The 57,671-nt window shown below is 43.7% G+C and carries 49 protein-coding genes, 1 tRNA gene and 1 rRNA gene; 22 read left to right on the forward strand and 29 right to left on the reverse strand.

The genetic code is table 11. The annotated features are described in order from the left end of the window. Nucleotides 1-109, forward strand: a 5S ribosomal RNA gene (rrf, locus tag H9629_RS12350); the annotation flags it as partial. A 159-nt stretch (nt 110-268) separates the two neighbouring features. Here rrf and H9629_RS12355 read toward each other — a convergent pair. Continuing rightward, nucleotides 269-1,660, reverse strand: a complete 1,392-nt coding sequence (locus tag H9629_RS12355) for a dihydrolipoyl dehydrogenase (protein ID WP_191731188.1) — start codon at nt 1,658-1,660, stop codon at nt 269-271. A 169-nt stretch (nt 1,661-1,829) separates the two neighbouring features. Between H9629_RS12355 and H9629_RS12360 the strand changes: the two genes are divergently transcribed. Continuing rightward, nucleotides 1,830-6,260, forward strand: coding sequence for a hypothetical protein (locus tag H9629_RS12360; protein ID WP_191731189.1), 4,431 nt, complete (start codon nt 1,830-1,832; stop codon nt 6,258-6,260). Nucleotides 6,261-6,447: 187 nt separating this feature from the next. Here the strand turns inward: H9629_RS12360 and H9629_RS12365 are convergent, their stop codons facing one another. Together H9629_RS12365 and H9629_RS12370 are read right to left on the reverse strand one after the other, a co-directional pair. Beyond that, the gene (locus tag H9629_RS12365; RefSeq protein WP_191731190.1) at nt 6,448-6,870 is read right to left on the reverse strand and encodes a beta-lactamase hydrolase domain-containing protein; all 423 of its coding nucleotides are present in this window, start codon (nt 6,868-6,870) and stop codon (nt 6,448-6,450) included. Then, nucleotides 6,863-7,198, reverse strand: a complete 336-nt coding sequence (locus H9629_RS12370) for a TIGR01244 family sulfur transferase (protein WP_064095239.1) — start codon at nt 7,196-7,198, stop codon at nt 6,863-6,865. Before H9629_RS12370 ends, H9629_RS12365 begins: the two co-directional genes overlap by 8 nt. 127 nt (nt 7,199-7,325) lie before the next feature. On the opposite strand from H9629_RS12370, the gene H9629_RS12375 reads away from it, so the two are divergent. The 3 genes from H9629_RS12375 (at nt 7,326) to H9629_RS12385 (ending at nt 9,100) form a co-directional block, all read left to right on the forward strand. Next, nucleotides 7,326-8,222 (forward strand): alpha/beta hydrolase, encoded by an 897-nt coding sequence (locus H9629_RS12375; RefSeq protein ID WP_191731191.1) that lies wholly within the window; start codon nt 7,326-7,328, stop codon nt 8,220-8,222. Further along, nucleotides 8,223-8,654 carry a thioredoxin TrxC gene (trxC, locus tag H9629_RS12380; protein WP_064095237.1) on the forward strand — a complete coding sequence of 144 codons (432 nt, stop codon included), beginning with the start codon at nt 8,223-8,225 and terminating at the stop codon, nt 8,652-8,654. It abuts the gene before it with no gap. Between the two features lie 74 nt (nt 8,655-8,728). Continuing rightward, complete coding sequence (locus H9629_RS12385) at nt 8,729-9,100, forward strand: acyl-CoA thioesterase (protein WP_218955192.1); 372 nt, start codon at nt 8,729-8,731, stop codon at nt 9,098-9,100. A 56-nt stretch (nt 9,101-9,156) separates the two neighbouring features. On the opposite strand, the gene H9629_RS12390 is transcribed toward H9629_RS12385, so the two are convergent. Together H9629_RS12390 and H9629_RS12395 are read right to left on the reverse strand one after the other, a co-directional pair. After that, nucleotides 9,157-9,660, reverse strand: coding sequence for a DUF4442 domain-containing protein (locus H9629_RS12390; protein WP_064095235.1), 504 nt, complete (start codon nt 9,658-9,660; stop codon nt 9,157-9,159). Nucleotides 9,661-9,685: 25 nt separating this feature from the next. After that, nucleotides 9,686-10,174, reverse strand: a complete 489-nt coding sequence (locus tag H9629_RS12395) for a YajQ family cyclic di-GMP-binding protein (protein WP_064095234.1) — start codon at nt 10,172-10,174, stop codon at nt 9,686-9,688. A 91-nt stretch (nt 10,175-10,265) separates the two neighbouring features. Between H9629_RS12395 and H9629_RS12400 the strand changes: the two genes are divergently transcribed. Next, nucleotides 10,266-10,580: a rhodanese-like domain-containing protein gene (locus H9629_RS12400; RefSeq protein ID WP_064095233.1), complete on the forward strand. Its 315-nt coding sequence runs from the start codon at nt 10,266-10,268 to the stop codon at nt 10,578-10,580. 96 nt (nt 10,581-10,676) lie between these two features. Here H9629_RS12400 and mnmC read toward each other — a convergent pair whose 3' ends face one another. From mnmC to H9629_RS12420, 4 genes are read right to left on the reverse strand one after another with little or no spacing between them, the layout of a single operon-like run. Then, entirely contained in the window at nt 10,677-12,575 is a 1,899-nt protein-coding gene (mnmC, locus tag H9629_RS12405) for an FAD-dependent 5-carboxymethylaminomethyl-2-thiouridine(34) oxidoreductase MnmC (RefSeq protein ID WP_191731192.1), read from the reverse strand. Nucleotides 12,576-12,615: 40 nt separating this feature from the next. Beyond that, entirely contained in the window at nt 12,616-13,125 is a 510-nt protein-coding gene (locus H9629_RS12410) for a hypothetical protein (protein WP_144725295.1), read from the reverse strand. A gap of 5 nt (nt 13,126-13,130) precedes the next feature. Further along, nucleotides 13,131-13,433 carry a YciI family protein gene (locus H9629_RS12415; protein ID WP_191731193.1) on the reverse strand — a complete coding sequence of 101 codons (303 nt, stop codon included), beginning with the start codon at nt 13,431-13,433 and terminating at the stop codon, nt 13,131-13,133. A gap of 28 nt (nt 13,434-13,461) precedes the next feature. Further along, nucleotides 13,462-14,073, reverse strand: a complete 612-nt coding sequence (locus H9629_RS12420) for a septation protein IspZ (RefSeq protein WP_064095229.1) — start codon at nt 14,071-14,073, stop codon at nt 13,462-13,464. A gap of 44 nt (nt 14,074-14,117) precedes the next feature. Here H9629_RS12420 and H9629_RS12425 point away from each other — a divergent pair, with 44 nt between their 5' ends. Beyond that, entirely contained in the window at nt 14,118-14,969 is an 852-nt protein-coding gene (locus tag H9629_RS12425) for a PHP domain-containing protein (protein WP_191731194.1), read from the forward strand. An 80-nt stretch (nt 14,970-15,049) separates the two neighbouring features. Here the strand turns inward: H9629_RS12425 and H9629_RS12430 are convergent, their stop codons facing one another. After that, on the reverse strand, nt 15,050-15,961 hold the full coding sequence (locus H9629_RS12430; RefSeq protein ID WP_064095227.1) for a bestrophin family protein: 912 nt from the start codon (nt 15,959-15,961) through the stop codon (nt 15,050-15,052). 64 nt (nt 15,962-16,025) lie between these two features. After that, nucleotides 16,026-16,727, reverse strand: coding sequence for a RadC family protein (gene radC, locus H9629_RS12435; RefSeq protein WP_144725287.1), 702 nt, complete (start codon nt 16,725-16,727; stop codon nt 16,026-16,028). 113 nt (nt 16,728-16,840) lie between these two features. Here radC and coaBC point away from each other — a divergent pair, with 113 nt between their 5' ends. Both coaBC and H9629_RS12445 read left to right on the forward strand, forming a co-directional pair. Then, nucleotides 16,841-18,115, forward strand: coding sequence for a bifunctional phosphopantothenoylcysteine decarboxylase/phosphopantothenate--cysteine ligase CoaBC (gene coaBC / locus H9629_RS12440; protein WP_191731195.1), 1,275 nt, complete (start codon nt 16,841-16,843; stop codon nt 18,113-18,115). Between the two features lie 233 nt (nt 18,116-18,348). Continuing rightward, nucleotides 18,349-18,861, forward strand: a complete 513-nt coding sequence (locus H9629_RS12445) for a hypothetical protein (protein ID WP_064095224.1) — start codon at nt 18,349-18,351, stop codon at nt 18,859-18,861. Nucleotides 18,862-18,911: 50 nt separating this feature from the next. Here the strand turns inward: H9629_RS12445 and dusA are convergent, their stop codons facing one another. The 3 genes from dusA to aspT form a co-directional block, all read right to left on the reverse strand. Then, nucleotides 18,912-19,937 carry a tRNA dihydrouridine(20/20a) synthase DusA gene (gene dusA, locus H9629_RS12450; RefSeq protein ID WP_064095223.1) on the reverse strand — a complete coding sequence of 342 codons (1,026 nt, stop codon included), beginning with the start codon at nt 19,935-19,937 and terminating at the stop codon, nt 18,912-18,914. Between the two features lie 467 nt (nt 19,938-20,404). Then, nucleotides 20,405-22,006, reverse strand: coding sequence for a bifunctional aspartate transaminase/aspartate 4-decarboxylase (locus H9629_RS12455; RefSeq protein ID WP_191731196.1), 1,602 nt, complete (start codon nt 22,004-22,006; stop codon nt 20,405-20,407). A 54-nt stretch (nt 22,007-22,060) separates the two neighbouring features. Next, nucleotides 22,061-23,746, reverse strand: a complete 1,686-nt coding sequence (gene aspT / locus H9629_RS12460; RefSeq protein ID WP_191731197.1) for an aspartate-alanine antiporter — start codon at nt 23,744-23,746, stop codon at nt 22,061-22,063. Nucleotides 23,747-24,700: 954 nt separating this feature from the next. Here aspT and H9629_RS12465 point away from each other — a divergent pair. After that, a complete protein-coding gene (locus tag H9629_RS12465; protein ID WP_064095220.1) occupies nt 24,701-25,345 on the forward strand; it encodes a HEPN domain-containing protein in 645 nt (214 codons plus the stop codon). 13 nt (nt 25,346-25,358) lie between these two features. Here the strand turns inward: H9629_RS12465 and H9629_RS12470 are convergent, their stop codons facing one another. Beyond that, nucleotides 25,359-26,546, reverse strand: coding sequence for an MFS transporter (locus H9629_RS12470; RefSeq protein ID WP_064095219.1), 1,188 nt, complete (start codon nt 26,544-26,546; stop codon nt 25,359-25,361). Nucleotides 26,547-27,530: 984 nt separating this feature from the next. On the opposite strand from H9629_RS12470, the gene H9629_RS12475 reads away from it, so the two are divergent. The 3 genes from H9629_RS12475 to H9629_RS12485 are packed head-to-tail and all read left to right on the forward strand — an operon-like array spanning nt 27,531 to nt 30,442. Then, nucleotides 27,531-28,658: a Re/Si-specific NAD(P)(+) transhydrogenase subunit alpha gene (locus H9629_RS12475; protein WP_064095218.1), complete on the forward strand. Its 1,128-nt coding sequence runs from the start codon at nt 27,531-27,533 to the stop codon at nt 28,656-28,658. A gap of 11 nt (nt 28,659-28,669) precedes the next feature. Continuing rightward, the gene (locus H9629_RS12480) at nt 28,670-28,993 is read left to right on the forward strand and encodes a proton-translocating transhydrogenase family protein (RefSeq protein WP_064095217.1); all 324 of its coding nucleotides are present in this window, start codon (nt 28,670-28,672) and stop codon (nt 28,991-28,993) included. A gap of 3 nt (nt 28,994-28,996) precedes the next feature. After that, complete coding sequence (locus H9629_RS12485) at nt 28,997-30,442, forward strand: NAD(P)(+) transhydrogenase (Re/Si-specific) subunit beta (RefSeq protein WP_064095216.1); 1,446 nt, start codon at nt 28,997-28,999, stop codon at nt 30,440-30,442. Nucleotides 30,443-30,702: 260 nt separating this feature from the next. On the opposite strand, the gene rsfS is transcribed toward H9629_RS12485, so the two are convergent. The 5 genes from rsfS to H9629_RS12510 form a co-directional block, all read right to left on the reverse strand. After that, nucleotides 30,703-31,110 (reverse strand): ribosome silencing factor, encoded by a 408-nt coding sequence (rsfS, locus tag H9629_RS12490; protein WP_064095215.1) that lies wholly within the window; start codon nt 31,108-31,110, stop codon nt 30,703-30,705. Nucleotides 31,111-31,191: 81 nt separating this feature from the next. Continuing rightward, nucleotides 31,192-31,980, reverse strand: a complete 789-nt coding sequence (locus H9629_RS12495) for a hydroxypyruvate isomerase family protein (protein WP_064095214.1) — start codon at nt 31,978-31,980, stop codon at nt 31,192-31,194. A 39-nt stretch (nt 31,981-32,019) separates the two neighbouring features. Then, complete coding sequence (locus tag H9629_RS12500; protein WP_191731198.1) at nt 32,020-32,889, reverse strand: NAD(P)-dependent oxidoreductase; 870 nt, start codon at nt 32,887-32,889, stop codon at nt 32,020-32,022. 36 nt (nt 32,890-32,925) lie between these two features. After that, complete coding sequence (locus H9629_RS12505) at nt 32,926-33,714, reverse strand: crotonase/enoyl-CoA hydratase family protein (RefSeq protein ID WP_064095212.1); 789 nt, start codon at nt 33,712-33,714, stop codon at nt 32,926-32,928. A 107-nt stretch (nt 33,715-33,821) separates the two neighbouring features. Further along, the gene (locus H9629_RS12510; protein WP_191731199.1) at nt 33,822-36,629 is read right to left on the reverse strand and encodes a GacS-like sensor histidine kinase; all 2,808 of its coding nucleotides are present in this window, start codon (nt 36,627-36,629) and stop codon (nt 33,822-33,824) included. A gap of 359 nt (nt 36,630-36,988) precedes the next feature. On the opposite strand from H9629_RS12510, the gene cysM reads away from it, so the two are divergent. The 5 genes from cysM to H9629_RS12535 all read left to right on the forward strand — a co-directional run bounded on the left by cysM (nt 36,989) and on the right by H9629_RS12535 (nt 43,232). After that, nucleotides 36,989-37,909, forward strand: coding sequence for a cysteine synthase CysM (gene cysM / locus H9629_RS12515; RefSeq protein ID WP_191731200.1), 921 nt, complete (start codon nt 36,989-36,991; stop codon nt 37,907-37,909). 16 nt (nt 37,910-37,925) lie between these two features. Next, nucleotides 37,926-38,744 (forward strand): 3'-5' exonuclease, encoded by an 819-nt coding sequence (locus H9629_RS12520; RefSeq protein WP_191731201.1) that lies wholly within the window; start codon nt 37,926-37,928, stop codon nt 38,742-38,744. Nucleotides 38,745-38,750: 6 nt separating this feature from the next. Further along, on the forward strand, nt 38,751-40,139 hold the full coding sequence (rlmD, locus tag H9629_RS12525) for a 23S rRNA (uracil(1939)-C(5))-methyltransferase RlmD (RefSeq protein ID WP_191731202.1): 1,389 nt from the start codon (nt 38,751-38,753) through the stop codon (nt 40,137-40,139). Nucleotides 40,140-40,171: 32 nt separating this feature from the next. After that, complete coding sequence (locus tag H9629_RS12530; protein ID WP_064095207.1) at nt 40,172-42,481, forward strand: RelA/SpoT family protein; 2,310 nt, start codon at nt 40,172-40,174, stop codon at nt 42,479-42,481. A gap of 100 nt (nt 42,482-42,581) precedes the next feature. Beyond that, entirely contained in the window at nt 42,582-43,232 is a 651-nt protein-coding gene (locus tag H9629_RS12535; protein ID WP_191731203.1) for a S24 family peptidase, read from the forward strand. A gap of 59 nt (nt 43,233-43,291) precedes the next feature. Here H9629_RS12535 and secF read toward each other — a convergent pair whose 3' ends face one another. The 7 genes from secF to queA form a co-directional block, all read right to left on the reverse strand. Beyond that, the gene (secF, locus tag H9629_RS12540) at nt 43,292-44,266 is read right to left on the reverse strand and encodes a protein translocase subunit SecF (RefSeq protein WP_191731204.1); all 975 of its coding nucleotides are present in this window, start codon (nt 44,264-44,266) and stop codon (nt 43,292-43,294) included. An 8-nt stretch (nt 44,267-44,274) separates the two neighbouring features. Next, complete coding sequence (gene secD / locus H9629_RS12545) at nt 44,275-46,173, reverse strand: protein translocase subunit SecD (protein WP_064095204.1); 1,899 nt, start codon at nt 46,171-46,173, stop codon at nt 44,275-44,277. A 51-nt stretch (nt 46,174-46,224) separates the two neighbouring features. Then, nucleotides 46,225-46,554 (reverse strand): preprotein translocase subunit YajC, encoded by a 330-nt coding sequence (gene yajC / locus H9629_RS12550; RefSeq protein ID WP_064095203.1) that lies wholly within the window; start codon nt 46,552-46,554, stop codon nt 46,225-46,227. Between the two features lie 101 nt (nt 46,555-46,655). Next, nucleotides 46,656-47,786 carry a tRNA guanosine(34) transglycosylase Tgt gene (tgt, locus tag H9629_RS12555; protein ID WP_191731205.1) on the reverse strand — a complete coding sequence of 377 codons (1,131 nt, stop codon included), beginning with the start codon at nt 47,784-47,786 and terminating at the stop codon, nt 46,656-46,658. Nucleotides 47,787-48,004: 218 nt separating this feature from the next. Continuing rightward, nucleotides 48,005-48,574, reverse strand: coding sequence for a LemA family protein (locus H9629_RS12560; protein WP_144725074.1), 570 nt, complete (start codon nt 48,572-48,574; stop codon nt 48,005-48,007). 23 nt (nt 48,575-48,597) lie between these two features. Continuing rightward, the gene (locus H9629_RS12565) at nt 48,598-49,626 is read right to left on the reverse strand and encodes a hypothetical protein (RefSeq protein WP_191731206.1); all 1,029 of its coding nucleotides are present in this window, start codon (nt 49,624-49,626) and stop codon (nt 48,598-48,600) included. Nucleotides 49,627-49,642: 16 nt separating this feature from the next. Beyond that, nucleotides 49,643-50,677: a tRNA preQ1(34) S-adenosylmethionine ribosyltransferase-isomerase QueA gene (queA, locus tag H9629_RS12570; protein ID WP_191731207.1), complete on the reverse strand. Its 1,035-nt coding sequence runs from the start codon at nt 50,675-50,677 to the stop codon at nt 49,643-49,645. Nucleotides 50,678-50,844: 167 nt separating this feature from the next. Here queA and H9629_RS12575 point away from each other — a divergent pair. After that, nucleotides 50,845-50,931: transfer RNA gene (locus H9629_RS12575), tRNA-Leu, on the forward strand. 233 nt (nt 50,932-51,164) lie between these two features. On the opposite strand, the gene H9629_RS12580 is transcribed toward H9629_RS12575, so the two are convergent. Continuing rightward, a complete protein-coding gene (locus tag H9629_RS12580; protein ID WP_064095198.1) occupies nt 51,165-53,402 on the reverse strand; it encodes an NADP-dependent isocitrate dehydrogenase in 2,238 nt (745 codons plus the stop codon). Nucleotides 53,403-53,885: 483 nt separating this feature from the next. Here H9629_RS12580 and H9629_RS12585 point away from each other — a divergent pair, with 483 nt between their 5' ends. Further along, on the forward strand, nt 53,886-54,395 hold the full coding sequence (locus H9629_RS12585; RefSeq protein WP_191731208.1) for a DUF1543 domain-containing protein: 510 nt from the start codon (nt 53,886-53,888) through the stop codon (nt 54,393-54,395). A gap of 136 nt (nt 54,396-54,531) precedes the next feature. Then, a complete protein-coding gene (locus tag H9629_RS12590; RefSeq protein ID WP_064095196.1) occupies nt 54,532-55,524 on the forward strand; it encodes a DUF2804 domain-containing protein in 993 nt (330 codons plus the stop codon). A 58-nt stretch (nt 55,525-55,582) separates the two neighbouring features. Here the strand turns inward: H9629_RS12590 and H9629_RS12595 are convergent, their stop codons facing one another. Then, nucleotides 55,583-56,461, reverse strand: a complete 879-nt coding sequence (locus tag H9629_RS12595) for a metal-dependent hydrolase (RefSeq protein WP_064095195.1) — start codon at nt 56,459-56,461, stop codon at nt 55,583-55,585. A gap of 142 nt (nt 56,462-56,603) precedes the next feature. On the opposite strand from H9629_RS12595, the gene H9629_RS12600 reads away from it, so the two are divergent. Then, a complete protein-coding gene (locus H9629_RS12600; protein WP_064095194.1) occupies nt 56,604-57,641 on the forward strand; it encodes a helix-turn-helix transcriptional regulator in 1,038 nt (345 codons plus the stop codon). The last annotated feature ends 30 nt before the right edge of the window (nt 57,642-57,671 follow it).

Below are 57,671 nucleotides of genomic sequence, written 5' to 3' on the forward strand. Positions count from 1 at the left end.
GACCATAGCAAGAGTGAACCACCTGATCCCTTCCCGAACTCAGAAGTGAAACCTCTTAGCGCTGATGGTAGTGTGGGGTTACCCATGTGAGAGTAAGTCATCGCCAGCTCATTATTCCAAAATCCCCCTCCGCATCAGCAGAGGGGGATTTTTTTATGGGTGGGATAGTCTCCAGTTTATTTGAGATGCCTATAAAGTTAATCTGAGACAGTGTTCAATATTAAGATAGAACGATAGCTAACTTTACTGAGTAATGGTTTGATAGTCCTCAACTCTTTGATGACAAGGCATCAAACTGACGTCGAGCATGTTTAAAGGCAGTTCTAAGACCTTCTTCCAGCGTAGGATGATAAAAAGGTTTCTTTAGGATCTGGTGAATATCCTGATCGGCATCAATCATCCAGGCTAATAAATGAGCCAGATGTTCTGCTTGTGAACAGAATAGTTCTGCACCGAGTAATTTACCTGAGTTTTTATCAATATAAACCTCTATTCCGCCTGAGTTTTTTGCTAGAACCAGTGCACGTCCTTGATTTTCATAAGAGACGAATCCCCGAATAAATTCGACGTGTTGATCTTCTAGCTGTTTAAAACTTTTTCCGACAATCGCCATTTCAGGATGACAAAATACAATCGCCAAGGGTGTTAAGGCAGGAATAGGTTTTACATTCGGATAATTCAAACAGTTATGAACAACCTGTTTGCCGGTATGCGCGGCTTCATGTTGAATGGGTGCATCAGGGGCGGCATCACCGACTATAAATATAGGTAGGTTTGCAAGTTGTTTGGTTTCTTTATCGATAGGAAGGTCTTTGATATCCTTGAATGTGGAATTTAGTTGATCTAGATCTAAATGATCTATATTGCTTTGCCGACCTGTGGCACCTAAAACATATTCAACTTCAATACTCTTAGTCTGATTATTTTCTGTAAAGTTAATCTTTATTTTATTAGCTTGGATCTCAACTTCATCTGGTAAGGTTTTAAATTTGATATTGAGCTCTTTACTGAATTGCTCTTGTGCTAGTTTTTGTAAGATCGGGCTAGTTAAAGCACCTACTTTTTGACTACGCGCAAACATTGTGGTTTGTACACCCAGTCTTTGCATGGCTTGAGCTAATTCAATTGCAATGATACCACTCCCGATCACTGCTAAATACTTAGGTAATTGGGATAATTCAAATATTTCATTAGAAGTGATGTATTTTTCTTTTAATTGTTGCTTTAACGTTTTATCAATATTGGGGCGTGAGCCTACAGCGACAATGAAACTTTTGGCCAGATATAATTGTCCATTGACTTCGATCGTTTGGGAATCAATAAATTTGGCTTTTCCGGAAATTTTATGTGAGCTGTCCCATTGATCGACACCTTTCAAGGTTGCACGAATAAAACGTTCTCTAAGGACATGCACACGTTGCATAACATCTGAAGTATCAATGACAGCGTTATGCTTTAAAGCAAGTTCTTCAGCAGTTTGAATATCATGCATCCGATTGGCAGAAGAGATCAGTAGTTTACTAGGCATACAACCTACGCGAGCACATGTCGTATCCCATGGGCCATCATTGATAATTAAAATATTTTGGGTGTATTTGATGGCTTCGTTATAAGCACTGATCCCTGCAGTGCCTGCACCGATAATGATGAGGTCATGCATAAAATGTTTACTCAGTCTCAATAACTAACTATTTACCTTAATATTTACAATGTTTTCGATGTAAATTATGTAACTACATTGCTTATTTTTGCTAATTTGAGTAAATTTTGTATAAAAGCCAAAAGACTAACTTTATGGCGATTAATTATTATATCTAGTAGGAAGAATCATGGGTTTTTTAATAAATTTGAAAAAACTAGGGGTAAATACAACTGTTTTAGCAACATCAATTTCATTGGTTGCTTGTGGAGGGGGCGGTAGTGATGGATATTATAATAATGGTTCTTCTAGCGGTAATACGGAAGGGGGAAATACAAGTGATAATAACCAGTCAGAAACAGATACGTCAAATATAGCAACGCATTTAACTCGAGCTTTACAGAATGCGAGTGGTCAAGAAATTCAACTAGCTCCAGACAACTCAAAAGTTTATTTGGCAGTTAAAGCCTTAAATGTGGATAATGGTGGTATTGCCAATAAAAATATTCGCTTAACAATTGCGACAAATAAGTTTGGCGTATCCAGCACTAACTCTTTGGTTGCAACAGGTACCAATGGTGTAGCCATTTTTGAGATTGATGTACGTGAATTGGCAGAAGCTGAAGGTTCAGTGCAACTAACTGCTACAGTTGATGGCACTTCAGTTAGTATCCCTTACACTTTAAATATCAAGAAAAGTAGTACGATTGTCAGTGACTATAAAATCGATGTGACCCAGGGCACAGTATTAAATCTACCAAATGGCAGTGTGGATGTCACTGCGACTGTAACAGATGCTAAGGGTGGTATTAAAGCGAATCAGTCTGTTACTTTAAATATGCCTGAAGCGATGCGCGGTAAATTTATTATCACTAATGGCGCAGCAACTCAACAAACAAATGCTCAGGGTGAGGTGAAATATACACTCAAAGCGAGTAGTAATTTTACATCAGCTGATCTTGCTACTTTTGCGGGTAAGTCTGAAACATTGAGTTTTTTGCTAGTTGATGAACATAAAGCTGAAAGAACCGCAACAGCAGATTTAACATTTAAATACACATCTCAGATTGTCTCAACTCTTTCAGTAATTAAGCCAGATCAGGTTGTTGCTGCGAAAAGTACAACTCCTGTAAAAATCCAAGTATTAGCAAAGAATGATCAACATGAGCCATTAAGTGGAAAAGAGATTCGTTTGAGCTTTACAAAGGATGAGCTCGCGTATGGCGTTAAACTCAATAATGCGACTGCTAAAACGAATGCACAAGGTATTGCAGAATTTACAATTAGCACGGCCGATGTTACACATCCACTTGCTTTATCTGACACAGGTATTTCGTTAAGTGCAACCTATACAGATGGTATTAACCTTGCCTCTGGTAGCGTTATTGTTGATGTAGTAACAGAAAATATAAATGCTTCAGATGCCGAGGCTATTCAGCGTTTAGAAATTGCATCTTCATATAAAGTGAATGCAAAAAATGACTCAGTTGCTGTAACTGTTAAGGCAATTAATAATAAAGGCTTAGCAGCAACTAAAGGTAAGGTTAAACTTGACTTAAATGCTGAGGCAACATCAAATGGTGTAACATTGGATGGGCCTGTGGAAAAAGACTTGGTGAACGGGTTTGCCACTTTTAATATTGAGACTAATGCCCAAACACCTGCTGCAGTAGAAGCATTGGTAAAAGCAGGAATTAAAGCTAATTTTACGACTGACAATGGTGTTAGCAATTCAATTGCTATTACAGTTTCTGATGAAGAAGTTTCTGAACAAGCGGTGCGCTATTTATCTATAGATCCAATTACTTCTTCGACAGATCCAAAACTAGCGGTATTTGATTATACAAAAAATCATACTTTCACAGTTAAAGTGAAGGCAGTCGGTGTAAACGGTAGTGCACTAATTGGCGAAACTGTGTCTTTAAATATTGCAGGGTCTTTAAGTGATGAACAGTTGCAAGATTTAGGCTTGAGTCATACAGGTCAGTCTTCCAAACAGACCGGTGCAGATGGATATGCAACTTTTACTATTGACTACAAGGCAAATTTATCGCCTGAGCAAGCTGCTTTAGCGATTCAAGGTGTACCGTTAGTTGCGACTTCGGCAAATGGTAAATCACAAACATTACGTCTGAATTTCAAAGCACCTACAGAACAAGGTGTGATTGATCTTGATCACTTTACAGTTGATATGTTGGGAAATTTGACTTTAACAGTGGGTCAAGAGCAAACATTAACTGTTAATGTCACCGCAAAAGGTACAGATGGCGAATTACTTAAAAATCAGCTGATCAGTATTGGTTTAAATGATGCAGCATTAAATAATGGTGTGAGTTACGTTTCTACGCAAGCTATTCGCACAGATGCAAATGGCCATGCAAAATTCACAATTAAAGTAAAAGCAAGCAATGTAACTGAACTCACGAATCTAATTGCGAATGGTTTAACGGTCGTCGTGAAATCAACTCGTACAGATGATTCCGCATTTACTGTTACAAAGAAAGTTGATGTTGCACAACCACCAGTCGTTTTACCAGACTTGGCTAACTTTCTGTTTACTACAATAGAAGATAAGCCATTAGATCCTATTTCTGTTCTCGGTGGTGAGACTCGCGTCAAAATTACAGCAGTTGATGAAAAGGGTAATCCTATTCCAAATACACCAATTGCAATTGCTTTATCTAGTCTCACTTCTAGTCGTGTGTCATTAAGCAATATACCAACTCAAACGAATAGTGATGGTGAAGCTGAATTTACCGTGACCGTAGCCGAGGGAGAGTATGACCCTAGTTTGATCAAAAATGGCATTATCTTTGCTGTAGTAGGTACAAACTTAAATAATGGTGACCGTTTACAGCAAACAGGTGCAATTAATATTACTGCTCCTGCAAATGCGTTAAACCCACGTTTAACCTCAGATGTAAAAACAGTGACAGCTGGGCAAACAATTAAAGTGTATGCAGCTGTTAAAGATGAAATGGGAGTTAATACTGTTACAGGTACACCGATGCGATTAAGCTTGAATAAAGAAGCGATCGATGCTGGTGTTAAGTTAAAAGCCAATGGTGTTGATATAGAGGGTGTGCTTATACCAGCAGATAGTTCAATTGAATTTGCCTTAGAGGTACCAAAAGGTATAACGACGGATATATTACAATCTATTCGAGTTACAGGTGTAATTCGAGATCCAAAGGGTAATGAAATTCCTGCTATTTTAACGTTTACAGTTGAAGATGTCGAAAACCCAAACCATCTTGAAATCAATAGTTTTAAAAACACTTTGAATCCAGGTGATGACAGAACAGTTGTCGTTGTACGTTTACTCGATGCTTCTAATAATCCTGTACGTAATGAAGAAGTCACCTTGGCTGTACGTAAGACAAACACCACCACAGGTAAAAATGTAGGCTTTATTACTGAAGAAAATACTTCTGATGAAAATAATCATCCTTTACCAGAAAATATTGCTGAGAAATGGACTGTCAAAACTGATGAAGATGGACGAGGCTTCTTCACCCTATATATTCCAAAAGAAGGTTTTGATAAAGATGCTTTGATAGCAAGTGGTATTACCTTAGATGCAACTAATACTACGAATGGTATTGATGTGAAGCAGGTTCTTCATTTAAATGTTACAGATCCGACATCGACTACACCAAGACACAATATTTTCATCAAACCAGATCAATCAACTATTAATGTTGTCGATGGAACGGCAACTGTTAGCGTCAGTTTACGTGATCAGTTTGGTGGAGCAGTTTCTAATGAATATATTACATTGAATTTAAAGAACTCGAACTTCAATGGAGCTTATATTCAAGGCGCTTCCGGGATTGTGACAAATAATAATGGTGAAGCTAAATTCATCATTAAAATTGATGAAAGCTTACGTCGTAATTATACTGAGACTGCTTTTATCAATGAAGATTTGGAGCTGAGTGCAAGTTTTTCAGGTGCTACCCAAACTCATATACTGGATGTAGTCAGAAAATCTGTTAACAATCTAGTGATTAATATTACAGATAATCATTTAGAACCTGTAGCCAATGGTAATGCTTATGAGCAAACGTTAAAAGCTACAGTAAAAGATGAACTTGGAAATTTAGTAAAAGAACAGAATGTAAGCTTTGAAATTAAACCTCAAAGTTATATTAGAGGGCAAAATTTATGGGCATTAGCACCAACAAATTCCATAACTCCTCCAACTAGTGAAATGAAATGGGTGTTTGCTGGTCAAAGATATTATCAAGGTGATAATGCTGCTAATCCTGAATTAGTTAATCAGAGCTTGCACTGTAACTTTGCTGTAGATGTTACCCAAGTCACAAATGCGAATGTAGCATTAGATGTTGTTAAGTTTAAGGCAAGTAATGATGCGACATGGACTGGGGTTACAAATAATTCAGGTGAAATTAATTTTGTAATAACTTATCCAAAAACGTATGCTCAATGGTTAAATGTACGTATTGATGCTACAGCAGAATCAAATTCGTATAGAATGTCAAATAGTTATCCTCATCTTCTACGTAACCAGCAAGGTAATGATAAGAATTTCAATGGAATTTATTCGATTAATGCAATTAGTCCATTTGGTACAAATACTTCAGAGTGTACACCCTAAAATTTAATGAATTGTAGATAAAATTTACCTATAATTCAAAAAAAACAGCGCTTCGGCGCTGTTTTTTTATGGGAACTAAAATTTAAAAAACTAAATTGATGTTCCCATGCTCACACCCACAGTCGGCTTCAAATTCATCGAGTTACAGCCTGTAAAAGCCAAACTACAACATGCAATAATCAATAATTTATTCATGAATCAATCCTTGAGATTTAGCCTGATTAAACAAAGCTGCTGAACGTGTACCACTTCGGCAAACCATCAAAATCGGTTTAGGCAACTCATTATAATATCGGGCAAATTCCTCAATATTGGCCTGAGAAATATGACCACTTACTACTGGCTGATAAATCACACTGACTTGAGACTTTTCTGCAATCGAGCGTAATTGACTTACCGTGACGGCGTTACCAGACTCCTGATCAGGGCGGTTTACAATCACGGATTTAAAACCCTGCTGAATCAATTGCTCAAACTTATCCAAGGTCATTTGACCGGTAACACTCACCGTAGCGGTCAGAGCGCGACTCAAATTCTGCGCAGCAAAAACAGGTGAAGTACAGCTAAAACAGATTGCGAGTACTACACCGTTCCAAAATGACTTAGTCATCCAGCAAGTCCATCTGTTTTGCCAGTTGATATAAATTATTTGAGCGGTTTCCGGTACGGCAAAACATCAAGATTGGTTTTGGTAATTCATTATAATGATTGGCAAAAGTGCGGACATCAAGCTCGGTAATCTGACCGGCAACCACCGGCTGAAATACATAATCCAGACCTGCTGCACGTGCAGCCTCTTCGATTTGTGCACTGGTTGGCTGCTCAGAACCACCTTCCATATCTGGGCGGTTGTTGATAATCGATTTAAAACCTTTTTCAACTATTTGAGAGATATGTTCAGGACCAATTTGGCCAGTAAAGCCTACATTTTCGCTCATGATGTCACTCCATTATGTCATTTATCTAGATATGCTTTATGATAGCATTAAGCTGAAAACATGACGGCTTAGTTCTGAAAAATTTATAAATACGATTACAATTATAAAATAATGCAATGGAGCGCATATGTACGCTTATACAGTCGAACCACTGTATGTTAAAAGCGGTCAGGAAGTGATTGCTGCAGATTTTTATCATCCTCAACAGGTCGATAAACCGGCTGTGATCCTAATGGCCCATGGTCTGGCAGCTTTACGTCATTTTAAACTGGTCCAGTATGCACAGCGCTTTGCCAGTGCTGGCTATGCTGTGGTGCTGTTTGATTATCGCTATTGGGGCGGGAGTACAGGACGTCCACGTGAACTGGTATCTATTAGTGCTCAGCTTGAAGACTGGCGGACTATGATCAGCCATTTAGAGGCACGTAAGTCGATTGACAGCAAAAGAATTGTACTTTGGGGAACGGCCTTAAGTGGCGGTCATGTACTGACACTCGCAGCAGAGCTGTCAAATATTCAGGCAGTAATGGCACAGGTACCATTTGTTGATGGGGCAGAAAGTGCCAAACTTTATCCTTTGCAGCAATTGCCTAAAGCCCTGAAAATTTCCAGCCAAGACTACATGGGCGCCAAGGTCGGTATGGCACCGAAAACCTTACCCGTAGTAGACCCTCATGAACTCTGCTTTATGCCAACCCAGGACAGTTATCAGGGATATATGTCCATCGTGAACCCGGATTATTACTGGAGTGGTCATATTCCTGCACGCGCATTCTTTAAACTGATGCGTTATCGTCCCATTCTGGAAGTACGTAAAATCACGATTCCAGTTCTGTTCATTGCAGCAAAATTGGATAGTCTGATTCCCATTGAATCCAGTCGGGAAACTGCAACCAATATTGCGCCATTTGTGCAATATCATGAGTGGAATATCCGGCATTTTGATATTTATCATGGCGAATGGTTTGAAAAAGCAGTTTCGACCCAATTAGAATTCTTACATCAACATATTGGAGTGCGCTAGATGATTATTGTATGTCCGGAATGTCTGGCCAAAAACCGTGTCCCTGAGGAAAAACTAACCGCTAATCCCGCTTGTGGTCAATGTCATCAAGCATTGGTTCCATTGGCACCGATTGAATTGAATGAGCAGAATTTCAGCCAGTTTGTCACGCATAGTGATTTGCCGATCCTGATTGATCTCTGGGCGGACTGGTGTGGGCCATGTAAAATGATGGCGCCGCACTTTGCCAATGTTGCCAAACTCTATCCCAATGTAGTTTTTGCCAAAATTGATACAGAAGCAAATCCACGGCTAAGTGCAGCATTTAATGTACGCAGTATTCCGACGCTGGTTTTAATGAATAAAAGTAACGAAATTGCTAGAATAAGCGGTGCATTACGCTCAAGCGAGCTGCAAAAGTGGCTTGATCAGCAGTTAAATGCCCCATCCTAATTCACAAGCCTGGAGTTCAAGTGTCAGATTCTCATAATAAACCAGAGGGAATTCTTTCCCTGCAGACCATTGCGATGCCTGCGGATACCAACTGGAGTGGAGATGTATTTGGTGGCTGGATTGTTTCACAAATGGACTTGGCGGGAGCAATTCATGCAGAGCGCTTTAGTAAAGGACGCTGTGCGACAATTTCGATTAACCAGATGACCTTCTTGGTTCCGGTGAAAGTCGGTGATGTGATTAGCTGCTATACCAAAATTCTAAAGGTCGGCAATACCTCCATCCAGATGGAAATTGAAGTATGGGATAGCCATGACGACTCACGTCCGCCTGTACGCGTGACTGAAGGGGTATTTACCTTTGTGGCAGTGGATGTGAAGGGCAATAAACGTCCGATTCCAGAGGAAGCAAAACAGAAGTTTCTAGAATCTCAGCAGAAGTCATAATTCGTCTCATAAAAATCCCAGATTAATGATCTGGGATTCTTTTGTCTGTATTGCTATCAGGTCTGCTTCAATTGCTTTTTGGAAATCCAGGCCCAGAGCATCTCGCATTGAATGGGTGCTTCACCCGATTCATCACTTACCATAACTTGAACCAGTGTTTCACCTTTGTCTGAACTTTGCATAAGCTGTTGCTGTTCAGCAGTCAAGGTAGCAACTGCCGTCAGGGCACCTTTGGTCGGACGTTTAAAGTCTACTTTTAGACTTTTAATCAAAACCACTGCGCTATCTGGTACATTCATTGCGGTTACAAACCCGGTTGCTGTTTCTGCCAGCAGGGCCATTGCACATGCATGAATTTGTCCAATATGGTTCTGCATGGCTTTATGATTGGCCATACTGACTACCACTTTGGACGCACTCATTTCCTCATAACGAATCTTGGCAGAGCCGACCATCGGGACCACCCGGCCAAAAGTTTTACTTAACAAAGCAGTACGAATACCTTGCGGTAATCGTGCAGTGGCTTTGACTAATCTGGCTAATCGGTTGTTCTTTGCCATAATTCCTTCTACAGACGTTGCTGACTTAGTCTTTAAAGTTATTAAACTGTAAAGGCAGACCGAATTGCTGTTCTTTCAGGTATGCCATCACTTGCTGCAAGGTATCGCGTTTTTTGTCAGTCACACGAATCTTGTCGCCCTGAATAGAAGATTGCACTTTAATGCCACTTTCTTTAATGGCCTTATTAATTTTTTTTGCAGTATCAGAGTCAAGACCATCTTTAAGCTTGATCACCTGAATCACATTTTTGCCTGAAGCGGTCATTTTTTGTGGATCAAGTGCCTGAATGTCAATCTTACGTTTGAAGAAATGGTTTTCCAGCATGTTATATACCTGTTCACACTGAAAATCACTTTCTGTACTGATTTTGATTTCCTTGTTTTTTTCATTCAGTTCAATAGAAACGTCCTGACCACGGAAATCAAAGCGGGTTGCAATCTCTTTTTGGGTATTTTGAACTGCATGATTTACTTCAAAAATTTCTAATTCAGAAACAATATCGAAAGAAGGCATAGTTTAGACCTTTACAAAGGGAAAGAATATCTGAGATGCTAGGGATGTTTTCTTCATTTGCCAAGTGTTGTTTACATCAAAGGAGTGCACAATGATCCGTAAACAAGAAATTACAACATTTGAGTTCCCAGAAAATGCCATTATCTGGGATGTACGCGATGCAAGTGCTTTTGCTGAAGCACACGTGAAAGGGGCGGTAAATCAGCCCATTAACGATCTTTCAGCAGATAGCCTGACTCAGGTGTCAGCGGATCAACCGATTTATATTTTATGTGGTGGTGGGAGTAAAGCTCCACGTGCAGCTGAAAAATTAGAGGGTTTTGACAGCTCACGTGAATACGTCATTCTGATGGGTGGTACTCGTGCCGCTCGTGATGCCGGTATGCCGCTGGAGCAAGGTGCCTAATAACCTTGTGAAAAAAAGCGCCGTCAGGCGCTTTTTTAATGGGGGTAATATTTTTCCCTCTCTCATAGGGAGAGTGAACACCTTTAAAATAGGATTCTATATTTGAGGTTTTAAATACGGTTTTTTCATTTTCACTTTCTTTTGAAAACGGGTCACGCTGAGTTTTTTTACTACATGAGATGGAATCAGACAGACTTCTCCCAGAATCTGGGCGGCCAAGATTTCACTACATAGTGGTGCAAACAGAAAGCCTTTAGAACCGAGACCAGCAAAGCTATAAACTTCCTCCTCCGCTTTCATTTTACCGAGTAGAGGGAAATAATCCTGACTTTGTGCACGTAGCGATGCACGGCCTTGCCAAGTCTCGAGAGAAGGAAGAGATTTCGCATATTCAGGAAAGACACCGTGGATAAGTTCATAATTATGCATATGATCTTCTGCTAATACCTCTGTATCATCTCGGCCGGGATAAAACGAAGCCCCGAGAATGAGTTGTTCGGCATTGAGTTGCATACAGTAGCCGCCATAGCTATAGGCAGTATTTTGACTTAAAGGCTGGGTTTGATTATTCACCCAGCTGACCTGTCCGCGAATCGGTTTCAGGAGAGGATAATCTGCAAAAAACTGCTGGGTTTCTCGAGCAGTACAGACAATGACGTGATCGAATCCACCTAGATCCTGTTCATCTGCAAATAGCTGAGGTTTTGTAGCAGCTTCAATATGGCTAATTTTGGCCTGTTGATATTGAATATGAGGATGCTGCAAAATTTCATCACGTAACTGATGCGGCGAAACCGCGCCAGCTGCTAACAGTTTTAAACTTGGAAATGCAGTTTGCATCTCCTGATCTTTTACTGTTTGTGCAGCCAGAATTCCTTCGGGATATTCGTCTGCCAATCCTAGAAGCTGTTCAGGATTTTTTAAGGCGAGTTGATTGACCTGAATCGGGCGGAAAGCCTTAAATTTCCGATAATGATTTAAGGCATGTTGCCAAGACAAGGTCATCAAATGTTCAGCACTTTGCTCAACCGGACAGAGTTTGGGATTGAGCAAGGCCAGTGGATTGCCAGAACCTCCAGAGAGGGGCGCCGACCGGTCGTAAATAGTGACTTGATGACCACGTTGAGCGAATGCCCATGCCGCACTTAAACCTGCGATTCCTGCGCCAATCACAGCGATCTGGCGAGGCCTGGCGTTTATCTCTAAAGCTGACCCAGTTTTTTTTTGCGTACTTTCCTGAGCTGGAGATGGGTTACTTTCCTCAGCCGGATTCCAGATTGCTTTCAACATTTCACGTTTATGGCCAAACCCACGTGGACGGGAAATTGAAATCCCGTGATTTTTTAAGCCACGCTTTAAGACACCCGCGACACTAAAAGAGGCAAATGTCGTTCCGGTTTCTGACAAGCGCACAATATGGTTTAAGACATTTTCTTCCCACATATCCGGATTGCAGGAAGGCGCAAAGCCATCCAGAAACCAGGCATTCACCGCTGCAGTTTTTTCAATGACCGGGAAGATATCGTGGGCATCGCCTAGCCATAGATCCAGACTGAAACGTTCTTCAGGAAAACTGAGTCGATGACAGCCAGCAATTGGCATTGGATATTGAGAAATCAGCTGATCAGCCAAAGGTTTTAACTCAGGCCAGGCATTCAGGGCGCGGATCAGATCCGCTTTAGAGAGCGGAAATTTTTCCACTGAAATGGCATGCAAATGACTGTGATTATTCGGACGTACCTGTTGCCAGAGCTGCCACAGCGCCAGAATATTTAAACCAGTACCAAAACCCGTTTCACCGACACAGAAATATTCAAAAGGTTTTAGATTTGTCAGACGAGTGCTGAGATCATTGCCATTTAAAAAGACATGCCGGGTTTCCAGCAGGCCATTGTCTTTGGAAAAATACACATCACCAAATTGCTTGGATACAGGCACATCAATGCCATCCACCAATTGCCAGTCCAGATCGGCAGTTTGAATTGCGTGCGACAAAACGGTTACAACCTTAAAAGATATCGGGAAGGACTATAGCTTACCACTGACGGCGACGTTTGGTATAAACATAGCTCGCAATCAGGAAGCCCAGCAGTACACCTACTGCCAGGGTTGCTGCGCCGTAGAGGAACATCTGGGCACTACGTTCACTTTGCAGTACCTGTACCTGAACGCCCAAGTTATCATTCTTGAGCTGTAATTCCTGGTTTTGCGATAGTGCATCCAGATTGGCTTTTTCCAGTTGCTCTAAACGGGTGGCCTGATCTTTGACCAAGGCTTTTACCTTGGCATCTTGCTGGGCTTTTAGCTTGGCGATTTCTTCTGCGGTTAACGGTTTGTTTTCAGCAGGTGGCACCGGCTGGGCAGAAGTCGCTACTGCAGGAATAATGGCAGGTTTTGGTAGCGACTGGTTTGGTACAGTCGCTGCTGTCGCTCGAGATGGTGCTGTCTGATTTTCCGGAGCCACAGGAGCAGGCGTAACTTCGACTGCCCATACTGGAGAAATCATGAAACATAGGCCAATGATACTGGCAGTAACAACACGCATGGACCTTATCCTTGAGGAAATGCTTTATTAAATGGTTTGACATCGATATGTTCGTACACACCCTCTTTTAAAAATGGCTCATCCTGTAACCATGTATCCAGTGCTTCACGACTGTCAAAATCGACAATAATGGTACTGCCGTAAAAACCAGCTTTTGGATTGGCCGGATCTTTAGGCATGGCACCTGCAACAATCAGGCGACCTTCAGCATTCAAATGTTCCAGACGAGCAAGATGTTGTGGGCGAATCGCGAGGCGTTTTTCCACTGTACCTTCCCGATCGGTACAGCTAACGACGAATAATGGCATGATGACTCTCAATCGTTTGTAGTTGGACTTATTCAGCGGTCTTAAAGTATTTGCGCAATACAATAAACTGAATAATGATAAAGGAAAACATCACGATCATGTCACCGAATGCGGTAAATTCGCCCCAATATTTTCCATCCATCCACAAATAGGCGAAAAAGGTATGCAGAAATGACATCAGCACAAACATCGCCACCCATGCATAGTTCAATTTAACCCAGCCTTTTTCACTTAGGTTGAATACCGGACCAAACAGACGCTGAATCAATGGCTTTTTATCCTTGCTAAACCAGGGGGACAATAAAAAGGCACCGGCAAAGACCAGATTCAGTAATACCGCTTTTAAACGGATATAGAAATCATCGCTGAGCATCAGGGTAATGCCACCAAAAATCACGGTCATAAACAAGACAATCCATTGCTGCTTGTCCAGACGGAATTTTTGCATGACAAATAACGCACCATAGACGACCAGCATGGAAATAATCAGACCTGTGGTTGCAACAAGAATATTATTATTGTCGACACCCCCCGCAGAACCGATCAATTGCAGCAATTGATGGTCAGTGTCTTTTGGATCTACAGTTTTATATAAATAAAAGAAAATAATGAGTGGCACAAAGTCTAAAAGTGCTTTCATGTTAGAGTATCTAAATCTGATCAAATAAATGTCATAGTATAGAGATGCACGGCGTAGATTTACATACACATAGTAATATTTCTGATGGAACTTTCAGTCCTCAGCAACTGGTCGATGCGGCTGTGGAAAAACTCATCCATACTTTGGCACTGACCGATCATGACACCATGGACGGTTTGGTATTGGCGGAGGAAGCTGCCAAAAATCATGAGATTAAGATTATCTCTGGCGTAGAGATATCCAGCCAGTGGTCGCGGCCTGCGACCAAAAAAAACTATGGTGTGCATATTGTGGCACTCAATATTCAGAACCCTGAGCCGTTACAAGAAGCCCTCAATCAGCAAAAGAAAATCCGGGCTGAACGTTCTAAACAGATTTGTGATCTGCTGCTTCCTTTAATTGGTGAGGATATTTATGCTGATGTACTGACCAAAGTCGACAATATCCCTGATCGGGTGACACGAACGCATATTGCCAAAACACTGGTAGAAAAGGGCATTGTGACGCGTCCGCAACAGGCCTTTGATAAATATATCAAGGAAGGCAAAAAGGCCTATGTCAAATTTGATGGCTTGAGTCTTGAAGACACGGTTCAGGTGATTCATGAAAGCGGCGGCTTCGCCGTGCTGGCACATCCAACCAAATATGATTTATCTGCGACCAATATCCGCTACTTGATCGAGATCTTTGCCAAGTTTGGTGGAGATGCGGTGGAACTGCCACCGGCGATTGAGCCAAGTTCCACCCGGCAGATGGTGGATCGAATGATCGCTGAACATGGTCTGAAAGTTTCGATTGGCAGTGATTTTCATGGAGACCATATGCCTTGGATTAAACTGGGTAATGTCCCGAGCCTGAAACCGGGACAGATCGGGATTTGGGAAAGTTTTACCTAGGGATTTCTTTATCCTGATCTTCTTTATTTGTAAGGAGAGTTAGTTATCACTGATAGCAAAGGATGAGTGAGGCTAATCTTTTAAAGCAAATTATGATCTTTGGCCTGAATTGGTGGTGGTGTTGGTTTGCCCAAAGTCCCTAACAGTTCAATTTCAATGGTACGTACCATCGAGTCCAGTGGCAAGTCATTGCTCTGGGTACCAAAAGGCTCTTCAATTTCCGAACTTAGAGCATCTAATCCTAAAAAGGTATAAGCCAAAATGCCGACCAGAAAAGGCGTAAACAGACCGAGCGTTGAACCCAGACTAAAAGGCAAAATAAAACAGAAAAAATACACGGTGCGGTTGAGCAAGACCGAATAGGCAAAAGGCAAAGGCGTCGTCGCAATCCGGTCACAACCAGTTTGGACAATACTCAGTTCTGCTACATGATTATTCATCTGCATATAGATGATATCGGAAATTTCACCTTCTTTAAGTGCCTGCATCAACTCCCACTGAATCAGACTTAAAGTATATTGCGCTGCATTTGCCTGCTGATAGAGTTGGGTCACAGCCTGTTGGCTCATGCCACTGGTTTCTACCAGCTCAGTCGGATTGGCTGTCTGATGGCGAAGGCGATCACGGAGTACATTGGCAAAGACAATCACATGCTGAATCACACGTTCCCGACGACCTTGAGACAGCATCCGGCAATCACGGTCAAAGTGGCGTGAATTAGCAATCAAAATGCCCCAAAGTTTACGCGCTTCCCACCAGCGGTCATAACAGGCTGAGTTTTTAAATCCGAGAAAAATTGACAGTACTACCCCAATCAGGGTAAAGCCGACCAGAGGTAATTCTGGAAAATGAAAATAGCCAATATGTGACAAGCCACCGATGATGGCCGAAATCAGCATGACCACGCCCAAAGGTGGCAAAACTTTAGGCAAAATCGTCCCTCGCCAGGAAAACAGCAGTTTAAAAACACTCGGCTGGTCACGTACGATCATTTATTAGAATCATCACAATTTTTCCATGATCTTGTTGAGTTGTGCCTGCTTTGTCAAGTGCTATTCAATACTGTACTTCTGGTTTGATGAGTTGCTGTTCCGCAAAGGAAAAACTGCCTTCCAAGGCGATAATACAATGGTCAATCAGATGGATATCTACCAGTTGGCAGGCCTGCTGAATCTGCCGGGTCAATGTCAGGTCAGCCTTGGAAGGAGAGGGCCGGCCCAGCGGATGATTATGCGCAATGACAATTGAGGTCGCCTGCTGGCTAATGGCATAACGCAATAACTGATTAATGGAAATATCACATGCATTAATTGAACCATAAAACAGTTTTTTAAATGCAATTTTTCTTAAACTGGCATCCAGACACAGCACAGCGAATACTTCCTGTGTTTCACCGAGCAGTTCAAAGCGTAAATAGTCTCTCAAGCGCTTGGAATTGGTAAGTTCCAGTGCATCCTGCTTGAGATGTTCGGCAATATAACGTCGTCCAAGTTCCTTGACAGCCATCAGCTGCGTGTATTTGCTGATGCCCATACCATGAAACTGACTGACTTCCTGTAAAGGGGCATCGAGTAGAGCAGTCAAATGACCAAAATGCTGAATCAGCAAACGCGCTAGATCAACTGCCGAATGTTGCTGTGAACCTGAACGTAGAAATATGGCCAGTAGCTCGGCATCGGATAGACTCTCAGCCCCATATTGAATCAAACGTTCCCGCGGCCGCTCTTGCTCCGGCCAGTTTTTAATAGAAAATTGCATGATGATTATACTTTTTTATTATGAATTATCAGTTTTCCCGCAAGTCGATCTCTTGGGAATGCGATTATTTAATGCTATTGTGAGCCTCACTGCAACAGCAAGGTAATCTGTTTGTGAGCTTTGATCTAAGTGTAATTCCCCATAAAAATATCATTCTGGCCGTCACTGGCGGCATTGCCGCCTATAAAAGTGCGATTTTGGTCCGCCGTTTGAAAGATGCCGGCTTTGATGTGCGAGTGGTAATGACCCATGGTGCACAGGCTTTTATTACACCTTTGACCTTCCAGGCCTTATCGGGCAATCCCGTGCATACCGAATTACTGGATCCTGAAGCAGAAGCCGGAATGGGGCATATCGAGCTGGCGCGCTGGGCTGACCTGTTGCTGGTAGCACCAGCCAGTTGTGACACCTTGGCAAAATTTGCCGCAGGCCTGGCTGATGATCTGCTCAGTACTTTATATCTGGCAACAAAAGCACCGGTCTGGGTGGCACCTGCCATGAACCAGCAAATGTGGGCGGCGAAAGCAACGCAGCGCAATCTTGCGACACTGATTGAAGATGGTGTGCATGTGATCATGCCGGACGCGGGTTCGCAGGCTTGTGGGGATGTAGGTTTGGGCCGGATGCCTGAGCCGGAAGATTTAGCGCATCAGGTGACTGAATATTTTCATAAAGCCCAACGTGCGATTGCGGAAAAATTTGGCTTGCTTGCGGGTAAACAAGTCACGATTACTGCGGGTCCAACTCGAGAAGCAATTGATCCAGTGCGCTATATTTCCAATCACAGTACCGGGAAAATGGGCTTTGCACTGGCTGCAGCCTGTTATGCAGCAGGAGCCAATGTGACCCTGATTGCAGGGCCGGTCAGTCTGGATACTCCGAATGGCGTAAAACGTAAAAATGTCTCTTCTGCCGTGCAAATGCTAAATGAAAGTATGCACATGCTGGAGCAGGGCTGTGACATTTTTATTGCGACCGCTGCGGTAGCAGATTATCGTGTGGCACAGGTTGCCGAACATAAAATCAAGAAAGCCGGGGATGAGCTGAATGTGGCGCTGGTCAAAAATCCGGATATTGTTGCCACTATAGCCCAACAGGAAAAACGTCCGTTTATGGTCGGTTTTGCTGCAGAAACCCGCAATATTGAAGAATATGCTGCCGGAAAGCTGGTGGCTAAAAAGCTGGATATGATTGCCTGCAATGACGTTTCACGTGCTGATATCGGTTTTGCTTCAGATGAAAATGCCATGACGGTATTTTTTGCCGAGCATTACCAGCTGGAAAAACGTGATCTGGAAAAAGCCTCCAAGCAGGAAATTGCCCAGCAGCTGGTTGAAGCGATTCATGATGCCCTGCATCACGATCCCCTGGCAGAAGATGATTTCTAGACTGAATCAATATGAGAAAACTAAAAAAGCCCTGAGATGAACAGGGCTTTTTTAGTTTATGTCCACTATCTAGTTAAATATCATCAAATTGGCTTCAAAATAGGCTGACTTTATAGACCAAGGATTTATATATTGTTTTATGGGAAAAAGTATAAAATAGATCACAGAATAAACCAAAGATAAAAAATGTGACACAGATAGAATGTAGTGGGAAACAACAAGGAGGGGGCGATATGAAAAAAATCATGATGTTATGGATGATCGCCTGCTTGGCCGGATGCAGTTACTTTGTATCAATTGATGAACTGGCCAGAAATATTCAGGAACAGATACAGCAGGAATTTAATGCTAATCCTGACTATCAGCATTATCGTCTCACTGTGCTGAATGTAAAAATTGTCCATCGCCAAGGCAATGAGTTTGAGGCAGTTTCACAACTGAACTATCAGGGGCATGAATATCCCGTCAATGTCAAAATTATCAAGGTTAATGGCGGCTATAGCTGGTCCATTGAAGATGATGCTTTTGCCTTCATTGATGAAATCGAAATTGAAAAATATCGCCAGCAGTTAGATCGTGAACTGGAGCAACTGTCTGCATCTCTAGACGATCTGGAATCTGTAGAAGAACCGGTAAGAGTTGAACTGAGCTTAAATATACGTCCAGCAATAGAACCTGTGGTACAGGCAGCCTCTTATGATGAGGAGCCGATCCCCGTTGGTAATATTACGGCGTATACGCACTGATCAATGCGTCATCTTTATAAAAAAGCACCGATAACCGGTGCTTTCTGTTTTTAAGATTCAACCTGCTGATGTTCACGTACGTAATCTTCAGTACGCTGCATCGCTTCCTGAATATTAAACAGGGCAGTTTCTACATCTTTCAAGGTTTTTGCATTCCCACCGCTTAACGCCTGACGCCATTTGCGTGCGCCTGGCAAATTCTGGAACAGGCCTAAAATATGACGGGTAATAATGGATAAAGGTGCACCTTCTGCCATACGCTGGGCAATATAAGGCAACATCTGCTGCATAATGTCAAAACGGTCTGGTGTATCCAGATTCCACAATTGTCCCAGTTCTGCCAGCAAATAAGGATTGTGATAAGCTTCACGGCCAATCATCACGCCATCAACATGTTTGAGGTGTTCCTGCGTCTCGGCATAGGTTTTAATTCCGCCGTTGATCTCGATAAGCAGATCAGGACGATCCTGTTTTAAACGGTAGACATCTTCATAGCGCAGTGGCGGCACATCACGGTTTTCTTTGGGCGACAGACCTTTTAATAAGGCAATGCGTGCATGCACGATAAAATTGTTGCAGCCGGTTTTGGCCACAGTATCGACAAAATGTAGCATCTCTTCATAAGATTGCATGTCATCAATCCCGATCCGGTGTTTCACCGTTACTGGAATATCCACTGCATGACGCATGGCATCAATACATTCTGCCACTAGATCAGGTTCTGCCATTAGACAGGCACCAATTTTATTATTCTGTACCCGATCACTCGGACAACCTACATTTAAATTAATTTCGTTATAACCCCAATCTTGGGCCATTTTGCTGCAGGTTGCCAAGTCTTGCGGATTTGAGCCACCTAGCTGTAAAACGATCGGATGTTCTTCCTGATTGAAATCCAGGTGTCGTTTGGCATCACCATGAATGATGGCACCCGTTGTCACCATTTCAGTGTACATAATGATATTCGGGTTAAACAGACGGGCAAAGAAACGATAGTCCTTGGTCGTCCAGTCCATCATAGGTGCAACACTGATTCGTGGAGATTGAGCAGTTTCAATGGGGTTGGTGAGAGTCATTAAAAAATCATGCCTTTAATCATGTTGGTGCAATCTGCGAAAATCTATATTTAGCCAGAGTACGCAATTTGCATTTAGCGCCAAATTTTACACCATAATGAAAAAATAATTCATGTTATAAATTGATCAAGAAGGTTGCGGCTAAAAAGAGCATTGAAAGGTGCGGGTTTAAAACCATGACAATATTGGAATGAATCGGAAACGAAGTCTTTTTTAGAGAAAAACAAGAAAGTAAACAGATTTGGCCTGCTCAGTCTATAAATATAGAAAAATAGGAAAAGCCAGTATCATGATGAAGCCCTAAAAGATCAGTGAGCTCTTTTAGGGCAGAGGTGAAATCTTGACTTTGCTAATTTATATTCATACTGTTCGTACTTAACAGGAATGATCAGCTATTCATTAAAAAAGAAATCTGCCAAGGTAAGGGGAATAAACCCAGATATGGCTTCAGTTCCTTCATTTGAATATTATTTTTTCTTTTTACTTTCTTTTTTGTATTCCTCATAAGCTTCAGCAGCCAGATTGCTTAAAGACATGCCTATCGCAGCATATTGATATTCATTCAGGTTTGCCAAGGATGCACGGGCTGAAGGATGTTGAACACCAAAGCCGGAACCAGGCAGAAGCACTACACCGGTTTCATCCGCGACCCGGAACAACAGTTCAGTCGGATTTTTGTTTTTCATGATCCAGTCTGCAAAGTCATCCCCATATAACGTACGGGCAGTATTTTCCAGACTTACAAGAGTGTAGTAATCCACACTGTTCGGATCTTGAGGGACTTCTACCCCGAGTTGCCGATACAGAGCCGCATCCCGTTCACGTACGACTGATTGGACAGCTTTTTTATAGCTTTGACGCGAATCCATCATATTAAACAAGGCAAAAAGGACCATCTGTACCTGCTGAGGTGTGGATAATCCGGCAGTATGATTCAATGCTACATTTCGACTGTCGGCAACCATCCGGTCGATAAATTTGATACTTGAAGGATCGGTGGTCAGTGAGGAATAACGTTCTGCAAGTTCCTTTTTATCCTTGGCGGACAGTGCTGCAATTTTTTGATCCAGAATATTATTTTTGGTGAGTGCAATGACGCCAAGACGCCATCCTGTAGCTCCAAAATATTTAGAAAAAGAATAGACCAGAATGGTGTTATCAGGGCACATGGCAAATAATGAAGTGAAATTATCGGCAAATGTTCCATACACATCATCAGTCAGAATAATCAGGTCAGGACGTTTCTTGACAATATCTGCGATGATGGCCAGTCCTTCATCATTTATTTTCACTGAAGGTGGATTACTTGGATTGACCAGAAAAAATGCTTTAATGGATGGATCTTCTAATTTACGTAATTCAGATTCCGGATACTGCCAGTTAAGCTCAGGATCAGCCTGGATCATGACTTCTTCAAGTTCATAGTCATTTAGCTTAGGAATTTCAATATAGGGAGTAAAAATAGGCGCTCCCAGGGCAATACGGTCACCATTTGAAATTATCTTATTTTCTTTTAATGAATTAAAGATGTAGGCCATTGCAGCAGTACCACCCTCTACTGCAAAAAGATCCAATCCTTCTTTAGGCATACTCTGGACACCCATTTCACGAAGGACATATTCTTTAATAATTTTTTCACTGACTCTGAGCATTCGGTCAGGAACAGGATAATTACAGCCTAGAATGCCTTCAACCATTTCCAGTAAAAAAGCATCTGGATCCAGTCCCAGCTGGTCACGTACATATGAAATTGCTTTACCTAGAAAAACAACACCAGGTTTATCACGATTTCCTAAAATAAATTGCTCAAAACGTGATTGCAATCCTTGTGAACGTGGAAATCCGCCCAGGCCTTCAGGCATATATGAAAATGAAAATTCTGATTCAGTGGCAGAAAATAAACCGAGTTGAAAAAAGGCGCGCCGTGGAACAGTAGCAAGGAAATTCGGATTACCGCGGCCTGCATTCAGCATCATGCGATCCGTGCGGCTTGTTGCCAGCGCAATCAGTTCATCTTTAAGCTCAAATGGACTGAGTTTTGAGTATTTAGAGTAATCAGTGTTTCCCATGAGGAATCTCCAAAATTATGATGAATCAGACAAAATTGAAATTTGTGGATGTCGTTAAGCCAGACCCACAATGAGTGGACCAAGCAAGGTTAAAAACACATTGGCTAAGGCATAAGTAATGGCAAATGGAACTGTTGGAATCGAGTTTCCGGCTTTGTCCAAGACAACACCAAAAGCGGGGTTGGCACTTCGGGCACCTGATAATGCTCCGGCCATCACTGCAACGTTGTCATAACGCAGGACATAGCGTGCAAAAAGCATGGAGAGAATGAGTGGGACGACTGTTACCACTACGCCAATCAGAAAGAGGGATAGGCCACTTTGTTTAATCGTCTGAAAGGCTTGTAAGCCGGATTGCAGACCTACGGCTGCCACGAAACCGGCCAGACCTAAATCTTTGAGGAGTTGAGATGCAGCCAGAGGCATGTTGCCACGTACCTGATTGCGGCTATGCAGCCAGCCAAAGAATAAACCTGATAAAAGTGCTCCCCCACCTGCACCTAGCGTTAACGGCATGTTGCTAATACGAATGACAATTAAGCCAATTAACAGACCAACAACTAAACCTATGCCATGGAAGACCCAATCTGTTTTTATACTTTGGGATATGGCTCGACCGCCTTCTTTGACCATCCGATCAAGATCATTTTTTGTACCATAGACAGTAATGACATCTCCTTTATGAAGAACAGTATTATCATCCATGGGTACTGATTCATTATTTCTTTTAATTCCAAGTACATAAATACCATGTTTTAGATATTCTGGGGTGTTGGCCCTCACATCTCCTAGGGTACGATTAATGTATTTGGAGTTTCTGAGAATCATATCCGTGGTAGACATGACTATTTCCATGCCTTCAGAGGACTCGAGCTCAGTTCCGATATGTTGAGCAATTGAAACCACACTGCTTCTACGACCAATCACCAGAATAATATCATCTGTCTCGAGCTTGGTTTCTAGAGAGGAATCAATAAATTGAGTGCCGCGTTTAACCCGTTCAATTGTAATGTTGGGTATTTTTGACTGAAGCTCTGAAATTGTTTGTCCTGAGGCCTGCTGAACTCTATAAATACGCCCAACAATTTCAGGCATAGCAAGTTCTTGCCCAGGCGCCAGTTGAAAGGCGCCTTTTAGTTGTTCAGCTTGTGCCTTGAGCGCATCATCACGAATACCACGACCCATAAATTTTGGTACGATACTCGCACAGATAATAATGGCACCGAGTGAACCGAAAATATAGGTTACTGCATATCCAATCGCGACATTGGCTTGAAGCCTCTGGATCTCCGCGGCAGGTAAGTCTAGGCGGGAAATCGCATCGCCTGCTGTACCAATAATTGCCGATTGGGTCATTCCGCCTGCTGCCAGTCCTGCTGCCATTCCTTTGTCCAGCTGGAATATTTTTGCCATGATGAGCACGGTAGCCAGTCCGCAAACTGCCATAAATACCGCTAATAGAATTTCTTTAAGTGATTTGGGGCCCAGCGATTTGAAAAATTGGGGACCACTTTCGAAACCTACTGCATAAATAAACAGTGCAAAGAGGATGGCCTTAACGCCATTGTCGACGGGTACACCAATAAGACTAAGCACAACAGCGGCTAACAATGAGCCAGCAACACCGCCGAGCTGGAATTTGCCAAATTGAAATTTTCCAATCCAAAAGCCTATTGCCAAAGATAAAAACAATAGAATTTCAGGGCTATGTTTTAATTCACCTTGTATCCATTCAATCATTTTATAGACTCACTGTTATTATTTAATCTATTTTTAAATTGAGTTTTGATTTTCACTTTATAAAAATACTATGTTGGATTTAAATAATGCAAATAAGTGTATTTTTTCTAGATTTTATATTAATCAAATGCTTAGTATTTTATATATATATTTAAAATCCGTTTTTTATATTGAATTACATTTTGGAACAAAATATGATTTTTATTTAAGTCTATATTTTATTTAATGAAAATATTATTTTATTTAAACTTGGTTTTATTTAATTGTTTTAAGATATTGTAATTAATAATCTTTTTTGGAGGGCGTTTTAGGGTCAATATGTTAGTTTTCACATATTAAAAGGTAATTGTTACTATATATTTAATCCTGAATTTATTCAGAATTTAAAAATAATTTATTTTTAATGAAAATTAACTTAAATATTCATTAATTTTAATTCTTGGTGTGAGGTGATTTTCTTGTATTGGGTTTTAATTTTTATATTAAATTTTGATATATGTTTTTTTATATTATGAGCGTTCATTTTATTGCGACGAAAATAATATAATGAGGGGTTGAGTTAGATTAATTCCCGAACTATTTATTTTAGATAAGGAACCTTGGGAATATTATCTGAATAAGCCTATAGGGATCTCATGCTCATAAATCAGTTTACAGCCTTATTTATTGTTCATTTTCAATACACTTTCCATTCACTCTTTTTCGACAAAAAGGAAAAAACTAATACCTTGGTACCTAGTAGGTCTGGCTGATGTACTCGTACCGAGTTGCAGATATTAAAAAAAAGAGGGGAGGAAAAATAAAATTAAAAAAACAAGCCCAGTAGAGCGAGCTTCCTGTTGAGCTCTGACAATGTCAGCTAAAAATGAAAATAGAATTCCCAGTCATTTCTCAGTGGTATATTTTTATAGTGAGAGAGGAATTAAAAAAACGCTATAAATAAGGAGAACAATGATGCTGTTACTGGAGGAAATTTACAAAAGCTATAAAGCACAAAATTCGGCACATTTTAATTTAAGAATTCATCGTGGAGTGGGCTGGTTTAAAAAATCACTGGAGCTGGATCGAGATCTGGATTTTAAATTTATCAGTCTGTGGATCAGCTTTCAGTCTATTTATGCAGAGGAAGGCGATCTGATTCAGGGACAAGACAAGCTATATCAATTTTTAGAAATACTTTGCCAAAATGATACAGAACAGAAAATCGGCCATATTGTCTGGGAAAAATATAGCCAGCCGATTCATTCACTATTAGATAGCTCATATCTAAATCAAAGCTTTTGGGATTATCGCAATCAAAAAATTAGTCTGGAAAACTGTCAGGCAATACTTGAGAATCAGAAGCAACAAATACAGAATGCCTTGCAGGAAAAAAATTCAATTGAAGTTCTAAAGCTGTTATTTCATCGTTTATATACCTTACACCATCAGCTCATGCATGGCGGCATGACTTACCAAAGTTCATTGAACCATAAGTCATTCGAGGAAAGCTGCCGAATTCTGGCAGCATTATTGCCAGTTTTTATCTGTATTTTATTGGAAAACGCAAAAACACTGGATTTGAATAAGCCCTATTATCCGGCAGCGCAAGTCAGCTAAATAGGATTAAGCATCATGCCAACTTCCGTGCATGATGCCATTGATCTAACAGAGTGAATAAGGCAGCACATAGAGCCAGCCCGAGCCCTGCCATACAGGTCATGCTCCATCCACCATGATGCCAGGCATATACGCCTAAGGCCGAACCACAAGCTCCCCCAATAAAGTACAAAGTCATGTAGAGTGAGTTCACCCGTGATTTGGCATCTGGGCGCAGGCGAAAAATCACGTTCTGGTTACAGCTATGAGTAATTGCAAGTCCCAGATTTATCAGCCCATAACCCAAGATATAACTCAGCAAGGACACTGCACCAAAATACAGGAAGAGCCAGCTTCCAATCAGGATAAAGCAGCCGGTCCAGCTGAGTATTTTGATATGGCCACGATCGGCCCATTTGCCAATAAACTGCGTAGAAAGCGCGCCAAATACACCCACCAGAGTGACCAGTCCGACCATAACATCAGAAAGCTGAAAAGGTTCCTGGGTCAATAGCAGGGCGATGGTCGAGAACAACATGCTCATGGCAGCAAATGCACACGCACCTGTAAGTGAACGCAAAACCAGACGCGGCTCCTGCTTGAGTAATGCTGCCATGGATTTAAAAATTGCGGCATAGCTGATTCTCAGACGTGGCAAGCTCGGTAACTTTCCTTTTAGGTAAAAGCTTAAGGCCAGCATAATTATACCACTGAGGATATAAATCGTTTTCCAGTGAAACAGGTCGGAAAGTAACCCGGCAATACTGGTCGAGAGCAGAATGCCTACCAGCAAGCCACTCATCAGAAAGCCGACCACTTCTCCAGTTTTTTCCGGTTTGACCGCCATCGTAGCCAAGGGGATTAGAATCTGCGCCGCGACAGAAAACAGCCCTGCAATGATGGTACCGATCCAGAGCATTGGCAGATTCACTGCACTGGCACAAATAAATAATCCTGCTGCCGCACCCAGCATGAGAAAGGGGATCAGTTTGGTTTTATTTAACATGTCGCCCAAAGGCACAATAAACAGTAACCCCAAGGCATAAGAAATTTGAGCAAAGGTCACAGTGAGTGCCACTTGTGATTCAGGTACCTGATAATACTGCTGAATCGATGAAATCAGGGGCTGGGAATAATAGTTAGCGCCGGCACATAAACCGCATGCAATCGCCATCAGCCATAATAAGGGCTTGTTTTGACTGATATCGAGAGGCGTGTTCATAGGGTTAACCTTGTATTTAAGCTGGAAGAATTTAAATGAAAAAAGAATAATGTAGAAATTGAAGGCACTATAGGTCAGAAGTTATTACTTTAAAAGTAAAGAAATATTGTCATTATGAAAAATTGCCAGAGTTCAGGCAGATTAAGTAAAGGCTAGCAAGCTCACCTCGAAAATATGAGTGAATAGTTATGGAGTTTTTTAGCTTTTAATAAGAGAGCTGCTTCATTAAGACGCACCTCGGTGCAGATAAGGGTAAAAAAGGGGCATGAGGGTGAAAATAGTTGAATATTTACTCTATTTTGTTGCGCAAATATGGTGCAAAACCTGATTTTTCAATGAGTAAGTCAGATCCATACATTAATATAATAAATGGTCCTTAAGGTTTTTTTTGACCCTTTATCTGACGGTTTGAGACTTGAATCTTATAAGTGTTTAAAGATCTGTTTCCAGAACATAGCCCAATTTGGTCAGCTAAAAATCTTCTCAACAAACACTATCATTTTATAAAATATGTTTTGAATATCTAAAAAATTATTGTTTCTGCTTAAATATTAAATCTGTCAGAAAAGTCAAAACTAAAAAAGTGGTTCAGCTCAGGTCCTGCTATGAGTAGTCAGCAGATAAATCAAAAATCTGTACTTGTACCAAAAGATGCAACGATAATTGTCAGAATGATCAATGTAACAAAATAAATCAGAAATGTGTCTGTCTACCATCCAGTTAAATCTGGGTTGATTATCCAATGGAATGAATATCGTTTATAAATTCATCACCTATGAATCTCCAGCAAATGAAATAAATGTGCTATCACAGCGAAATTTTTTATGAATCATCAGTTCAAAATATAGGTATTTATTAAATAAATAGTGGGTAGTAATTTCAAACAGTTTGATTAGAATCCAAAAATTCAACAAAAACACATCCTGTGGGGAAACATCGTAAATCACGATGTTTACTTAAGAAAAATTAGCTTGAGGGACGCTCATGCAGATTGGAATTCCAGCCGAAACTGTTGTCGGTGAAAATCGCGTCGCTGCGACGCCTGAGACAGTAAAGAAATTGATCAGCGCTGGTCATAGTGTGGTGATCGAACGTGGTGCCGGTGTTAAAGCTGCCTACATCGACAGTGCCTATGAGCAAGTTGGTGCCAAAATTACGGATGATGCCTATACCGGTAGCCAGATGGTTTTGAAAGTTCGTGCACCCAAGGGTGAAGAAATTCAGAAGCTGTCTGCCAATACCACGGTGGTGGCGATGTTTGACCCATACCGCAATACCGAGCTTGACCAGTTCGCGGCGCAGAATGTGACTGCATTTGCTCTTGAGTTGTTGCCACGGACCCTGTCACGTGCGCAAAACATGGACGTATTGTCTTCGCAAGCCAACCTGGCAGGTTATAAATCAGTGCTTTTGGCTGCTGCTGAATACCAGCGTATGTTCCCGATGCTGATGACGGCTGCGGGTACAGTTAAACCGGCTCGTGTGGTGATCATGGGTGTCGGTGTAGCGGGTCTGCAAGCGATTGCCACTGCAAAACGTTTAGGTGCCATCGTTGAAGCCACGGACCTGCGTCCAACTGCAAAGGATCAGGTTGAATCTTTAGGCGGTAAATGGTTAGACGTACCGATGTCTGCTGAAGAGCAGCAGAAAGCTGCAGATGCTGCCAAAAATGGTTATGGCTGGATGCCGGGTGAAGAATACATCCGCGATCAGGCTGCAATTGTTGATAAAGCGGTATCGAATGCCGACATCGTGATTACCACCGCACTTTTACCAGGTCGTGATGCACCGCGTTTAATCCGAGCTGAAACTGTAGCCAAGATGAAACCGGGTTCAGTGATCCTGGATATGGCGGTGGAATCAGGTGGCAATGTTGAAGGTTCGAAATGCGGTGAAACCGTTGTCACTGAAAATGGTGTGAAGATTCTGGGTATTCCAAATATTCCATCGACGGTATCGACTGAGGCATCAGCCCTCTATGCACGTAACGTCTATAACTTTGTTGAAACACTTTTTGATGCAGACAAGAACTTTGTCCTGAATCAGGAAGATGAAATTCAAAAAGCCCTACTTGTCACTCACGGCGGCCAAGTGCTGTTAAAACGTGGTTAAGGAGCAGACTCATGGTTGAAACAATTACGATTTTCGTCCTGGCCATCTTCGTGGGTTACTACGTGGTTTGGGGAGTGACACCAGCACTACATACGCCGTTGATGGCGGTCACCAATGCCTTGTCATCGATCATTATTGTCGGTGCGATGATCCAGACTGTTGGTTTGCCTGTAATCGGCGTTGAAGGTGGCGTGGATTTCCAGACTATTAACGTGGTGAGCGTACTGGGTGCGATTGCAGTATTCCTGGCCAGCATTAATATTTTCGGTGGCTTTGCTGTAACTGCACGTATGCTGGAAATGTTCAAACCTAAGCAAAAGAAAAAAGAGGGTTAATACATGGAATTTATTCGAGATTATGCGGATTGGTTCTACCTGATTGGCGCCGTTCTTTTTATCTTAACGCTACGTGGTTTGTCTGGTCCTAAAACTGCGATTGCAGGTAACCGTTACGGTATGATCGCGATGGCGATCGCTGTAGTGACCACATTCTTTGTTGCCGACAATCCAGTGGTCTGGATGATTCTTGCGGCAATGGCAGCCGGTGCGGTGGTGGGAATTGCACGTGCACGTACCGTTCCAATGACCCAGATGCCGGAAACTGTGGCACTTATGCACTCACTGGTTGGTCTGGCTGCAGTCTTGATTGCAGTAGCGGCGATTATCCATAACAACAAGCTGATTGAATTAGGTCCAGACTTGTTGGCAGCGAATGGCGTTGCATTCCATGCGATGAGCAAGGTTCACTTGTTTGAACTGTTTGTGGGCTGTTTCGTGGGTGCAATTACCTTTACAGCATCAGTTTTTGCTTATGGCAAGCTGGCTGCAAAGAAATGGGCAAAAACTATTTCTGGTGCGTGGGTAAAACCGGTTCAGGCAATGATTTTTGTTGCAATGCTGGGCTTTGGGATTCATTTCTTCCTGACGGGTAGCATGACTTCTTTCTGGGCGATGACAGGTCTTGCACTGGCATTTGGCTGGGTGTGGATTGCACCGGTAGGCGGCGGCGATATGCCAGTTGTGGTTTCACTGTTGAACTCATTCTCAGGTTGGGCTGCAGCAGGTATTGGTTTCACTTTAGAAAATAACATGCTGATCGTTGCCGGTTCACTGGTCGGTTCTTCAGGTGCAATTCTGTCTTACATCATGTGTAAAGCAATGAACCGTTCCATCATCAACGTACTGTTTGGGGGTGCGATGGGTGGTAGTGCAGCACCGACAGCAGCAGCTGGCGAACAGGTGCAGCGTAATTACCGTTCAGGTTCAGCAGATGATGCGGGCTTCCTGATGTCGAATGCGGACAGCGTAGTCATTGTACCGGGTTATGGTATGGCACAAGGTCGTGCACAGAATGCGGTAAAAGAACTGGCAAACTTGCTGAAAGAGCAGGGCGTAACGGTTCGCTTCGCGATTCATCCGGTTGCAGGCCGTATGCCTGGTCATATGAACGTACTTCTTGCTGAAGCAGATGTTCCTTATGAGGACATCCTGGAAATGGACGAGATCAACTCGGACTTCCCGGCAACTGATGTGGTTCTTGTCATTGGTGCAAACGACGTGGTTAACCCTGCGGCGAAAGATGATCCAAGTTCTCCAATTTATGGCATGCCAATTTTGGAAGCACATAAGGCGCGTACCATCATGGTGATCAAGCGCTCTATGGCAACCGGTTATGCAGGTCTGGACAATGACTTGTTCTATAATGACAAAACCATGATGATCTTCGGTGATGCCAAGAAAGTTGTGGAAGACATGACCAAAGCGATTAATGGTACCGGTCACTAATCATTTAAATCATTAGAATCCCCCTGAGTCCCCCTTTAATAAAGGGGGATTTTTTTATATCTTGAAAAAGCATTATTCTGTGGTCATCAAACTTCTATGTTTATGATGAATTGATCCTAAAATACCAATCAAATCGGTGCATAAGACAAGATGAAAATTAAAGAAAAATAGCTGATTGAGTTGTATTAATGCTTATAAAGTTGGATGAACAGGCAATAAAAAAGCGACCTACACAGGTCGCTTTCTTGAATATTCGGTTTTTACGCTACAGAATCAGTATCTGTAGGATTGCGCCATAAGCTTTCTAGGTCATAGAATTTACGTGCTGTTGGAAGCATGCAGTGAACAACCACATAACCGAGGTCGAGCAGGATCCATTCAGCATCACGTTCGCCTTCTATACCTAGAGGGCGAAAGCCAGCTTTACGTGCTTCTTCAGCAACATTATTGGCCAGTGATTTGATATGACGAGTCGATGTACCACTTGCAATGACCATAGCATCAGCTACATTACTGATACCGCGAACATCAAGCTCAACAATTTCTTTTGCTTTTACATCTTCAAGTGCAGCATGTACGACTTTTAAACAATCCTGTACAGCTTGAGAATTTGAATTCATAGTAAGATCGTGAGAATTAGAAGCGCTGGGCGATGGTTCTAAATTCATGGGGGGTGTAATTTCCTAACAATTATGCATGATCTAATATAGCGGTTTTAGTCCAAAATTTCAAATCAGACCACATTCTACTCAGTCATGCTCCGCAAAGAATTCGTCTTTCCAGGCAAAGGAATCACAGGAGTGTCCGCTGGGTTTATACTCGGCAGCCACGTACCCTTGATAATGGTTATGTTTTAACCACTGAAATATATCATGATATTGAATTGAGGCCGTATTGGGTTGATGTCGTCCCGGACAATCCGCAAACTGGATATGGCCAATCGACGCAATATTTTCTTGCAAAGTTTCCAATACATCTTCGCCCATCATCGCCATGTGGTAGCAGTCATACTGCATTTTTAAGGCCGGATGTTGAACTGCTTCGAGCATTTCCTGGGCCTGAGCAACATTTTGAATCAAGAAGCGTGGCATATCGATGCCATTGATCATTTCAAAGACCGGTTCAATTTGATGGTCAAGCAGCATTGAGCAAGCCATTTTCAGATTACTTGCTAGCGTACTTAGGCAGGGCAACAGGTCACAATCCACAGGCTGTTTTCCTGCCAGAATGTTCACCCGGGGTACATTCAGTGCGGTAGCATACTGGATGGCCTGCTCAACCGCATGACGAAACTCGATTTCCCTTCCCGGAATGCCAGCCAGGCCATGACCACCCTGCATTAAATCACCTGCCGGTACATTAATTAGGCACAAGTTCAGCTGATGGGTGCTGAGCTGGTTTTGAATCTGGCCAATACTGAGTTCATAAGGAAACTGGATTTCCACATGATTAAAACCCTGCGCACGAGCCAGCGCGAAGCGTTCGATGAGTGGCACTTCAGTAAAAATCATCGACAGGTTGACGGCAAGTTTAATCATGTCTTTCTCTTTAATATTCGAGGCTGCATAAATCAAGCGTTATGAATGTTTTAGTTGCTGGATTACAGTGGCCAGATCTGCTTCGGCAAAGCCTTGAGCCTGATGGGCCTGTAACTGTGATAATGCCTGAGTCGCGACCGGAACATCCAGGTCAAAGCTGTGGGCCAGTTGCACGGCATTATTCAGATCCTTGGATAAGGTCTGGACTTTCCATTGCACTGGTACAAAAGTCTGGGTGGCCATACGCGGCGCCAGAATCTGAAAAGGCTTGGAGTCGGCAAAACCACCTGCCAACGCTGGCGCCAGTAAGCGGGTATCTACCCCAGCAAGGCCAGCCAGGGCTACGGCTTCTGCAATCAGGGTACTATTTGCTGCGACAATCAGCTGATTACAGATTTTGGTCGCCTGACCGGTGCCCGTATCACCCATACGGGTGACACGCTGGGAAAGTGCTTTATAGATCGGCTCAAGTGATCTAATTGTAGCGGCATCACCACCAGCAAAAATTACCAGACTGCCTTGTTCAGCCCCGGCGGTACCCCCTGACACTGGAGAATCAATCCAGATTGCTTTCTTGGTCTGTACTTGTGCGGCAAGTGTTTGGGTTTGCTGTACAGAAAGGCTGGAGAAATCTACAATGACTTGATCAGCGACCAAATATGGTTCGATCTGATCAAAGACAGATTGCATCGCCTGATCATCTGCCAGGCAGGTAAGAATCACCGGATAATTGGAAATCTGGTCTAGAGACAGCGCAGTCGCACCCTGATCCAGCAAGGGATTACAGGCCGCAGGTGTACGGTTCCAGACCGCCACCTGAAAACCTGCCTGAAGCAGACGCATAGCCATGCGAGTGCCCATTAATCCCATCCCTAAGAAGGCAATTTTAGTATCAAGATTCAACTGCATACTTTCCTTTATTCCTTGTTTTGACTCAGACTCGACTTATTTGTATTGGCGTGGCACAAATTGAACCTCTGGGTTCTTGTCCTTTTTACGGGCCAATTGACTGTTTTTACCCAGCAGCAATTTCAACTGCCAGATTTTTTCCATACGCAGGGATTTATTCGGACGATGCTGCATGGCATCCAGTACAAATTTAGAGGCCATCAGCGCATCTGGAGAACGCTGCAGCATTTCCTCAGCCAAAGCCTGTGCTCTCGCCAAGGGGTGTTCATCGACATGGGTGATCAGACCGATTTCTTTGGCATATTTGCCCTCAAAAATCCGGGCAGTCAAAGTGAGCTCTTTGGCCAGATCAATCCCAATCAGGCCTTTCAGTGAGCGGCTGAGTCCCATGTCTGGCACCAGTCCCCAACGGGTTTCCATAATCGACATTTTGGTGTCAGGATGAGCAATACGTATGTCTGCGGCCAGAGCAAGCTGCATGCCGGCACCAAAACAGAAGCCCTCCATCGCAGCGATCACCGGGACGGGTAATTCCTGCCAGACCAGAAATGCTTTTTGAAACAGGCTTTGACCGGGGCGGATCAGCTCCCAGGCAGCGTAAGCACGATTTTTAGGATTGTTTAAATCGGCCAGATCAATGCCGGCACTAAAGACCTGGGCTTCACCGGTTAAAATCACACAGCGGATGCTTTTATCTTTTTTGATTTTCTGTGCAGTCGCGACCAGTTCGCGCAGCAGGGCAAAGCTCATGGCATTGCGTTTATCTGGACGATTCAGTGTAACCGTGGCAATGCCGTTATTTTTTTCCAAGCGTACAAGTGACATGGCATTCTTCCGTAATTTTTCCTGGCTTGAGCATAGCATGCAGCCTTTGGGCTTGCATGACAGCCCAGTCACACTTCTCAAATCATGAGCTGAGCCGCTTCAAATCTTTAATTCAAATGTTGCTTCAAAATTTGCTGGGCAGCCTGTTCAACCTGTTCAACCACGGCTTTGAGTTCATCAAAATATTTCAGTACATCTTGCACAAAACTTTCATCGGCCTTACGGCGTTCTTTGCGCAGGGTCGAAACGAACTGCTCAAAGCCACCCGTGACTTTCTGCAAAGTCGGTGCTCCGACATAGCGGGTCGCACCGTAAAGGCGATGCAGCACATGTTCAAGTTGTGGAAAATCTTCCAGTTCAATCAGTTGCTGCATTTCAGCGAGTTCATCCGCAAAGCTGTCTACTAGCATGCGTAACAGGTCTACCGCCAGGTCTTCTTTATTGGCTGCCAGTTGCAGGCTTTGCTGCCAGTCCAGAATATTCGGATCCAGGGCATCAATCACATTGGCACGTTCCAGTACCGGAATCCGTTTAAAATGCTCGGTGGTCCAGTGTGTCAAAATTTGGATAATCTGCTCGATCTGGATCGGCTTGGTAACATAGTCATCCATGCCATTTTGCAGCAGTTTATGTTTTTCATCAGAAAGCGCATGCGCCGTCAAAGCAATAATCGGCAGGCGGTTATGATTTTCAAAAGTCGATTCCAGCGAGCGAATGGCGCGGGTGGTATCAATTCCCGACATCACCGGCATCTGGATATCCATAAAGACCAGATCAAAAGCGGGCTGTTTCTGCTCATAACGGCGCTGGATAATATCGATCGCTTCCTGTCCGTTGAGGGCTTTGGTCGTGGTGACATTGAGTTCGCCCAGCAAGGCTTCCAGAACAATCAGGTTGGGCAAATGATCATCCACGGCCAGAATATGCAGACCTTGGCCATTAAATTCTTCATGCTGTTCCTGATTAAAGATCGGCTGATTACCGAGCAGCTGAATCAGCGCGCTGCGGCTGAGAGGCTGATGCAGGGCACGGGCACGATAGTCATTAAGCATGCTCGGATCCAGCTGCATCTGATAACCATATACCGCCAGATGTCCCTGATAACGTGAACGGATTTCACATAACAGAACTTCACTGTCACCACTATGATCAACAATCAGCCAGGTATTTTCGCTATCCTGCAAATGGTTCAGACGGCTGAACAGATCTAGAATTGATGCGCATTCAATGTGTTTGACCTGATAATTCTCGAGATACTGCCGTAGCACGTTCGCAGTTGCCGGATGTGCAAGATAAGAAATGACAGTCAATTCGCTGAAATTTGGATGCTCAATCACGTTATTTTCATCAACCAGGAACTGGGCAGTAAACCAGAACGTCGAGCCTTTTTCAGTCGGGGCACGTTCCTGATTGTCTTCAAACCCGATCTGGCCATGCATCAGGTTCACCAGCTGTTTGGAAATTGCCAGCCCGAGACCGGTACCGCCAAACTGGCGGGTCACCGAGGTATCGCCCTGAGAGAAGGATTCAAACAGTTTTTTACGGTCTGTACCACTCAGGCCAATACCGCTGTCCTGCACACTGAAATGCAGCAAACACTGATCCTTGCCATCATGTTCCATGCGAGCCCGGACAATGATTTCTCCATCCGGGGTGAATTTGATCGCATTGGAAATCAGGTTGGTCAGAATCTGCTTAAACCGCAGCGCATCACCAATGATGTGTTTTGGCACGCCGTCAGCATAATAAAAAGCCATATCAATATGTTTTTGTGCTGCCAGAGGCGACAACATGTCCATCACATCAAAGATCGCTTCTTCCAGGTCAAAAGGTGCCGTTTCCAGTTCCAGTTTGCCGGCGTCAATTTTGGAAAAATCCAGGACATCATTAATCAGTGCCAGTAAATGCGCAGAAGATTTACGGATGGTCTGCAAATACAGGCTTTGCTCGTTGCTGAGATTGCCCTGACGTAATAACAGATGAATAAAACCATCAATACTGTTCAGTGGAGTACGCAGTTCATGGGAGATATTGGCCAGAAACACAGACTTGGCCTGGTTGGCCGAGATCGCCTGGTCACGTGCCTGACGATAGGTAATATTCTGGACTTCTAAAGTATCAAGGGTGCGGCGCAAATCATCTTCGGTCTGCTCGGTATGTTCACGCAATTCCAGAAAGCTAAAATGCAGACGTTTCACCGCATTGGCAATATCACGTTGCAATAAACGCAACTCTCCGGTGCTATTAATCACCATATGCTGGCCGAGGGTATCGGCATTCAGGCGTTGCAACTGCATGCGGATTTCATACATTGGTGCAATCCAGCGCCGTGAATAAAAATTCAGGCAGAGAAGCAATAATAATAAGGTCAGTAATCCGGTTGCAATCAAGACAATCATTACCCGATAACGGGCAATTTCCAGAGGCTGATTATCCAGTTCAATCGCCAGCCAGCCAGGAGAAAAAGTGTTTTCATTTATTTTAAGGGCGTAGACATGATTGTTCTGATACAGGATCGGACCGACAAAATTGCCGCTTTTCTCAAAATCGGGCCAGGCAGCCTTTTCCTGAAAGCCGATCCCTAAACGTTTTTTGCCATTTTCGTCCAGAACCGCTGCCCGTAACAGATGCTTTTCATTCAGCATGTTCTGCATGGCATTGTGAGCCTGGTCATATTGCCATGGATACAGATTCAAGATATCCAATGCATATTCTGCAGTTCCTTGGAAGCGGGTCAGAATCGCGATGGCCATCTGCTTTTGCTGCGCACGTGCGGCATTCGAGGTTTCAGTCAACACCAGCATGGCACCAACACAGGCCAAAATGGTAATTGGCACAAAAATCAGCGCAATCAGCTGTCCATAGGCATGATTTAAGTGTAAGCGTTTAAACAGCTTTTTGTTGATAGTTGACATGATTTAAGCAGTATTTTCTTTATGCCTGGCATATTAACATGCTTTAAATCCACAGTTAAAATTTAAGCACTATTTTTATAAATGTTCGGATTAGGGATTAAAAATACAAAAGATTTGAGTCAGTTTTGCTCAAGCAGGCCTAGGGCAAGAACCCGGAACTTTCAGGGTGAATAGTGCAGGGCAGAATAGTACTTTTATTATATAAGCTGACCGCTTTATCTGAGCAGATTACAGGGAAATGCCGTGGATGGCTTGATACTTGACGAGTTTTGGCGAGTTTTCTGAAAAAGCCCTGCTAAATGAGTGCAGGGAAAAGCATTTTTTCATACAATAGCCGCACCTCGATATAGGTGCAAATAATGAGTAATACCACCCCTGATTTTCAAGCAGATGAATTTTTGTTGGACCATTATGTAGGCAAAACGCCACTGGTGCGTTTGCAGCGTCTGGCAAGTCACACTCAAGCTACAGTACTCGCGAAACTCGAAGGCAATAATCCGGCAGGTTCGGTGAAAGACCGCCCGGCCTATAATATGATCATGCAGGCGGAAAAACGCGGTCAGATCAAACCGGGTGATACCCTGATTGAGGCGACGAGTGGAAATACAGGGATTGCATTGGCCATGGTGGCTGCAATGCGTGGCTATAAAATGAAGCTCATTATGCCTGCAAGCTCAAGCCAGGAACGTAAAGATGCCATGCGTGCCTATGGTGCAGAGCTGATTGAATCTGAAAGTATGGAACATGCCCGTGATTTGGCATTGCAAATGGAAAAAGACGGCATCGGTCTGGTGCTGAACCAGTTTGGTAACCCGGATAATCTGGAAGCACACTATTTGACTACGGGTCCTGAAATTTGGGAGCAAACCGGTGGCAAGATTACGCACTTTGTGAGTTCGATGGGCACGACAGGTACCATTATGGGTATTTCTAAATACCTCAAAGAACAAAACCCAAATGTGCAAATTGTCGGTTTACAACCTTCAGAAGGTTCAAATATTCCGGGTATCCGCCGTTGGCCGAAAGAGTATCTGCCTACGATTTTTGATGCCAGCCGTGTCGATGAGATCATGGATATTCCGCAGATTGAAGCAGAGAAAACTGCACGTCAACTGGCACGTCTGGAAGGAATCAGTGCAGGCGTATCTTCCGGGGGGGCAGTATGGGCATCTCTCAGAATTGCTGAACAACACCCGGATGCTGTGATTGTATGTATTGTGTGTGACCGCGGTGACCGTTACTTGTCTACAGGGTTATTCTCTGTAGAAGATACTGAATAATTTCTGAGACCTATATATGCGCTTGCCTGTTTTAACTTTCGATATTGAAACCCAAACCGATCTCAGATCAGGGGCGCATCTGTTTGGCCTGGACTTGCCTGAGGCAGATCTGGATCAGGCGCTGACCAAATTACGCCGTCAGGATTCAGGTTCGGATTTTCAGCGTTTGCCGCTGCATGAAATTGTCTGTATTTCCGGTTTATGGATCGATGAGCAGGGCATGAAGCTGTTTTCGTTTAGCCGGGAACAGCATTCTGAAGCAGAAATTTTGAAAAAATTCTTGTCCATTTTTGACAAGCGCCATCCGACTCTAGTGAGTTGGAATGGCTCACAGTTTGATTTACCAGTAATTTTATACCGTGCCATGTATCATGGGCTCTCTGCGCCGAGTCTGTTCGATCAGGGCGAAATTGATACGCAAAAGCGTTATAATAACTACCAGAATCGTTACCATCATCGTCATGTCGATCTGATGGATGTGATGGCCATGTTTCATGCCCGTCATTTCCAGAAGCTGGATGATGTGGCACATTTGCTGGGTTATCCAGGCAAACGCGGTGACGGCGTTTACCGTATACCCGAATATGTCCGCAATCAGCAATGGACCGAACTGACCTCTTATTGTGAAGGGGACGTCCTGAATACCTGGCTGGTTTATATTCGCTGGCTGTTACTAAAAGGACAGCTGTTGCTGCCTGATTATCAGCATCTGGTCCAAAGTACCATCCAGTATTTGCACACCCAGCCGCAACATGCAGAATTTTTATCAGTCTGGCGTGAAACTTCACAACGTACTGAATTTACCCAATTTGATTTTCCCATTTCCACACCCTAGGTTTTCATGAAATATCGAGCACAAGCACGTCCTACCCAGCAACCCGAGTACATTTTTCAGGTTGAAGCCCTTTCACATGAAGGACGTGGCATTGCTCACTATGGTTCGCATCCGGATCATCCGCTGGAAAAACATGGCAAGAAAGTCTTTATACGCTATGCCTTGCCAGGTGAAACCGTGCGTGCCCGCATTACCCGTGAAGTCAAAAAACTTGAAGAAGCTGACAGCCTTGAATTGCTGGGCGATGCTTCTGAAATTCGCGTGGAACCCATCTGCCCGCATTTTGGGTCTTGTGGCGGTTGCAATATGCAGCATATCGCGCCAGATGCCCAGATTGAGTTGAAACAGAATGTCTTAAAGTCACATTTACAGCATTTTGCTGGAATCCAGCCTGAGCAATGGTTGCCCCCCTTACGTTCACAACGTGAAGATTATCGCCGCAAGGCCCGAATCGGTGTGCGTTATCTGCCTTCCAAAAAACAGCTGGTGGTGGGCTTTCGTGAGAACCAGTCTAACAAACTGATCCCGATTGATCGCTGCATGATTCTGGATCGCGAGTTCGGTTCGGTTACGCGTCTTAAACAATTGCTGCAAGGTCTTAACGGTAAGGCGGACATCGGTCATATAGAATTGGCGATGGGAGATCAAGAGATCGCACTGCTGGTGCGTGAAACTGCAAAATTATCTGCCGAAGATGTCAACCAATTGCGAGAATTTACGTTACAGAAAGGTTGGCAACTGTATGTTCAGCCTGCTGGAAAAGACGCGCTGTTGCGTATAGATCAGCCAGAGAACGCTGCACGCTTACACTATGGTCTTGATGACTTTGATGTAAAATTCGGTTTTAATCCACTGGACTTTACTCAGGTAAACTCAAGTATCAATCCGCAAATGGTGCGATTGGCATGTGATTTGCTACAACTGCAACAGGGAGAGCGGGTTTTAGATCTGTTCTGTGGATTAGGAAACTTTTCGTTGCCGCTTGCGCGCTGTGTTGGTGCATCGGGTCAAGTGATTGCAGTAGAGGGAAGTGAGGAAATGGTTCGACGTGGTGCAGAAAATGCCAAAAACAATGGTATTGCACAAATATCGTTCTATTCACAAGATTTAACCAAAGATTTTTCGCACCATGCTTGGGCAAATCAAGGTTTTGATGCATTATTAATCGACCCGCCACGTGCCGGCGCAGAAGAAGTAATGCACTATATTCCTAAGTTTGGAGCAAAAAGAATCGTTTATGTGTCATGTAATCCTGCGACACTCGCCAGAGATGCAGGACTATTGGCACAACAGGGCTATCGTCTCACCCGGGCGGGAGTGATGGATATGTTTACACATACTGGACATGTGGAATCAATCGCATTGTTCGAAAAAGAAAATCAAATAAACGATTAAAGAAATGATGTTTTTAAAAGTAGGAGAAGGGTATGGTCACAGTACGTGAGCAACTCCCTGGACGACTTAATGAGTTGTCGCAGGAGACGACTGTAGAACATGCCGAACAAGCACACCAGGATCTGACTGAATGGTTGGATCGGGTTCGTGGCATATTAGATGGCGCACCTTTAACGCAGCTCGAAGAAGTCGCCCACTTAACATTAGAAAGAGAGCTGCAAAGTACGGTCCAGCACCGCTCCAATACCTTTTATACCGGTATTGAGATGGCGGATATTCTGGCTCATCTGCATGTGGATGAAGATACTTTGTCCGCAGCCATGCTGTATCGTGCTGTTCGTGAAGGCGTCATGCCACTCGGTGAAGTACTGGAAAAGTTCGGCGAACAGGTGCATAGTCTGGTCAAAGGTACGCTTGCCATGGGTAAGCTGTCCGAGCTGATCGAAAAAAATAAGCGTCTGGAAGATCATTTTAACAATAACCAGCGCGAGCATCTGTCTGGCATTTACAAAATGCTGATCTCTGTCACCGAAGATGTGCGTGTCGTTCTGGTCAAGCTGGCCGAACGTACCTATGCGTTGCGTGAACTGGCCAATTCCTCGCGTGAGCGTCAGGAACGGGTTGCCCGAGAAATTCTGACCATTTACTCGCCACTGGCACACCGTTTAGGTATTGCCCAGCTAAAATGGGAGCTGGAAGATCTGGCTTTCCGTTATCTTGCGCCGGAACGTTATAAAGAAATTGCTTCCTTACTGAATGAAAAGCGTCTCGAGCGTGAACAGTATATTCAGTTTGTGATTGAAAAATTACGCAATGAATTGTCCGAGCATGGCATTGAAGCCGAAATTAACGGCCGGGTGAAGCACATTTATTCGATTTATCGGAAAATGAAAAGCAAGAACCTGAGCTTTGACCAGCTCTATGATATTCGTGCTTTACGGGTACTGGTGAAAAGTGTGCCGGAGTGTTACCACACTTTAGGTATTGTGCATCAGATCTGGCGCCACATTCCGCATCAGTTTGACGACTATATTACCAATCCGAAAGCCAATGGCTATCGCTCCCTGCATACTGCGGTCATTGCCGAGAACAAGTCACTTGAAGTGCAGATTCGTACCCATGCAATGCATGAGGAAGCTGAACTTGGAGTATGTTCACACTTTAATTATAAAGAAGGTGCAAAAACCACAGATCGCTCCTTTAACCATCGTCTGCATTCCTTGCGTGCGGTGCTTGAGCATTATCAAGAACGTAATGAAAGCAGTGCACATAAAGAATCTGAAGATGAAATAGAGAATTTTGAACATATTCAAGATTTCGAAGGTTTTGAAAAGATCTATGTGTTTAGCCGTGATGGTGATATCAAAGAGCTGCCGCGTGATTCGACGGTGCTGGACTTTGCTTATCATGTGCATACCGAAGTCGGGAACAAGTGCTATGCCGCACGGGTAAATCAGCGCTATGTGCCGCTGACCTATACTTTGAAAACTGGTGAACAGGTCGAGATTCTGACCAAAAAAGACCGGGAACCGAACCGGGACTGGCTGGTTAATTCGCTGGGTTATATCAAAACTGCCCGTGCGCGGGACAAGCTGCGCCACTGGTTCCGCCAGCAAGATCGCAGCAAGAATCTGGAAGTTGGCCGTGAAGTACTGAACAAGGAACTATCACGTCTGGCAATTCACCCGAAATCGATTGATCTGAATGATTATTGTAGTCACTTCAATGTCAAAACTGGCGATGACATTCTGGTCAATCTGGTCAATGGTGATATCAGCCTGCATGCCCTGATTAATCAGGTGAACCGTCACATGCATCTGGATCAGGACGAGCCTGAGCTGGTGCTGAAACCTGCCCTGAACCCGCGTGCCAGTCATACGCTGTCAGCGCACGGTATTCTGATTGACGGTCTGGATAACGTGGAATTGCATATTGCCCAATGTTGCCAACCCGTGCATGGCGAATCGATTGCCGGCTATATCACTTTGAATCGGGGGGTTAGCATCCATAAGGTCGCTTGTCCGGACTATGTGCGTATGATTTCTCAAGAGCCTGAACGTGCGGTAGAAGCAGACTGGGAAATGCAGCCAACACGTGGTCAGAGCGTACAGATTGTGGTGGAAGCTTATGATCGACGCGGCTTGCTGAAGGATCTGACTCAAGTCATTTTCTCGGATCAGATCAATATCCGTCAGGTGAATACCATTTCGGAGGCGGACGGTATTGCCAATATGAAGCTGTTGATTGAAGTCAAAGGTCTGGCACAACTTTCCAAACTTTTGGCCCGTCTTGAACAACAACCGGGAATTATCAGTGCACGTCGTCTGGTGCAAGGTACTTAATTTCCATTATGTAAGTTTAAAAAGCCTGCAATTCAATTGCGGGCTTTTTGATTGTAATCTAACTAAATCATATGCATAAAAAATAGACCAGCAGACCGAGATGAGTGTGACTGAAATATTTGAACGTAGACGGAATAACTTGGCCAAGGTCATTGATCTGTTGATCGAGACGCAGCAATTTAAAACTGGCAAAGAGATCTGTGAGCATTTCGGCTTGTCTGCGTCATATATCGCACAATTACTGAATAGCAAACGCCAGATCGGCGAGAAAGCAGCAAGAGAGTTGGAGCAACAACTGGGTCTCAATGCTTTAATCCTGGACCAGTCAGCTGAACCCAAAGTAGAGTTATCTCCACTTTCAGAGCAAGACAGACTGTTTCAGATGCAAGTAGCGCAACAGCAGGCATTCACACTTATTCCTATAGATTCAGCGCTCTCAATCAATCAGGATATTTTTCATCTGCAAGTACAGCATTATGCGATTCAGGTAGCAGGACCGTATTATGTCCCCAGCTTAAAGCCGGGCTGGTGGCTGATCTGTAATGAACAGGTAGAGGCGTCCGGATCGGATATTCTTTGTGTGTATCTGCTCAATGGCTTGCAGCTTATTTTGCAACTGGTCAGTGACACTCAGGATCATTATGAGTTTCAAAGTCTGAATGAAACCAGAAAGGTAGTTTTTCAAAAAACTGATATTGAGAAAATTCATCCCGTCATTGCGATTCTTCCCACGGCTAGTATGTTCAAATAGCAGAAATAATTCAGCCCATCATAAGACGGGCTGAACGATGAACATGCAAATAGAACTGATTATGGAATCGGGTTCTCGTCTTCAAATTCTGGCTTCACCTGAACAATAAAGTCCTGACGGTTTAGACCACGCCACAAGGCAAAGGCCGTACCGATATAGATGGATGAATATGTCCCGACAAAGACACCGACAAACATCGCGATCGAGAACCATTTCAGACCATCACCGCCTATCAGCATCATGGCAAGCACCACCAGCAATAAGGTCATGGAAGTATGAATGGTACGACGCAAGGTTTCAGTCAGGGCGATGTTAACAATTTCGACCGGTTCTGCACCACGAATTTTACGGAAGTTCTCACGGATACGGTCAGAGACCACGATATTATCATTGAGCGAGAAACCGATGATCGCAAGGAGTGCAGCAAGTACAGTCAGGTCAAATGGCCATTGCATCATCGCAAAAATCCCGAGGGTGACGATAATGTCATGGAATAGCGACAATACTGCACCCATGGCCAGTTTGAACTCAAAGCGGATGGTTACATAGACCAGCATCAGCAGGAGCGCCAGTGCTACAGCACCAGCAGAACGCACATAAAGCTCGTTACCCACCTGACCACCGACGACATCGACCTTTGGTACTTCTGCCGGATTATTTGGCAATTGAGCCGCTGCTGTAACCGCTAGAGTCAAGTCTTCAGCTTCGATATCGTCCTGTACGGGCATACGCACCATCAGATCACGTTCTGAACCGAGGGTTTGAACCACGGCATCATTAAAACCGGCTTTGCTGAGTGCTTGGGAAACCTGTTCCGGTTTGACCGGATTGGCATAATTCAGTTCAGCTGCCACACCACCGGTAAAGTCCAGACCGAGGTTTAGACCTTTGGTGGCAATAAAGAAGATACTCGCAACCGTTAAGAGGATTGAAAACAATGCCGCAGGCATTGCAATCTTCATAAACGGGATAATGCGTTCGTTTTCCGGGCGACCATACTGTTTTTGATCCAGTTGAGTATTTTCAGTCATCATTGATCTCCTTAAATGCTCAACTTTTTCAAGTTACGTTTTTTGCCATAAATGATCTGTACGATTGCACGTGTTACTGTAATGGCAGTAAACATTGAGCAGACAATACCAATCATTAAGGTCACGGCAAAGCCTTTGATCGGACCTGTACCAATCGCGAATAGAATGAATGCTACCAGAAAGGTGGTCAAGTTCGAGTCGAAAATAGTGTTATAGGCCCGGTCATAACCGGCCACAATCGCCTGTTTTGGCGAAGCTCCCCATTTCATTTCTTCCCGTATTCGCTCACAGATCAGTACGTTGGCATCGACCGCCATACCAATGGTAATCACAATACCGGCAATACCCGGCAGGGTCAGGGAAGCACCAATCCACGACATGACTGTCAGAATCATTGCCAGGTTAAATATCAGGGCAAAGTTGGCAATCAGGCCAAACACGCGGAAGAACACCACCATCCAGATGGCAACCAGGAGGAAACCGATCTGAGTTGAAAGCACCCCTTTGTCGATATTCTCTTGACCCAGACTTGGACCAATCACACGTTCTTCAACAAAGTACATTGGCGCAGCCAACGCACCTGCACGAAGCATTAATGCAAGTTCAGCCGCTTCCTGTGGCGAGTCCAGACCGGTAATACGGAACTGAGAGCCCAATACCGCCTGAATGGTCGCAGCATTAATCACGACAGCTTCAGTATATGGCGTACGGACTTCAGTTTGAGTGCCAGTTGCCGGGTCTTCCACATAGTTAATGCGCTGTTTGTTTTCGATGAACAGCACTGCCATACGTTTACCAACCGCATTACGGGTCGCATCCGACATCAGCTTGCCGCCTGCGCTGTCCAGCGTAATGTTCACTTCTGCACCGCCAGTGTCCTGGCTAAAACCACTGGATGCATTTTGAACACGTTCACCAGTTAAAATACGGTTACGGTTCAGAAGGAGCTGACGACCACTGTCCAGTGATTCATAGGCAAAGACTTCTGTGCCCGGTGGCAATGCACCTGTAGCCTGACCGGTATATGGATCGATGTATTGATCATTCAGGTCAGATACCAGACGGAACTCAAGGTTCGCGGTACGGCCCAGGACACGTTTCGCTTCAGCTGTATCCTGCACACCCGGAAGCTCAACCACAATACGGTTACTGCCTTGGGTTTGAACCAGTGCTTCAGCCACACCTAACTCGTTAATACGGTTACGTAAGGTAGTCAAGTTCTGGTTGACTGCATAAGATTCAATTTCTTGCTTACGCACATCGGTATAGTTCAGACGTAAGGTCGAACCGGTACTGGTTGCAACAGCCTGCTGGGTAAACTCATTGCCGTTACGGCGCAAGAAGTCCATCACTGCAGCACGATCATCATTGTTGGCAAACTGCATCACAATGGTGTTGTTGCTTAAAGTCAGGCTATTAAATTTCAGGTTGTTATCACGCAACTGACGACGGAGATCCGTCGCAGAGGTTTCCATACGCTGGGCAATGGCCTTGTCCATATCCACTTCAAGCAAGAAGTGGACACCACCACGTAAATCCAGACCAAGCTTCATTGGTTTGGCACCAATTTTTTGCAGCCATTCTGGGGTGGTTGGGGCGAGGTTAAGTGCAACCACGTACTCATCACCTAAACCACGACGTAAAGCCTCTTTGGCTTTAAGTTGCGCTTCACTTGAATCTACACGTAATAGGGCTGCATTGTTGCTAAAGCTATTGTCATGAGTGGCAATATTTTCAGTTTTTAAAATTTGCTCTGCTTTTTGTACGATGCTTGCATCAATTTGAGTACCGGCTTTGGCACCCGAAATCTGTACAGCAGGTTCATCTGGATACAAACTTGGCAGGGCATATAAAGTACTGATCACCAGAACAACCAGGATCAGTACATATTTCCATGCTGGGTAACGCATTCGTTTTCTTCTTAAAATGAAAAAGTCGTGCGAGGGCACGACTATTTTTGATTAAAGGTTATTTAAAGTGCCTTCAGGTAGAACTGAGATTACACTTGCGCGTTGAACTTTGACTTCTACACCGCGGCTCAATTCAACCACTGCGAAGTCACCTTCAATCTTGGTGATTTTGCCCATTAATCCGCCTGCAAATACTACTTCACTGCCAACGCCCAGACTTTCAACCAAAGCACGGTGTTCTTTGGCACGTTTAGATTGAGGACGCCAGATCAAGAAATAGAAGATTGCAATAAAAACAGCAATCATCAAAAGGTTCGCTATCATGCTTGGTTGTTGTGCAGCTTCACCTGCAGCGTGAGCAGTCGAAATAAAAAGGCTCATTACATTTTCCTAAAATAAAAAAACTGGTGATCAACTGGATAATAAATTGACATATTCCTGCAATTTACATTGTCTTTTTCCTCAGCGCAAATGCTGATGGATTAATCTTGCGGACAAGGTGGCACTTCCAGACCACGGCGGGCATAAAAGTCATGGACAAATTCGTCAAATGTGCCGTTGTCTAATGCATCACGCATGGCTTCAGTCAAACGCAGGTAATAGCGCAGATTATGAATCGTACCGAGCATTGAGCCGAGCATTTCCCCACATTTCTCAAGATGGAATAAATAGGCACGGGTAAAATTCTGGCAGGTATAACAGTCGCAATGCGGATCAAGTGGACTCTGGTCATGACGATATTTGCTGTTACGGATCCGCACCAAGCCGTCTGTCACAAAATAGTGACCGTTACGTGCATTTCGGGTTGGCATCACGCAGTCAAACATATCGACACCGCGACGCACCGCTTCCACAATGTCTTCTGGCTTACCGACGCCCATTAAATAACGCGGTTTATCTGCCGGCATTTTTTCTGGAAGATAATCCAGTACCTTGATCATTTCCTCTTTTGGCTCGCCCACGGACAGACCGCCAATCGCATAACCATCAAAGTCGATTTCTAGCAGGCCTTTTAAAGACTCATCACGTAAATCTTCATACATGCCGCCCTGAATAATACCGAATAAAGCATTCCGGTTTTTCAGTACGTCATGATGCTGGGTTTTACAGCGTTTCGCCCAGCGCAAAGACAGCTGCAACGATTTTTGCGCTTCTTCATGTGTAGCCGGATAGGGCGTGCATTCATCAAAAATCATCACAATGTCAGAGTTCAGCGTGTGCTGAATTTCCATTGAAATTTCAGGAGATAAAAATACTTTTGAACCGTCGATTGGTGAACGGAAGGTTACGCCTTCTTCTTTGATTTTACGCATTGCGCCCAGACTGAAAACCTGGAAGCCGCCTGAATCGGTCAGAATAGGATTGTTCCACTTCATGAATTCATGCAGGCCGCCATGTTCACGAATCACATCAAGGCCTGGACGTAAATACAAATGGAAAGTGTTGCCCAGAATGACCTGAGACTTGATCTCTTTGACATCACGCGGCAACATGCCTTTGACCGTACCATAAGTACCGACAGGCATGAACATTGGGGTTTCTACCACACCATGTTCAAGCGTCAAACGACCACGACGGGCACGACCGGATTGCGCTAACTTTTCAAACTTCATAGGAGTTCCACATCAAGGCGAAAAAACAGTTCGCTGATTGTTCAATGTAAAGGGCGCTATTTTCCTTGATTCTTATGCTAAACGCCAGCATTGTAGAGCATTCGCTCTGTAATTTTATTTATCGATTAATAAATGAAAGATCAGGTGAAATGCGTAAGTTCGCAGAAAGCTGCGATAAAGAGCACATAATCTCTTCCCGGATCGAGGGTGCTGCTCATTCAGTGAAAGTTCGGACGGTAATCAAAATTCTGGGTTACACTTTGATCGCGGAAAGGGCGTACCACTTTTTTTCTGAGCAGCATATTGTTAATGATGTTGTGCGGAAAAATCTGGATCTGGTTATTAAACAGCTCGACATTACGATTATAAATGGTAATCGCAGCACCGACATTTTCATTCTGTTCTTCAATTTCAGCCATCATTTTTAGATAAATATCATTGGCTTTGAGCTCCGGATAATTTTCAATCACCACATTCAGGCTATGCATCAGCTGTTTATTCAGGCTTTCAATGCGCTGTAACTGTCCAATGTCAGCATCCTTGATATTCAGGTTCATGATGTTTTGACGCAGCTCGGTAACTTTTTCTAGCGTGCCTTTTTCGAAACTCGAGTATTGTTCAACCAGTGGTTGCAGCCCGTCCAGAATTTTCAGTTTTTGCCGTTCATAACTGGCGACATCTGACCAGGCCCGAATCGTGGCGTTATGATGACGGACAATACTGTTGCGGATCATGATAATGGCAACAATCACCAGAATCGGGATAATGACAAAAACAACAAATCCCATAAAAGCAGTCCCCAGAAAAATAATTATTTTAAAAACTGAACCAAGTCAGTTTGTAGTTTTTCCAATTCTACTAATTTAAACGTTCTCAGGTGTCCACGCAATGCAGAAATATCTTGGATATTTTGCTTGCGTTCAGGCGCATTAAAAATGTCATGTGGTCCTAAATAGCACAGCACACGTTGTTGGGGATGAAAAATAAGATCGCCTTCACGATATTGGAAAAATTGACTTAATCGGAGCACAAAACCCGGGCTAAGCTGTTTTGCCATTTGCATGGGATCTGTGCCATAAAATTTTAAACGCTGATTGGTGCGTATATCACTGCTATGCCAAGGATGGCGATAAGGTGAGGGGAATGGACGTCTTGATGTGCTAATGGCAAGCCCTTGCACAGAGACATCAAAGACAAATGCACCCCACAAATTTTTATGTTGTTCAATAAGTTTGACGGTATTGCCATTTTTGTCGATGGTTTTAATTTCATCTACATAGTGGTATTCAAACAACAAGACTTGGTGTTCTTGTTCATTTTCATCTAACCATGTGGTACTGGCATAACGTGAGATATCATTGCGTAATGAGCCGCGTTCAAAAACAGGAAAAAGGCGTTTTAAATTGCCAATAAATTGCCGAGGATTAAGTGGCATTGAAATATGTTGTGGCTGTTGTTGAAAGTGGAGATGATATTTATGTGTCAGCACACGTTCTTCTAAATAATCAATTACATCATTGATGTAGTGCTCTTGCTCATAAATCAGATAGGCCCAAAACAACATGCCAAAACCCAAGGCAAAATTGCATTGCAGCCAGAAATTGTGCGGTGCAATGATAAGGCTGAATACTTGCATCAAACCAAAGAGTGCCAAGAACCACGGTAGGGTGTTTTCAAATTTTAGAGAAATTGAACCTTGCCATGGATGCAAGCCATTAAGAATGTCCTGATGGCTTTTGGCATCACTCGATAAGTGCCACAGCCGATCGATATTTTTAAACACCACTGCATTTTTCTTGCGGCGAATATGAATGGACTGCTTTACAGACTCGATCGGCATGGGCAATAGCTCTCAGTTATTTCACCTGATCAATCAGCATGGCATCGCCATAACTGAAGAAGCGATACTTGCTGTCTACCGCATGCTTGTAAGCATCCAGAATATTGTCACGGTTAGATAAGGCAGATACCAGCATTAACAGGGTTGATTCTGGGAGATGGAAGTTGGTAATCAAACGATCGACGACTTTGAACTGATAACCCGGATAGATGAAAATCTGGGTATCACCGGTCCAGCCTTTGAGTTCACCGCCATTGGCCTGAGCTGCACTTTCAGTTGCGCGTGTGGCTGTGGTACCTACCGCAATCACTTTATTGCCACGCGCTTTGGTGGCTTTAATCAACTCCATAGATGCATCAGACACTTGGCACCATTCGCTGTGCATGATGTGATTTTCAATATCGCTGGTGCGCACCGGTAAGAATGTACCTGCGCCAACATGCAAGGTTACGAAAGTTTTTTGAATGCCTTTTTCTTCCAGCTTTTTCAATAAATCTTCGTCAAAGTGCAATGATGCGGTCGGGGCGGCAACGCTGGCAATTTTAGTCGGGTCGTTAAAGACAGTTTGATAGCGTTCTGTATCAATCGCCTCTGCTTCACGGTTAAAGTAAGGTGGAATAGGCAGGGCGCCGTATTGATCCAGTACATCTAGAATCGGTTGAGAAAATTCAACAGTAAACAGGTTTTCATGACGACCTTGTATGGTTACTTTCACTGCATCGGGTCCGATAAACAGTTCTGCACCTGCTTTAGGTGAGTTGCTGGCTTTGATATGACAGTGTGCAATGAACTGATCCATCATACGTTCAACAAGAACTTCGACTGCACCCCCTGAGGCACGTTTACCTTTGAGGCGGGCTTTCATCACTTTAGTATCGTTCAGGACCAATAAGTCGCCTTCATTCAGTAAATCGAGAATGTCAGTAAACTGATGGTCATGATATTGACCTTGGGCATCGAGGTGAAGCAGACGGGAGGCACTACGGGTTTCCAGTGGATAACGAGCAATCAGCTCATCGGGGAGATCAAAATTAAAATCAGAAAGTTGCATGATGATTTACGCTAAAAAAACTGCGGCTAGTATAAACTTTTTTCTTTTTTATGGCGGGAATTGCTCGATTTTAAAACGAAAAAATGCCATTTGTTTTAAAATTAAACAAATGTAAATATTCTGCGTTGACAGTGCTGAGAAATCGCGTATTATACCTTTCATCCACTCCCGAGGTGGTGAAATTGGTAGACGCGGCGGACTCAAAATCCGCTGTCAGAGATGACGTGTCGGTTCGAGTCCGACCCTCGGGACCAAAATTCTAAAAAACCCCAAGCATATTCAGTCTTGGGGTTTTTTATTGCCTGAAATTTATAAAAATTAAAATGATGCATCATTTCAACTGTACCTTTTAAATTGTTTGTGTTTTGGAATATCCGATTACTTTGGCAAATAAGTACCTGCATAAATCCCTAGGTGAAAAACTCAAGATATAAAAAAACCGGCCCCAAGGACCGGTTTTTTAAATCATCTTTAAGCTTTCATGCGATTACGCAGCAAAAGACTCAAGGATTGAGTTTAATGTAGCGCTTGGACGCATTACTGCACCCACTTTCGCTGGATCTACTGCGTAGTAACCACCGATGTCTACAGATTTACCTTGAACTTCGTTCAGCTCAGCAATAATCTTCGCTTCGTTGTCAGCAAGTGCTTGAGCAATCGGCGCAAATTTCGCTTTAAGTTCAGCATCTTCGTCTTGAGCAGCCAGTGCTTCAGCCCAGAATTTAGCAAGGTAGAAATGGCTGCCACGGTTGTCTAGTTCACCAGTACGGCGTGAAGGAGACTTGTCGTTGTCAAGAAGTTGACCTGTTGCCTGGTCAAGTGTCTTCGCAAGAAGTTTCGCACGTGCGTTGTCTTCTTTGATGCCAAGCTCTTCAAGAGATACAGCAAGAGCCAAGAATTCACCTAAAGAATCCCAGCGTAAGTGGTTTTCTTCTACAAGCTGTTGTACGTGTTTAGGCGCAGAACCGCCTGCACCTGTTTCGTACATGCCGCCACCAGCCATCAAAGGCACGATAGAAAGCATTTTCGCAGAAGTACCAAGTTCCATGATTGGGAACAAGTCAGTCAGGTAGTCACGTAGAATGTTACCAGTTACTGAAATAGTATCCAGGCCACGCGCAACACGCTCAAGTGTATAACGCATCGCACGTACTTGAGACATGATCTGGATGTCCAGACCGTCTGTATCGTGATCTTTCAAGTAAGTTTGAACTTTCTTGATCAATTCGTTTTCGTGTGGACGGTACGGGTCTAACCAGAAGATTGCTGGCATGCCAGAGTTACGTGCACGCGTTACAGCAAGTTTTACCCAGTCGCGGATTGGTGCGTCTTTCACCTGACACATACGCCAGATGTCGCCTTGCTCCACGTTTTGAGACATCAACACTTCGCCAGTTTCAAGGTCAGTGATGTTTGCAACACCCGCTGCTGGAATTTCGAAAGTTTTGTCGTGTGAACCGTATTCTTCAGCTTTTTGAGCCATCAAACCAACGTTAGGCACAGTACCCATTGTACGTGGGTCGAAATTGCCGTTCCACTTACAGAAGTTGATCATTTCCTGGTAAATACGCGCGAATGTAGATTCAGGCATTACCGCTTTACAGTCATAAGGCTTGCCATCGGCACCCCACATTTTACCGCCAGTACGGATCATTGCAGGCATAGATGCATCTACAATAACGTCGTTTGGAGAATGGAAGTTGGTGATGCCTTTTGCTGAGTCAACCATCGCAAGAGCAGGACGGTGTTCTTGACACGCATGTAAATCTTCGATGATTTCTTCACGTAAAGAAGTCGGAAGCGTTTCGATTTTTTCGTAAAGACCCGCCATACCGTTGTTCACGTTAATGCCGAGTTCGTCGAATAATTTCGCATGCTTTTCAAAAGCGTCTTTGTAGTAAATCTTCACACAGTGACCGAATACGATCGGGTGTGAAACTTTCATCATGGTCGCTTTCACGTGTAAAGAGAACAAGATGCCAGCTTCTTTACAATCTTCTAATTCTTTTTCATAGAAGTCGCAAAGTGCTTTTTTGCTCATGAACATTGAGTCGATGATTTCGCCGTCTAGAAGCGCAACTTTTGGCTTAAGAACGATGGTTTCACCAGAGGTAGTGATCAATTCCATTTTCACATTGCGTGCACGGTCTAAAGTCATTGACTTTTCACCATGGTAGAAGTCGCCTTCTTGCATGTGAGAAACGTGAGTTTGTGACCAAGGCTTCCATTCACCCATAGAATGTGGGTGTTTTTTCGCGTAGTTTTTAACTGCAGCTGGTGCACGACGGTCAGAGTTACCTTCACGTAGAACAGGGTTAACTGCTGAACCTAAACATTTGCTGTAACGTACTTTAAGTGCCTGTTCTTCTTCAGTTGCCGGATTCTCAGGATAGTCAGGAATCGCATAGCCTTTCGATTGAAGTTCTTTGATACAAGCAGTCAGCTGCGCAACTGACGCACTGATATTCGGGAGTTTGATAATGTTCGTGTCTGGATCTTGTGTAAGACGACCTAGTTCTGCGAGGTTGTCAGTTACCTTTTGCTCATCGCTGAGATAGTCAGAGAATTCTGCGAGCACACGTGCAGCTACAGAGATGTCAGTTTTAACAATCTCTACACCAGCAGGCTTAGTAAAGGTCTCAATGATCGGCAGCAGTGAGTAAGTCGCCAGTAGTGGCGCCTCATCAGTCAGTGTGTAAATGATTTGTGACTTTCCACCAGCCATATATAGCCCCTTGCGTTGGATTGAGTTTCTGAGGCCCGAACTTTTGGCTCAGCCTCGTTGAACCGATTTGCTTAAATAAAAACATTGAGAGTATCGTCCTTCAGCGCTTTTCAGTCAACGAAATATGCTTTCATATTGAAATTCGGGCGAAAATTCGTACAGATTTGTGCAGTTTAGCCGTGTTTGTGTTTTGTACAAAAAATAATCCTTCTGCGGCTGCAAATCCCGATGTAAATGCTTGGAAATGAGCCACTAGCGAAATGTATCCCCTGAAAAAGACTTTTCTAGCCTGAGAGTGAATTGAGAAGGAATAAAGCTGATCTTGTATAGATAACGATTCCGGAACCTGTTTTGCATAAATTCATACCTCAGTCTGTCAATCTAGCTCTGGAAGATGACGCCATAATTACAAAATGGCTTTGCGCTATACTGGTCGACATACATCCATTCATTTTGAAAGATCGACGCGAATAAGGAAATACTATGCCCAGCCTGTTTATTGTGATGCTTGGTGGCCGTCATGCCCGTGCCAATACAGAAGTTCATGATGTGGTTCTGGCTGTAGGAGAGAGTCTGGAAGATACCTATCCGCAATTGAAAAATGCTTGGTTTGCGGAGCAGAAAGGTCTGCATATTGATGCTTGGGCAAAAATTAACGGGCTGGAGTTCGAGGGTAAATCCTATGCGTTGCAATTCACTGATGCTGCTCCGAATCCGGCCGATGAAAAACTTTGGCTGATTAATCTGGGTGGTTATGATTCACGCGAGTTTGGCGAGCTGCATCGTTATGTGCTGGTGGTTGCACAGAATGCCATGGTGGCTAAACAGCGCGGTAAAGCCTACTTCGCCCGGCACTGGCAAAAACAGCATACCGACCGTGTACTGGATGTAGATGACTGTCTTGCAATTGATCAGGTCTATGGCCGCTATGTCCAACTGGTAGAAGGCAGCTTTAGTGACAATCACTGGGAAAATACCTATCTCACCATTTAAAGTTGTCTATAAAAGAGAAAGTTTCTTCCGGCTGAAGGATTCGATAAGCGGTTTAAAAAATAACTTTATCAAAATTTAATAATTGGCATAATACTGTCAAGGAAAAAACAGTTTTGACTGAGATGGAATGTCTTAAATGGATTTAATTCAGGCAAATGGACAACCGCGTTATGGACGTTTCAAGGAGCTTCCAAAAAGTATTGACTATCAGGCATATCAATACAAAAATCCTTATGGTCATGTGCTGTCAGGCTGGCGTAAGCATTTAAAATATAAGAAATTCAAATTCTGTAGTATTCAGCACGAACATTATACCATTGGACTGGCGATCGCCGATATTGCATGGGCAGGGCATGGCTTTGTTTATGTCTATAACCATATGACCAATGAAGTGCTGGAATGGAATGCGATTAATTTCCTGTCCCGTAACACTGTGCTGGATGAACAGCCGCTGTTTAATCATAGTTATTTTCACAAGTCACCTTTTCAGATCGATATTCAGCATGCCAACGGCGTGCGTTATATCAATGTCAGCAAATATGGTGAAATTAAACTCAGTGCCCGAATTTTCTGTGCTGGAACCGATCCACTGAGTATGTGCAGTCCGACTGGCATCAATGGCTGGACCTATACCCAGAAACTGACCACTTTGGGCTGTGAAGGCTTTTTCATTAACAAGCAGGGACAAACCATCCAGTTTAATGAACGCAGCTTTGCCTCATTAGATGATACGTGTGGCTTTTTACGCCCGGAAACCGCCTGGTTCTGGCTGTCCTGTAATTTCTGGGATGTGAACCATAACCGGATTGGGCTTAATCTGGCTTCGGGCGTGAATGAAAGTTTTGGCAACGAGAACTGTCTGTGGGTCAATGGAAAAATTTATCCACTGGCCGATGTGCTGTTCCAGCAGGAATCGGAAAACCAATGGACGATTCAGTCGCTGGATGAAAGATTGAATCTGATGGTCAGCACAGGCTGGCGCCGTTATGAAAATCTAAACCTGCGTCTGGTCGGGAGCCAGTTTAGTCAGTGGCAAGCCAAGGTTTCCGGAACGATTCAGCAAGATGATCAGGAAATTATTTTACTAAATGAATATGCCTTGCTTGAACAGCATTATGCCAAGTGGTAAATGTACAGGCATAAGACATAAAAAAAGCCTTCAATTTTGAAGGCTTTTTGATTTGAACTTAATCTTTGGCAGCCTGCCAGAAGGCTTCACCGGCCTGAATAGGATCATTGGTTTCGGCTAGAGTTTTTACCCAGACATCATATTGGGCAATTACCGGATGCTGGGAAGGGTGGAAATCTTTTTTAAACCAGTCCCGATATTGTGTACCCATACGGGTCAATTTCCCGTTACGGCCAAAAAACCAGGGCAGTCCTTTTAAGTTCATTTGTAAACGTTGTAATGGCGTGAATCCATCATGTTTAAGCATGATATTGGCGCGGTATATGGTAAAGCTGAACATGAGCAGGGTAGTAATCACCAAGCTATATTTTCGCAGAAGCTCTGGAGTTTTTGCTACATCTTTCATCACATCAAAAGCCACATCACGATGTTCCATTTCTTCAATGGCATGCCATGCAAACATGGCACGAACAAAAGGATGGGCATCTCTTAACGTATCTTTCTGTCCAAAAAAAGTCTCGGCCATTAGCGCAGTCAGATGCTCTGCGGCAGCAGTTACCGCGATATTGTATTCAGGTGAGCGGTTTTTCAAGTCGTAATTCATCATGTAATTCAGGCGCTGAATGAACTGATCTACGGGCATGCCTTGCTCGCGCATCAGCTGATTCATTTTTTCATGGGTCATGCCATGCTGCGCTTCCTGACGAATAAAATCTGCAACACGCTGCTGCAGTTCCGGGTCTGTGATCTGATCGCGGAACAGGCGTACACTCTGAATAAAATAGCGCTCACCATCAGGAAAGGTCAGGCTCAGGGCATCGAACATGCGGGTCAGAAAGGGATCGCCGCCCAACCAGTAGCGTGGAATTTCATCCAGTTTAAAATCAAGCTGGGTCCGTACTACGGGCTTTATCAAAGATTTTAATACTGCATTCATCTTGTACGTTCTTTTTTATGATGATGCGAACAGTATGTCGGGGAATCCTGTAATTGTTTTGACATAGCTTGCCAATTTTTATACATTTTATGCCAAATGAAAATAAAACTGCTCAGACTAAAGCAGGCAGCGAGAAGTGCGCATGCAAGAAATTAAAATATCCAATGGTTATATTCAACTCTGGGCGACCTATCTGCGCGGTCTGCAAATTGAGCCTTTGGAAGCTGACTTTCTGCAAGAACTACATGAAGTGCTTGTCCCCCTGATTGATCAGCCTTTTGCCACACAAGTGCCTCTAGAATTATTGAATCAGCTTCTTTTAACAACCCGGCAGTATTTAAACTGTCCGCAGCTGATTTTCGAGATTGTACAAGTCATTCGCCCAGAACATTTTGGTGTGCTCGGTTATATGGCTTCGCGGAGCAGCAGCGTTGCGGAAATGATTTGCCATATCATGCGTTTTCAACGACTGGTGGTTGATGGCGGTGAGTTTGTACCTTTGCAGTTGAAGCAGCATGAATGCAGTATTGAATTATACTGGGCCTATCTGGACGAAAAATATAATCTGCTAAATGAACTGACCATGGCCGCGATGGTGCAGTTGGGACGTGTCATTTTACAGGATCATCAACTGTTAGTCCGTTGTGTACGCTTTGTCCATGCGCCCGATAGGGGACAAATGCATTATCAAAAGTTTTTCGCCAGCGAGGTGAAATTTTCCCAAGCCTACTACGGCATAGAACTGGATTTACAAGGACTGGCACATCGGTCTGAGCAGGCAGATCCTATGCTGTTACAGTTGCTGGTGCATCAGGCAGAACAGGCCATTGCAGCCAAGCCACTAGTTGAGAATCATCTGGAACAGGCCCAGCAAATGATTGCCGAACAGCTCCGTACCCGGCATCAGGCCATTAAAGTTGAACAGCTTGCCCGGCAGTTGCTGATGTCGACACGGAGTTTGCAACGCTTATTCAGCACACATGGCACCTCATTTAAAAAACTGCTGGAACAGCAGCGGATTAAACGTTGCGAGCTGCTGTTGCAACAGGGAATGGGGTTGAGCGAGATCGCTGAGCAGCTGGATTATTCTGACCAGTCGGCATTGGCACGGGCCTACAAGGCAGCCACCGGACAGACATTGTTAGAGCGCAAAAGGCAGTTACACCAACAGCGCAGCTAAAAAAAGCGACCCAAACAGGTCGCTTTTTTA

Origin of the sequence: Acinetobacter pecorum, from assembly GCF_014837015.1 — a bacterium.
In the GTDB taxonomy this organism is placed as follows: domain Bacteria; phylum Pseudomonadota; class Gammaproteobacteria; order Pseudomonadales; family Moraxellaceae; genus Acinetobacter; species Acinetobacter pecorum.

What these genes read in the sequence shown, in the direction of transcription:
- H9629_RS12355 (WP_191731188.1), bottom strand. Translation starts at nt 1,660, where the DNA reads ATGCATGACCTCATCATTATCGGTGCAGGCACTGCAGGGATCAGTGCT.
- H9629_RS12360 (WP_191731189.1), top strand. Translation starts at nt 1,830, where the DNA reads ATGGGTTTTTTAATAAATTTGAAAAAACTAGGGGTAAATACAACTGTT.
- H9629_RS12365 (WP_191731190.1), bottom strand. Translation starts at nt 6,870, where the DNA reads ATGACTAAGTCATTTTGGAACGGTGTAGTACTCGCAATCTGTTTTAGC.
- H9629_RS12370 (WP_064095239.1), bottom strand. Translation starts at nt 7,198, where the DNA reads ATGAGCGAAAATGTAGGCTTTACTGGCCAAATTGGTCCTGAACATATC.
- H9629_RS12375 (WP_191731191.1), top strand. Translation starts at nt 7,326, where the DNA reads ATGTACGCTTATACAGTCGAACCACTGTATGTTAAAAGCGGTCAGGAA.
- trxC (WP_064095237.1), top strand. Translation starts at nt 8,223, where the DNA reads ATGATTATTGTATGTCCGGAATGTCTGGCCAAAAACCGTGTCCCTGAG.
- H9629_RS12385 (WP_218955192.1), top strand. Translation starts at nt 8,729, where the DNA reads ATGCCTGCGGATACCAACTGGAGTGGAGATGTATTTGGTGGCTGGATT.
- H9629_RS12390 (WP_064095235.1), bottom strand. Translation starts at nt 9,660, where the DNA reads ATGGCAAAGAACAACCGATTAGCCAGATTAGTCAAAGCCACTGCACGA.
- H9629_RS12395 (WP_064095234.1), bottom strand. Translation starts at nt 10,174, where the DNA reads ATGCCTTCTTTCGATATTGTTTCTGAATTAGAAATTTTTGAAGTAAAT.
- H9629_RS12400 (WP_064095233.1), top strand. Translation starts at nt 10,266, where the DNA reads ATGATCCGTAAACAAGAAATTACAACATTTGAGTTCCCAGAAAATGCC.
- H9629_RS12410 (WP_144725295.1), bottom strand. Translation starts at nt 13,125, where the DNA reads ATGCGTGTTGTTACTGCCAGTATCATTGGCCTATGTTTCATGATTTCT.
- H9629_RS12415 (WP_191731193.1), bottom strand. Translation starts at nt 13,433, where the DNA reads ATGCCATTATTCGTCGTTAGCTGTACCGATCGGGAAGGTACAGTGGAA.
- H9629_RS12420 (WP_064095229.1), bottom strand. Translation starts at nt 14,073, where the DNA reads ATGAAAGCACTTTTAGACTTTGTGCCACTCATTATTTTCTTTTATTTA.
- H9629_RS12425 (WP_191731194.1), top strand. Translation starts at nt 14,118, where the DNA reads ATGCACGGCGTAGATTTACATACACATAGTAATATTTCTGATGGAACT.
- H9629_RS12430 (WP_064095227.1), bottom strand. Translation starts at nt 15,961, where the DNA reads ATGATCGTACGTGACCAGCCGAGTGTTTTTAAACTGCTGTTTTCCTGG.
- radC (WP_144725287.1), bottom strand. Translation starts at nt 16,727, where the DNA reads ATGCAATTTTCTATTAAAAACTGGCCGGAGCAAGAGCGGCCGCGGGAA.
- H9629_RS12445 (WP_064095224.1), top strand. Translation starts at nt 18,349, where the DNA reads ATGAAAAAAATCATGATGTTATGGATGATCGCCTGCTTGGCCGGATGC.
- dusA (WP_064095223.1), bottom strand. Translation starts at nt 19,937, where the DNA reads ATGACTCTCACCAACCCCATTGAAACTGCTCAATCTCCACGAATCAGT.
- H9629_RS12455 (WP_191731196.1), bottom strand. Translation starts at nt 22,006, where the DNA reads ATGGGAAACACTGATTACTCTAAATACTCAAAACTCAGTCCATTTGAG.
- aspT (WP_191731197.1), bottom strand. Translation starts at nt 23,746, where the DNA reads ATGATTGAATGGATACAAGGTGAATTAAAACATAGCCCTGAAATTCTA.
- H9629_RS12465 (WP_064095220.1), top strand. Translation starts at nt 24,701, where the DNA reads ATGCTGTTACTGGAGGAAATTTACAAAAGCTATAAAGCACAAAATTCG.
- H9629_RS12470 (WP_064095219.1), bottom strand. Translation starts at nt 26,546, where the DNA reads ATGAACACGCCTCTCGATATCAGTCAAAACAAGCCCTTATTATGGCTG.
- H9629_RS12475 (WP_064095218.1), top strand. Translation starts at nt 27,531, where the DNA reads ATGCAGATTGGAATTCCAGCCGAAACTGTTGTCGGTGAAAATCGCGTC.
- H9629_RS12480 (WP_064095217.1), top strand. Translation starts at nt 28,670, where the DNA reads ATGGTTGAAACAATTACGATTTTCGTCCTGGCCATCTTCGTGGGTTAC.
- H9629_RS12485 (WP_064095216.1), top strand. Translation starts at nt 28,997, where the DNA reads ATGGAATTTATTCGAGATTATGCGGATTGGTTCTACCTGATTGGCGCC.
- rsfS (WP_064095215.1), bottom strand. Translation starts at nt 31,110, where the DNA reads ATGAATTTAGAACCATCGCCCAGCGCTTCTAATTCTCACGATCTTACT.
- H9629_RS12495 (WP_064095214.1), bottom strand. Translation starts at nt 31,980, where the DNA reads ATGATTAAACTTGCCGTCAACCTGTCGATGATTTTTACTGAAGTGCCA.
- H9629_RS12500 (WP_191731198.1), bottom strand. Translation starts at nt 32,889, where the DNA reads ATGCAGTTGAATCTTGATACTAAAATTGCCTTCTTAGGGATGGGATTA.
- H9629_RS12505 (WP_064095212.1), bottom strand. Translation starts at nt 33,714, where the DNA reads ATGTCACTTGTACGCTTGGAAAAAAATAACGGCATTGCCACGGTTACA.
- H9629_RS12510 (WP_191731199.1), bottom strand. Translation starts at nt 36,629, where the DNA reads ATGTCAACTATCAACAAAAAGCTGTTTAAACGCTTACACTTAAATCAT.
- cysM (WP_191731200.1), top strand. Translation starts at nt 36,989, where the DNA reads ATGAGTAATACCACCCCTGATTTTCAAGCAGATGAATTTTTGTTGGAC.
- H9629_RS12520 (WP_191731201.1), top strand. Translation starts at nt 37,926, where the DNA reads ATGCGCTTGCCTGTTTTAACTTTCGATATTGAAACCCAAACCGATCTC.
- rlmD (WP_191731202.1), top strand. Translation starts at nt 38,751, where the DNA reads ATGAAATATCGAGCACAAGCACGTCCTACCCAGCAACCCGAGTACATT.
- H9629_RS12530 (WP_064095207.1), top strand. Translation starts at nt 40,172, where the DNA reads ATGGTCACAGTACGTGAGCAACTCCCTGGACGACTTAATGAGTTGTCG.
- H9629_RS12535 (WP_191731203.1), top strand. Translation starts at nt 42,582, where the DNA reads ATGAGTGTGACTGAAATATTTGAACGTAGACGGAATAACTTGGCCAAG.
- secF (WP_191731204.1), bottom strand. Translation starts at nt 44,266, where the DNA reads ATGATGACTGAAAATACTCAACTGGATCAAAAACAGTATGGTCGCCCG.
- secD (WP_064095204.1), bottom strand. Translation starts at nt 46,173, where the DNA reads ATGCGTTACCCAGCATGGAAATATGTACTGATCCTGGTTGTTCTGGTG.
- yajC (WP_064095203.1), bottom strand. Translation starts at nt 46,554, where the DNA reads ATGAGCCTTTTTATTTCGACTGCTCACGCTGCAGGTGAAGCTGCACAA.
- tgt (WP_191731205.1), bottom strand. Translation starts at nt 47,786, where the DNA reads ATGAAGTTTGAAAAGTTAGCGCAATCCGGTCGTGCCCGTCGTGGTCGT.
- H9629_RS12560 (WP_144725074.1), bottom strand. Translation starts at nt 48,574, where the DNA reads ATGGGATTTGTTGTTTTTGTCATTATCCCGATTCTGGTGATTGTTGCC.
- H9629_RS12565 (WP_191731206.1), bottom strand. Translation starts at nt 49,626, where the DNA reads ATGCCGATCGAGTCTGTAAAGCAGTCCATTCATATTCGCCGCAAGAAA.
- queA (WP_191731207.1), bottom strand. Translation starts at nt 50,677, where the DNA reads ATGCAACTTTCTGATTTTAATTTTGATCTCCCCGATGAGCTGATTGCT.
- H9629_RS12580 (WP_064095198.1), bottom strand. Translation starts at nt 53,402, where the DNA reads ATGGCTGGTGGAAAGTCACAAATCATTTACACACTGACTGATGAGGCG.
- H9629_RS12585 (WP_191731208.1), top strand. Translation starts at nt 53,886, where the DNA reads ATGCCCAGCCTGTTTATTGTGATGCTTGGTGGCCGTCATGCCCGTGCC.
- H9629_RS12590 (WP_064095196.1), top strand. Translation starts at nt 54,532, where the DNA reads ATGGATTTAATTCAGGCAAATGGACAACCGCGTTATGGACGTTTCAAG.
- H9629_RS12595 (WP_064095195.1), bottom strand. Translation starts at nt 56,461, where the DNA reads ATGAATGCAGTATTAAAATCTTTGATAAAGCCCGTAGTACGGACCCAG.
- H9629_RS12600 (WP_064095194.1), top strand. Translation starts at nt 56,604, where the DNA reads ATGCAAGAAATTAAAATATCCAATGGTTATATTCAACTCTGGGCGACC.